57 protein-coding genes and 1 tRNA gene (2 of these 58 cut by a window edge) are annotated in these 55,496 nt (G+C 65.3%); 22 read left to right on the forward strand and 36 right to left on the reverse strand.

What is annotated here, in order from left to right:
• Together ABUE31_RS07845 and ABUE31_RS07850 are read left to right on the forward strand one after the other, a co-directional pair.
• On the forward strand, positions 1–363 hold the final stretch of the coding sequence (locus ABUE31_RS07845) for an MOSC domain-containing protein (RefSeq protein ID WP_367722968.1). The gene continues 396 nt to the left of window position 1, outside the view; the window shows 363 of its 759 coding nt (coding positions 397–759); its start codon lies off the left edge, out of view; the stop codon is at positions 361–363.
• 89 nt (positions 364–452) lie between these two features.
• Positions 453–620: a hypothetical protein gene (locus ABUE31_RS07850; protein WP_367722969.1), complete on the forward strand. Its 168-nt coding sequence runs from the start codon at positions 453–455 to the stop codon at positions 618–620.
• Positions 621–641: 21 nt separating this feature from the next.
• On the opposite strand, the gene ABUE31_RS07855 is transcribed toward ABUE31_RS07850, so the two are convergent.
• From ABUE31_RS07855 to ABUE31_RS07875, 5 genes are all read right to left on the reverse strand, one after another.
• Positions 642–1,910 (reverse strand): class I SAM-dependent methyltransferase, encoded by a 1,269-nt coding sequence (locus ABUE31_RS07855; RefSeq protein ID WP_367722970.1) that lies wholly within the window; start codon positions 1,908–1,910, stop codon positions 642–644.
• Positions 1,911–2,270: 360 nt separating this feature from the next.
• Positions 2,271–3,662 (reverse strand): hypothetical protein, encoded by a 1,392-nt coding sequence (locus ABUE31_RS07860; RefSeq protein WP_367722971.1) that lies wholly within the window; start codon positions 3,660–3,662, stop codon positions 2,271–2,273.
• Positions 3,663–3,917: 255 nt separating this feature from the next.
• Positions 3,918–4,367 carry a thermonuclease family protein gene (locus tag ABUE31_RS07865; protein WP_367722972.1) on the reverse strand — a complete coding sequence of 150 codons (450 nt, stop codon included), beginning with the start codon at positions 4,365–4,367 and terminating at the stop codon, positions 3,918–3,920.
• A gap of 52 nt (positions 4,368–4,419) precedes the next feature.
• Positions 4,420–5,289 (reverse strand): transglutaminase-like domain-containing protein, encoded by an 870-nt coding sequence (locus tag ABUE31_RS07870; RefSeq protein ID WP_367722973.1) that lies wholly within the window; start codon positions 5,287–5,289, stop codon positions 4,420–4,422.
• A gap of 87 nt (positions 5,290–5,376) precedes the next feature.
• Complete coding sequence (locus tag ABUE31_RS07875) at positions 5,377–5,580, reverse strand: DUF1674 domain-containing protein (protein ID WP_367722974.1); 204 nt, start codon at positions 5,578–5,580, stop codon at positions 5,377–5,379.
• Positions 5,581–5,684: 104 nt separating this feature from the next.
• On the opposite strand from ABUE31_RS07875, the gene htpX reads away from it, so the two are divergent.
• The 4 genes from htpX to purH all read left to right on the forward strand — a co-directional run bounded on the left by htpX (position 5,685) and on the right by purH (position 11,618).
• Positions 5,685–6,677 carry a zinc metalloprotease HtpX gene (gene htpX / locus ABUE31_RS07880; RefSeq protein ID WP_367722975.1) on the forward strand — a complete coding sequence of 331 codons (993 nt, stop codon included), beginning with the start codon at positions 5,685–5,687 and terminating at the stop codon, positions 6,675–6,677.
• Positions 6,674–8,047 carry an RsmB/NOP family class I SAM-dependent RNA methyltransferase gene (locus ABUE31_RS07885; RefSeq protein ID WP_367722976.1) on the forward strand — a complete coding sequence of 458 codons (1,374 nt, stop codon included), beginning with the start codon at positions 6,674–6,676 and terminating at the stop codon, positions 8,045–8,047. The genes htpX and ABUE31_RS07885 overlap by 4 nt, the downstream gene beginning before the upstream one ends.
• Positions 8,048–8,194: 147 nt before the next feature.
• Positions 8,195–9,913, forward strand: a complete 1,719-nt coding sequence (locus ABUE31_RS07890) for a heparinase II/III family protein (RefSeq protein ID WP_367722977.1) — start codon at positions 8,195–8,197, stop codon at positions 9,911–9,913.
• Between the two features lie 88 nt (positions 9,914–10,001).
• Positions 10,002–11,618 (forward strand): bifunctional phosphoribosylaminoimidazolecarboxamide formyltransferase/IMP cyclohydrolase, encoded by a 1,617-nt coding sequence (gene purH, locus ABUE31_RS07895; protein ID WP_367722978.1) that lies wholly within the window; start codon positions 10,002–10,004, stop codon positions 11,616–11,618.
• Between the two features lie 22 nt (positions 11,619–11,640).
• Here the strand turns inward: purH and ABUE31_RS07900 are convergent, their stop codons facing one another.
• From ABUE31_RS07900 to typA, 4 genes are all read right to left on the reverse strand, one after another.
• On the reverse strand, positions 11,641–13,044 hold the full coding sequence (locus ABUE31_RS07900) for an MFS transporter (RefSeq protein ID WP_367722979.1): 1,404 nt from the start codon (positions 13,042–13,044) through the stop codon (positions 11,641–11,643).
• Positions 13,041–17,804, reverse strand: coding sequence for an NAD-glutamate dehydrogenase (locus tag ABUE31_RS07905; protein WP_367722980.1), 4,764 nt, complete (start codon positions 17,802–17,804; stop codon positions 13,041–13,043). The genes ABUE31_RS07900 and ABUE31_RS07905 overlap by 4 nt, the downstream gene beginning before the upstream one ends.
• Before the next feature lie 110 nt (positions 17,805–17,914).
• Positions 17,915–18,529, reverse strand: coding sequence for a LysE family translocator (locus ABUE31_RS07910; protein ID WP_367722981.1), 615 nt, complete (start codon positions 18,527–18,529; stop codon positions 17,915–17,917).
• Positions 18,530–18,664: 135 nt separating this feature from the next.
• Positions 18,665–20,491 carry a translational GTPase TypA gene (typA, locus tag ABUE31_RS07915; protein ID WP_367722982.1) on the reverse strand — a complete coding sequence of 609 codons (1,827 nt, stop codon included), beginning with the start codon at positions 20,489–20,491 and terminating at the stop codon, positions 18,665–18,667.
• A gap of 185 nt (positions 20,492–20,676) precedes the next feature.
• On the opposite strand from typA, the gene ABUE31_RS07920 reads away from it, so the two are divergent.
• On the forward strand, positions 20,677–20,949 hold the full coding sequence (locus ABUE31_RS07920; protein ID WP_367722983.1) for a hypothetical protein: 273 nt from the start codon (positions 20,677–20,679) through the stop codon (positions 20,947–20,949).
• Positions 20,950–21,070: 121 nt separating this feature from the next.
• Here the strand turns inward: ABUE31_RS07920 and ABUE31_RS07925 are convergent, their stop codons facing one another.
• The 6 genes from ABUE31_RS07925 to ABUE31_RS07950 all read right to left on the reverse strand — a co-directional run bounded on the left by ABUE31_RS07925 (position 21,071) and on the right by ABUE31_RS07950 (position 26,317).
• Positions 21,071–21,472, reverse strand: coding sequence for a hypothetical protein (locus ABUE31_RS07925; RefSeq protein ID WP_367722984.1), 402 nt, complete (start codon positions 21,470–21,472; stop codon positions 21,071–21,073).
• A 66-nt stretch (positions 21,473–21,538) separates the two neighbouring features.
• A complete protein-coding gene (locus ABUE31_RS07930; RefSeq protein ID WP_367722985.1) occupies positions 21,539–23,593 on the reverse strand; it encodes a M3 family metallopeptidase in 2,055 nt (684 codons plus the stop codon).
• A gap of 90 nt (positions 23,594–23,683) precedes the next feature.
• Positions 23,684–24,331, reverse strand: a complete 648-nt coding sequence (locus ABUE31_RS07935) for a carbonic anhydrase (protein WP_367722986.1) — start codon at positions 24,329–24,331, stop codon at positions 23,684–23,686.
• Between the two features lie 49 nt (positions 24,332–24,380).
• Positions 24,381–25,139: a DUF429 domain-containing protein gene (locus tag ABUE31_RS07940; RefSeq protein WP_367723592.1), complete on the reverse strand. Its 759-nt coding sequence runs from the start codon at positions 25,137–25,139 to the stop codon at positions 24,381–24,383.
• Positions 25,140–25,144: 5 nt separating this feature from the next.
• Positions 25,145–26,029: a pyridoxal kinase PdxY gene (pdxY, locus tag ABUE31_RS07945; RefSeq protein ID WP_367722987.1), complete on the reverse strand. Its 885-nt coding sequence runs from the start codon at positions 26,027–26,029 to the stop codon at positions 25,145–25,147.
• 30 nt (positions 26,030–26,059) lie between these two features.
• Complete coding sequence (locus tag ABUE31_RS07950; protein WP_367722988.1) at positions 26,060–26,317, reverse strand: hypothetical protein; 258 nt, start codon at positions 26,315–26,317, stop codon at positions 26,060–26,062.
• Positions 26,318–26,474: 157 nt separating this feature from the next.
• Between ABUE31_RS07950 and ABUE31_RS07955 the strand changes: the two genes are divergently transcribed.
• From ABUE31_RS07955 to ppa, 5 genes are all read left to right on the forward strand, one after another.
• Positions 26,475–27,080 (forward strand): LemA family protein, encoded by a 606-nt coding sequence (locus ABUE31_RS07955; protein WP_367722989.1) that lies wholly within the window; start codon positions 26,475–26,477, stop codon positions 27,078–27,080.
• A gap of 66 nt (positions 27,081–27,146) precedes the next feature.
• Complete coding sequence (locus tag ABUE31_RS07960; protein ID WP_367722990.1) at positions 27,147–27,971, forward strand: TPM domain-containing protein; 825 nt, start codon at positions 27,147–27,149, stop codon at positions 27,969–27,971.
• On the forward strand, positions 27,972–28,610 hold the full coding sequence (locus ABUE31_RS07965) for a TPM domain-containing protein (RefSeq protein WP_367722991.1): 639 nt from the start codon (positions 27,972–27,974) through the stop codon (positions 28,608–28,610).
• Between the two features lie 92 nt (positions 28,611–28,702).
• Entirely contained in the window at positions 28,703–29,209 is a 507-nt protein-coding gene (locus tag ABUE31_RS07970) for a GNAT family N-acetyltransferase (protein WP_367722992.1), read from the forward strand.
• Between the two features lie 96 nt (positions 29,210–29,305).
• Entirely contained in the window at positions 29,306–29,830 is a 525-nt protein-coding gene (ppa, locus tag ABUE31_RS07975) for an inorganic diphosphatase (RefSeq protein ID WP_367722993.1), read from the forward strand.
• An 8-nt stretch (positions 29,831–29,838) separates the two neighbouring features.
• Here ppa and ABUE31_RS07980 read toward each other — a convergent pair whose 3' ends face one another.
• From ABUE31_RS07980 to ABUE31_RS07990, 3 genes are read right to left on the reverse strand one after another with little or no spacing between them, the layout of a single operon-like run.
• Positions 29,839–30,441, reverse strand: coding sequence for a hypothetical protein (locus tag ABUE31_RS07980; protein WP_367722994.1), 603 nt, complete (start codon positions 30,439–30,441; stop codon positions 29,839–29,841).
• 30 nt (positions 30,442–30,471) lie between these two features.
• Entirely contained in the window at positions 30,472–30,810 is a 339-nt protein-coding gene (locus tag ABUE31_RS07985) for a DUF167 family protein (protein ID WP_367722995.1), read from the reverse strand.
• A 1-nt stretch (position 30,811) separates the two neighbouring features.
• The gene (locus ABUE31_RS07990; RefSeq protein ID WP_367722996.1) at positions 30,812–31,102 is read right to left on the reverse strand and encodes a YggT family protein; all 291 of its coding nucleotides are present in this window, start codon (positions 31,100–31,102) and stop codon (positions 30,812–30,814) included.
• Between the two features lie 268 nt (positions 31,103–31,370).
• Here ABUE31_RS07990 and ABUE31_RS07995 point away from each other — a divergent pair.
• A tRNA-Ala gene (locus tag ABUE31_RS07995) sits at positions 31,371–31,446 on the forward strand.
• Between the two features lie 277 nt (positions 31,447–31,723).
• On the opposite strand, the gene ABUE31_RS08000 is transcribed toward ABUE31_RS07995, so the two are convergent.
• The 11 genes from ABUE31_RS08000 to ABUE31_RS08055 form a co-directional block, all read right to left on the reverse strand.
• A complete protein-coding gene (locus ABUE31_RS08000; protein ID WP_367722997.1) occupies positions 31,724–31,942 on the reverse strand; it encodes a hypothetical protein in 219 nt (72 codons plus the stop codon).
• A gap of 105 nt (positions 31,943–32,047) precedes the next feature.
• A complete protein-coding gene (locus tag ABUE31_RS08005) occupies positions 32,048–32,257 on the reverse strand; it encodes a cold-shock protein (RefSeq protein ID WP_367722998.1) in 210 nt (69 codons plus the stop codon).
• 947 nt (positions 32,258–33,204) lie between these two features.
• On the reverse strand, positions 33,205–33,453 hold the full coding sequence (locus tag ABUE31_RS08015; RefSeq protein ID WP_367723001.1) for a PA2433 domain-containing protein: 249 nt from the start codon (positions 33,451–33,453) through the stop codon (positions 33,205–33,207).
• A 144-nt stretch (positions 33,454–33,597) separates the two neighbouring features.
• Positions 33,598–33,924 carry a hypothetical protein gene (locus ABUE31_RS08020; protein WP_367723002.1) on the reverse strand — a complete coding sequence of 109 codons (327 nt, stop codon included), beginning with the start codon at positions 33,922–33,924 and terminating at the stop codon, positions 33,598–33,600.
• Positions 33,912–34,376, reverse strand: coding sequence for a GFA family protein (locus ABUE31_RS08025; RefSeq protein WP_367723003.1), 465 nt, complete (start codon positions 34,374–34,376; stop codon positions 33,912–33,914). Before ABUE31_RS08025 ends, ABUE31_RS08020 begins: the two co-directional genes overlap by 13 nt.
• A 114-nt stretch (positions 34,377–34,490) precedes the next feature.
• The gene (locus ABUE31_RS08030) at positions 34,491–35,210 is read right to left on the reverse strand and encodes a DUF899 domain-containing protein (RefSeq protein ID WP_367723004.1); all 720 of its coding nucleotides are present in this window, start codon (positions 35,208–35,210) and stop codon (positions 34,491–34,493) included.
• A 69-nt stretch (positions 35,211–35,279) separates the two neighbouring features.
• The gene (locus ABUE31_RS08035) at positions 35,280–35,762 is read right to left on the reverse strand and encodes an SRPBCC family protein (RefSeq protein WP_367723005.1); all 483 of its coding nucleotides are present in this window, start codon (positions 35,760–35,762) and stop codon (positions 35,280–35,282) included.
• Positions 35,759–36,118, reverse strand: coding sequence for an ArsR/SmtB family transcription factor (locus ABUE31_RS08040; RefSeq protein ID WP_367723006.1), 360 nt, complete (start codon positions 36,116–36,118; stop codon positions 35,759–35,761). Before ABUE31_RS08040 ends, ABUE31_RS08035 begins: the two co-directional genes overlap by 4 nt.
• 72 nt (positions 36,119–36,190) lie before the next feature.
• On the reverse strand, positions 36,191–37,261 hold the full coding sequence (locus tag ABUE31_RS08045) for an ABC transporter ATP-binding protein (RefSeq protein WP_367723007.1): 1,071 nt from the start codon (positions 37,259–37,261) through the stop codon (positions 36,191–36,193).
• A 34-nt stretch (positions 37,262–37,295) separates the two neighbouring features.
• Positions 37,296–38,108 carry an ABC transporter permease gene (locus ABUE31_RS08050; RefSeq protein ID WP_367723008.1) on the reverse strand — a complete coding sequence of 271 codons (813 nt, stop codon included), beginning with the start codon at positions 38,106–38,108 and terminating at the stop codon, positions 37,296–37,298.
• The gene (locus ABUE31_RS08055; protein WP_367723009.1) at positions 38,105–39,022 is read right to left on the reverse strand and encodes an ABC transporter permease; all 918 of its coding nucleotides are present in this window, start codon (positions 39,020–39,022) and stop codon (positions 38,105–38,107) included. Before ABUE31_RS08055 ends, ABUE31_RS08050 begins: the two co-directional genes overlap by 4 nt.
• Before the next feature lie 258 nt (positions 39,023–39,280).
• Here ABUE31_RS08055 and ABUE31_RS08060 point away from each other — a divergent pair, with 258 nt between their 5' ends.
• The 3 genes from ABUE31_RS08060 to ABUE31_RS08070 all read left to right on the forward strand — a co-directional run bounded on the left by ABUE31_RS08060 (position 39,281) and on the right by ABUE31_RS08070 (position 42,378).
• Complete coding sequence (locus ABUE31_RS08060; RefSeq protein WP_367723010.1) at positions 39,281–40,687, forward strand: aminotransferase; 1,407 nt, start codon at positions 39,281–39,283, stop codon at positions 40,685–40,687.
• Between the two features lie 23 nt (positions 40,688–40,710).
• Entirely contained in the window at positions 40,711–41,328 is a 618-nt protein-coding gene (locus tag ABUE31_RS08065) for a class I SAM-dependent methyltransferase (RefSeq protein WP_367723011.1), read from the forward strand.
• Between the two features lie 108 nt (positions 41,329–41,436).
• The gene (locus ABUE31_RS08070; RefSeq protein WP_367723012.1) at positions 41,437–42,378 is read left to right on the forward strand and encodes a lipase family protein; all 942 of its coding nucleotides are present in this window, start codon (positions 41,437–41,439) and stop codon (positions 42,376–42,378) included.
• Positions 42,379–42,405: 27 nt separating this feature from the next.
• Here ABUE31_RS08070 and ABUE31_RS08075 read toward each other — a convergent pair whose 3' ends face one another.
• The 4 genes from ABUE31_RS08075 to ABUE31_RS08090 all read right to left on the reverse strand — a co-directional run bounded on the left by ABUE31_RS08075 (position 42,406) and on the right by ABUE31_RS08090 (position 47,430).
• On the reverse strand, positions 42,406–43,605 hold the full coding sequence (locus tag ABUE31_RS08075; RefSeq protein ID WP_367723013.1) for an aromatic ring-hydroxylating oxygenase subunit alpha: 1,200 nt from the start codon (positions 43,603–43,605) through the stop codon (positions 42,406–42,408).
• Between the two features lie 209 nt (positions 43,606–43,814).
• Positions 43,815–45,947, reverse strand: coding sequence for a phospholipase D-like domain-containing protein (locus ABUE31_RS08080; RefSeq protein ID WP_367723014.1), 2,133 nt, complete (start codon positions 45,945–45,947; stop codon positions 43,815–43,817).
• Positions 45,944–46,423 carry a phospholipase A2 family protein gene (locus ABUE31_RS08085; protein ID WP_367723015.1) on the reverse strand — a complete coding sequence of 160 codons (480 nt, stop codon included), beginning with the start codon at positions 46,421–46,423 and terminating at the stop codon, positions 45,944–45,946. The genes ABUE31_RS08080 and ABUE31_RS08085 overlap by 4 nt, the downstream gene beginning before the upstream one ends.
• A gap of 125 nt (positions 46,424–46,548) precedes the next feature.
• Entirely contained in the window at positions 46,549–47,430 is an 882-nt protein-coding gene (locus tag ABUE31_RS08090) for a LysR family transcriptional regulator (protein ID WP_367723016.1), read from the reverse strand.
• Between the two features lie 173 nt (positions 47,431–47,603).
• Between ABUE31_RS08090 and ABUE31_RS08095 the strand changes: the two genes are divergently transcribed.
• On the forward strand, positions 47,604–49,100 hold the full coding sequence (locus tag ABUE31_RS08095) for a CoA-acylating methylmalonate-semialdehyde dehydrogenase (RefSeq protein ID WP_367723017.1): 1,497 nt from the start codon (positions 47,604–47,606) through the stop codon (positions 49,098–49,100).
• Positions 49,101–49,153: 53 nt separating this feature from the next.
• Here ABUE31_RS08095 and ABUE31_RS08100 read toward each other — a convergent pair whose 3' ends face one another.
• Together ABUE31_RS08100 and ABUE31_RS08105 are read right to left on the reverse strand one after the other, a co-directional pair.
• Positions 49,154–49,372: a helix-turn-helix domain-containing protein gene (locus ABUE31_RS08100; protein ID WP_367723018.1), complete on the reverse strand. Its 219-nt coding sequence runs from the start codon at positions 49,370–49,372 to the stop codon at positions 49,154–49,156.
• Between the two features lie 2 nt (positions 49,373–49,374).
• Positions 49,375–50,004, reverse strand: coding sequence for a DUF2975 domain-containing protein (locus ABUE31_RS08105; protein ID WP_367723019.1), 630 nt, complete (start codon positions 50,002–50,004; stop codon positions 49,375–49,377).
• Between the two features lie 97 nt (positions 50,005–50,101).
• Between ABUE31_RS08105 and ABUE31_RS08110 the strand changes: the two genes are divergently transcribed.
• On the forward strand, positions 50,102–50,593 hold the full coding sequence (locus ABUE31_RS08110; RefSeq protein WP_367723020.1) for a hypothetical protein: 492 nt from the start codon (positions 50,102–50,104) through the stop codon (positions 50,591–50,593).
• Positions 50,594–50,671: 78 nt separating this feature from the next.
• Here the strand turns inward: ABUE31_RS08110 and ABUE31_RS08115 are convergent, their stop codons facing one another.
• On the reverse strand, positions 50,672–51,325 hold the full coding sequence (locus tag ABUE31_RS08115; RefSeq protein ID WP_367723021.1) for a GntR family transcriptional regulator: 654 nt from the start codon (positions 51,323–51,325) through the stop codon (positions 50,672–50,674).
• Between the two features lie 102 nt (positions 51,326–51,427).
• On the opposite strand from ABUE31_RS08115, the gene ABUE31_RS08120 reads away from it, so the two are divergent.
• From ABUE31_RS08120 to ABUE31_RS08135, 4 genes are all read left to right on the forward strand, one after another.
• A complete protein-coding gene (locus ABUE31_RS08120) occupies positions 51,428–52,339 on the forward strand; it encodes a dihydrodipicolinate synthase family protein (RefSeq protein WP_367723022.1) in 912 nt (303 codons plus the stop codon).
• A gap of 21 nt (positions 52,340–52,360) precedes the next feature.
• Positions 52,361–53,617, forward strand: coding sequence for an NAD(P)/FAD-dependent oxidoreductase (locus tag ABUE31_RS08125; protein WP_367723023.1), 1,257 nt, complete (start codon positions 52,361–52,363; stop codon positions 53,615–53,617).
• Positions 53,618–53,619: 2 nt separating this feature from the next.
• Positions 53,620–54,621: a 4-hydroxyproline epimerase gene (locus tag ABUE31_RS08130; protein WP_367723024.1), complete on the forward strand. Its 1,002-nt coding sequence runs from the start codon at positions 53,620–53,622 to the stop codon at positions 54,619–54,621.
• A 343-nt stretch (positions 54,622–54,964) separates the two neighbouring features.
• Positions 54,965–55,496 carry the 5' portion of a branched-chain amino acid ABC transporter permease gene (locus ABUE31_RS08135; protein ID WP_367723025.1) on the forward strand. It continues 371 nt past the right edge of the window, so 532 of the gene's 903 nt are visible here — the first part of the coding sequence; it begins with the start codon at positions 54,965–54,967; the stop codon falls past the right edge of the window.

Genomic DNA, 55,496 nt, shown 5'->3' on the forward strand with positions numbered 1-55,496 from the left:
GATCCCATTCACCTCCTGACGACCGCCTCGCTGGCGGAGGTGCGGCGTCTGCATCCGACCGGCGACCCTGACACCAGGCGCTTCCGCCCGAACATTCTGGTCGACCTGCAACCGGCGGCCGGGCGCTTCCCGGAAACGGAATGGGTCGGCCGAAGGATCGCGATCGGAGCGCTAGAACTGACGGTGACCGAAGCCTGCCGCCGCTGCGGCTTCACCATCATCGCTCAGGACGGCCTTGCCAACGATCCCGACATCCTGCGCACGCTCGTGAAGCACAACGCCCACAACCTTGGCGTCTATTGCGCGGTGACCAGGCCGGGCCGGATCAGGCTGGGTGACGCCATGCGGCTGATCCCGCAATAGTTGCATGCATTTCTATTGCAATTCTTGATTGTATATCGCAACCTCTGCGCGCCGATTCCCGTCGGTCACTGTCAACATTGGAGCGCGCGATGAAATATCGGAAACGCAATGGCAAGGACACGTGGCACTTCTGCACCAACTGCCAGAACTGGCCTACCAGCGACTATGACGAGCGGGAAGGCAAGCCGACGTACGGCGAGTTCTGCAATGAGTGCTTGTCGAAGGACGCCAACGGCACCTGCACCAAGAAGTACTGACGCCTCGCGACCCGATCCTCTCTAGCGATAGAGGTCGGCGCGTGTCGGCGGCAGCCCGCTGCGTCCGCGCGCGCGTTTCGTGGCGACCGTCTGGTATATCAGCACCGAGCCGCCGTCGAAGCCGAGCGAGCAGCCCGTGAGGTAGAGGAGCCAGAGTCTCGCCTTCGGTTCGCCTACCTCGGCGACGGCTTCGTCGAAGCGGGCATGCAGCCGTTCCGCCCAGAGCCGGCAAGTGCGGGCATAGTGCTCGCGCAGATCCTCGACATCGTGCACCTCGAACCCGTAGGCCTCGAGATTTTCGACGGTCATGCCGATGTGATCGACCTCGCCGCCGGGAAAAATGTACTTGATCAGCGCCTTGTAGGCCGGCGCCTTGCGCCGCCAGGCGCGCCGGTCGCGCTTCATGCGCCGGGTGATGGCGTGATGGAGATAGATGCCGCCCGGCCGGAGCAGTCGACCGACCGCGAGGAAATAGGCCTCGTGATTGGCAAGCCCGAGATGTTCGAACATGCCGATCGATGAAATCTTGTCGAACCGACCAGTGAGTTCGGAATACGGCTTCACCTCGATCGTGATCCTGTCCTCGAGGCCCTCGGCGCGGATGCGATCGCGCGCCAGTTCGGTCTGCGCTTCCGACAGCGACACACCGTGGCCGACGACGCCGTAGTGCTTGGCGGCGTGGATCAGCATCGCGCCCCAGCCGCAGCCGATGTCGAGCAGCGTTTCGCCGGGCCTCAGCCGCAGCTTCCGGCAGATGTGATCGAGCTTGTCGAACTGCGCCTGGTCGATGTCGTTGTCGAAATCCTTGAAGTAGCCGCAGCTGTAGACCATGCGCTCGTCGAGGAAGAGTCGGTAGAAGTCGTTCGAGATGTCGTAGTGGTGCGTGATCGCCTCCTTGTTGGAGCCGCTCACGTAGGGATTGCGCCCGGCGAGCCCCTCGGCAGCGGACTTTGAGCCCCGGGAAAGGGCAAGCAGGGGCAGGTCCCGCAACAGCTTTCGCTTGGGGATGCGTCGCAGCCCCGCCTTCAGGTTGCCGTTCGGCCGACGCTCGACGATGTCGAACAGCGTGCCGTTTTCGACGTCGATCGCCTTCGATACCCAAAGCTCGAGCAGCGTGGTGAAGACGGGGCGCCTCAGGACCCTGCCGACGATTCCGCTGTCGTTGATCGCCAGGACAGGGCCGTCGGCCAGCCCGATGCGTTCGCCCGTCCAAAGCCGCACCGCGAAGCCTGGCCGCAATTCCTCGACCAAGGTGCGGACGATCCGGGCTGCCCTCTCCCCGTTCTTCATGCCTGCTCCCGACGACATTGGGCTGGGGTCGCATGATGGCGGGTGAACCGTTCCTGCACAAGCGCCGCGGATTCGGCGCCGGTCGCGAACTGTCCGTCAGAATTCCTGTCGTTTCACCCTTGTCATCCTTGATCCGCGACCCCATCATTGATGGGTGTTCAACGAAACGAAAGGAGGTGATCCGATGTCGAGTGGTTTCGGTTTCCAGAGCGTGGCTCGAGCGGATTGCCCTTTCGGGAAGCAGCCTTCCTGACAGCGGCATGATGCGCGGCCGATAGCCTCGCTACGGCCACGAGCCGCGCCACGGACGAAAGCACGGGGCCGCCTCCATGAGGCGGCCCCGTGCTTTTCATGCGATGCTCACTGCGTCAGCACCAGCGCCTCGATGTTGCGGGCAATGGTCAGGAACGCCTCGTTGAGCTCTTCGCCACTCGACGTTTCGTAGTAGCGCTTGAGCGAACCGGTGTCGGGCGAAGCACAGTTCTTCAGAACTGCCCTGGCGGCGCTGGAGTTCAGCTTGAAGCCGATGGTGAAGACTTCGATGCCGTCCTTCTTCATGTTGTCGCACAGGGTCTCGGCGTAGGAGCGCGATTTCGCGTTCTGCTTGCGCACGACGGTCTTGTCGCCGACGACGTCGGCATGCGCGGTGTTGAACTCGCCGTCGGTCATCAGGATGGCGATCTTGGCCACGTTCCTGGGATCTGCATCAGCCGGTCCGTCGCCAAGGCCCGCGTTCCTGATCGCTGTGCGCCAGTTGCGGGAAAGCATGTAATAGGTCCACTGAACGCCGGTGGCGCCGGCCGTGTAGCCGGCGACGGAGAAGTCCTGGATCTGCGTCTTCAATGCCTCGGCGTCGTCGCTCAGCGGCTTCAGCACTGCCTTGGCGCAACTGTTGAGCCGGTCGTCGCGATTGACCCTAGCAAGGTACTCGCGTTCCTTTCCGTCGATCAGGCGCACGCGCTTGGCATCCGGGGCGTCGTCGCTGAAATCGGCCTTGAGGTCCGCAGATTTGCGTTCGGTTGCGCAGGTGTCGGTCCAGGCGCCGGTGTTGGCGTCGATCTCCGCCTTCTTGGCGTCGACCGGCGGCGGCAGGTCGTATCCGCCCGCCTTCTCCACGAAGACGACGTCCTTGGCCAGCGCCCCGACATTGACGCCGTCGGAATACGGAACAAGCGCGATCCTCACCCGCGGGTTCGTCTTGCTCTGGTTCTTGGTCAGCGCATCGACGGCGTTGCTGGCCGCTGTCTTGAGATCCCTGATCTTCGAGCCCGACATCGAATCGGTCACGTCCAGCATCATCGCCACCTCGATCTTCCTGTCGGAATAGAGCGAAGCCGATTCAGACCTGACGCGTTTTTCGCTGTCCGCTCCGAACAGCGGGAAATAGAGCGCGACGTCGACATAGGCCGACGCCTCCAGGGTGCCCTGAACCCTGTCGACGGCGATACGGTCGAGCACGATCCGCTCGCCGTCCATGATCGTCAGCGCGCCATTCGTCTTGAGGAAGAGCTCCACCCAGGAGCGTGCGTCGTCAACGACGATGACGCCGGTCGTGATGTCCCGGGCGGTCGAGGTGACCGCCGAGTCGAGCGCCTGCCGGAGCGCCGAGCGGACATTGTAGAGTTGCGCGAGATTGACCGCATAACCGGCCGACAGGGTCAGCGCCGCGAGCACCATCGCCATCATGATCGCAAAACTGCCCGAGCGATTGCCGCCGAATTGCTTAACGGCCTGTGCCGTGAACTGCCGCATTCCATGCCTCCATCCGCGCATCCGAACGCGGTGGAGCAGGAATCCGGCCATCTCGCCGATCCCTGCGGCGTCTACTGAGATCAAAATCTAACGCATTGAAAATAAACGACTTGGCACGGATTCATGGTGAACAAAGGGTTAAATATTGGTCGTTCGAACGAATTCGCTAACCAGTTGTTTACCCTGCCGGGCAACCCGGTCGTGGCCATTAACGAAGACGTGCCGGAACGGGACGTCGCCCTGTCCCTCGCCGGATCAGCGGCGCCCACACCAGGGGTCGCGTCGGCCACCGTGATACGGGCGGACCAGCTTTTCGCCGAGAAGGCGTGGCGCCACGCCGAGCCCGTCGGCGGTGGCGACGTCCGCCAGCACGCGGCCGTAATATTTCGCACCGGCAATGTTCGAGATCGAGACCGGACCGGAGCCGATGATCAGCGCCAGTGCATCGCGCGCCCTTTCGGCCGCCACCCGCTCGTCGTCGCATCGGGCCTTCATCTCCGGTGCGTCAATGCCGCGGATGCGGATGTTCACTTTCACCCTGTGCCCGGGCCAGACAACGGCCTCGGCGAGAAACGTATCGCCGTCGAGCACGTCCAGCACGATCGCGTCCACTGGGCCACGAAACACCTTGGCGGCCGATACGGTCTGCGGCGCAAGCGCGCCGAGCAGTCCAAGGACGATGGCGAATCGCGGATGACACAACATGAGAGGAATTTATTCCTCTCATGTTGACATGGCAATAGCGGGTCGGTCGCGCCTAGGCCAGAACCTGCGCGTCAGCCGTGCGGTCAACACGGTCATGCGGCGGCCGGGCGGGATGGCTCTCCTGCTCGTAGGTCCAGACCTTGAACAGCGACAGACGATGCGGTCCGAAACTGTGCAGCAGCGGAACGTCGGTTGCGTCGCGGCCGCGCGCAATGACCACCCGGCCGATGCGCGGGCGGTTGTGGCGCGGATCGAACGTGTACCACCTTCCGTCCAGGAAGACTTCCATCCAGGCCGAAAAATCCATCGGGGCGGGATCTTCCGGTACGCCGATGTCACCGAGATATCCGTTCACGTAGCGGGCCGGTATATTCATGCAGCGGCAAAGCGTGATGGCGAGATGCGCGAAGTCGCGGCACACGCCGACCCGCTCCTCATGCGCCTGCGCCGCGGTGCGGGTCGAGCGGGCATAGCCGTAGCCGAAGGACAGCCGGCTATGGACGTAGTCGACGATCGCCTGGACCCGCGCCCAGCCAGGCGGCATGCCTCCGAACAGGTTCCAGGCCAGCGAACTCAGATGGTCGGTCTCGCAATAGCGGCTGCCGAGCAGGTAGCCGAGCACATCGTTCGGCAGGTCCTCCACCGGCGTCTCGCGCGCCAGTCGGTTCTCCTCGTCGGGTGCGCCAGAGTCCTCGACCACGGCGTCATAGAGGATGCGAAACGCACCCTGCGGCGCGGTGAAGCGCCGGCAGGCATTGCCGTAGCGATCTTCATAGACCGTCGAAACGACCGACGGCGACGTCAGCACGCGCGTCTGCCGCTTGATGTCCGACTGCCTGTCGCGATGGATATCGAGGAGCGATACGACAGGTGTCCGCTGCTCGCATTCGATGGCAATTTCATAGCCGAGCCGGATAAGCATGGCTGAACCTCGCAGCGTTGGCATTTCGGAAAATTCGATGCTCAACGCTCGGGCGCGACGCTTGTTCCCGTCGGGCGTGCCGGTCGTTCAAAAGTCGGTTGCGAGGCCCTTCACTTCCCAGTCGCCATAGCGGATCGGTTCCTTGCCGCCGCGGCCGCCCCGTTCCACCGGACGCGCGGCCTCCTCTTCGAGGTAGGCGCGACGGCGGATTTCCGCCTCGGCCAGCGCCCGCTCCGCCGCTGGCGTCCTCGCTTTGCGGCCAGGGCCCGCGGGTTGCTCGTGCTGGTCCATATTTCCCCTATGCGATCGTTGAAAGAGGGAGGTGACTCTCCCATCATATAGTGCAAGTCAGGGCTCGATCGAGTGCACCTCGGCAGCTTCCAACGGAGATCGCGATGAACATCCTGCGTACGGCCATGCTTCTGGCGTTCATGACCGCCCTGTTCATGGCGATCGGCTACATGATCGGCGGCGGCGGCGGCATGATGATCGCCCTGCTGGTGGCCGCAGGCATGAACTTCTTCAGCTACTGGAACGCCGACAAGATGGTGCTGAAAATGCACCACGCCGTCGAGGTCGACGAGAGCAACGCGCCAGAATATTACGGCATCGTGCGCGACCTCAGCGCGCGTGCCGGCCTGCCCATGCCGAAGACCTATCTCATCCAGAGCGACCAGCCCAACGCCTTCGCGACGGGACGCAACCCTGAGAACGCCGCCGTCGCCGCGACCACCGGCCTGCTCGAGCGCCTGACCTACGAGGAGGTAGCCGGCGTGATGGCGCATGAACTGGCGCATGTGCAGAACCGCGACACCCTGACCATGACGATCACCGCCACGCTTGCCGGCGCGATCTCGATGCTCGGCAACTTCGCCCTCTTCTTCGGCGGCAATCGCGACAACAACAATCCGCTCGGCGCAATCGGCACGCTGGTCGCGATGATCGTGGCGCCGCTCGCCGCCGCGCTCGTGCAGATGGCCATCAGCCGCACGCGCGAATACTCCGCCGACCGGCGCGGCGCCGAAATCTGCGGCCAGCCTTTGTGGCTTGCCTCGGCGCTCGCCAAGATCGCCAGGAGCGCCGAACGCATCCACAACCCCGACGCGGAGCGCAATCCCGCGACGGCGCATATGTTCATCATCAACCCGCTGTCCGGCGAGCGGATGGACAACCTGTTCTCCACGCACCCGAACACGGAGAACCGCATCCGCGCCCTCCAGGCCATGGCCGAGGAGGGACCGGAACCGGTGCATGCGCCGCAGCCCGACGCGGAACCCCAGGCAGGCGAGGGACCGTGGTCGGCAGGCCGGACGACGGCCCGGCCGGAGAAACCGAAGCGCAACCCCTGGGGCCGCAACCCGACCGGCCCCAGGGGCCGGTGGTCGTGACCCGCCGCCCGAACGGAACCGTCCGGAAGCCCAAGCCCGCAGTCGCCTCCGACGTGCCCGGGCTGCCGGTACGCATGGCCGCGGCAAAGCTGCTTTCGATCGTCGTCGACGCCAGGACGCCACTCGATGGCCTGACCGACAATGACAACGGCCATCCTCACTATCTTGCGCTCGATGGCCGCGATCGCGCCCTGCTGCGCGCAATCCTCACCACCGCTCTGCGCTTCCGCGTCACCATCGGCAAGCTGATCTCCAAACGGCTCGAACGGCCGCTGCCGCCCAACGCCAGCACGCTCACGCATATCCTGCATGTCGGGGCCGCGCAGATCCTGTTCCTCGACGTTCCAGACAGCGCAGCGGTCGACCTCGCCGTCACCCATGCCAAGGGTGACCCGCGCACGGCCCGCTTCGCCGCGCTCGTCAACGGCCTGCTGCGTTCGCTTGCGCGCGGCAAGGAAAGCGAACTCGGCCCGATGCTCGATGCCACCCTGGACGCGCCGCCGTGGTTCGCCGACATGCTGGTCAATGCCTATGGCGAGCCGAAGGCGCACGCGATCCTGGCCGCGCACAGGGTGGAAGCGCCAGTCGATTTTACCGTCAAGACCGATCCGGAAGGCTGGGCCGGACGGCTGGGCGGCTTCGTGCTGCCGACCGGGACGGTACGCGTCGAGAAGCTGCAGGCAAACGTATCGGACCTGCCGGGCTTCGCCGAAGGAGATTGGTGGGTGCAGGACGCGGCAGCCGCCCTCCCGGCACGGCTCCTCGGCGACGTCGCGGGCAGGCGCGTCGCCGACTTGTGCGCGGCTCCCGGCGGCAAGACCGCGCAGCTCGCCCTCGCCGGAGCGGACGTGACCGCTCTCGACGTCTCCAGGAACCGCCTGGCGCGGCTCGTCCGCAACCTGGAGCGGTTGCGCCTGACGGCGACCGTCGTGCAGTCCGATCTGCTGTCATATGCGCCCGACGAGCTTTTTGATGCTGTCCTGCTCGACGCGCCCTGCTCGTCGACCGGAACTGTTCGCCGACATCCCGACGTTCCCTGGACCAAATCGGCCGAAGACGTCGCGAAGCTGGCCGCGCTCCAGGCAGGGATGATCGAGGCCGCGGCAAAACTGGTGAAGCCCGGTGGGCGATTGATCTTTTCCAACTGTTCGCTCGACCCCGCGGAAGGAGAGCAACTCCTTCGCGACCTTCCGGCCGAATCCGGCGACGTTTCGCCCGATCCCATCCGTCCCGGCGAAATTGCTGGCGTGGATCCGTTTCTCTCTGAAGACGGGACCCTCAGGACGACGCCGGCGGACCTGCAACTTGCGACGCCGGGCATTTCAGGGCTCGACGGCTTCTTCGCGGCCCGCTTTCGCCGAAATGCCTGAATCCCGGCAGGATTTGTCCAAAAAGCACCGGGTTGCCTTCACGTAAAATTCACTCTCGTATAAACTGCTGAATCGACTAGTCATTCCGGGGGTGTCTGGGCCCAGGGCCGGGACGGGCCAGGCTTTCAAGCGGGAGAGGAACTTTCATTGGCGACTGCGGCGGGCAACACGACGCGTCTCTGGGCGCTCGTCGCAAAGGAAATGTGGCGCAAGACGCGCCGTCGCCTGCGCGCCGGCCCGATGTACCGCTGGCGGTACTCCGGCCGGACGCCGGAGCGCGTTCTCATCGCGCCGCCGGATCTCCGCCTCGCCGACCCGCAGATCGCCCTGGAGATCTACTACGGCCGCTTCCCGCTGTCGGGGCACCTGGTCGAAACCGGCGGGCGCTCGCCGTTCCAGATAGACGTCCAGCACCGCGGCTGGTTGAAGACGCTGCATGGCTTCCGGTGGCTGCGGCATATGCGGGCGGCCGGCACGGAGCTTGCGGCAGCCAATGCGCGGGCGCTGGTGTCCGACTGGATTGCCGCACACGGCGGCAGCATCTCGGGCGTCGCCTGGGAGCCCGCGACGACCGCCAAGCGGATCATCGCCTGGCTCCAGCACTCCTCGGTGGTGCTGCAGGGCGCCGAGTTTCCTTTCTATCGCGCCTATCTGAAGTCGCTGGCCGTCCAGATACGCTATCTGCGTTCTGTCGCGCGCGAGATGCCGGACGGCAAGGACCGCCTGCGCGCCCGGATCGCGCTTGCGTTCGCGGCGCTCTCGCTGCCGGCCCCCGCCTCGGCGCTGCGCAGCGCGACCCGGAACCTGGCCGAGGAGCTCGAGCGCCAGATCCTGCCCGATGGCGGGCACATCTCGCGCAACCCACTGGCCGTGATGGAGCTTCTCGCCGACCTCCTGCCGCTGCGCTACACCTACACCAACCAGGCCGAGACGCCGCCGCCGGCGCTGATCCACGCGGTCGATCGCATGCTGCCGGCGCTTCGTTTCTTCCGCCACGAGGACGGCGCACTCGCCCGCTTCAACGGCATGGGCGCAACCATCCACGACCGCATCGCCGCGATCCTGCGCCATGACGACACCGAGGGCGCCCCGCTTCTGCACGCGCCGCACTCCGGATATGAACGGCTGTCGATGGGTGGCGTGACGGTGATCGCCGACACCGGCCCACCGCCGCCGATCGACGTGTCGAACGCAGCGCATGCCGGCTGCCTGTCCTTCGAGATGTCCTCGGGCCGGCAGCATTTCGTCATCAATTGCGGCGTCGACACCTATGGCGCCGCCGAGTTCCGCCCGCTGGCGCGCGCTACCGCCGCGCACTCGACCGCGACGATCAACGACACGTCCTCGGCGCGCTTCAACCATTCGATCCGCATCAACGACATGGAGAGCCCGCCACTGATCGGCGGTCCCCAGCACGTTCCATGCCGGCGGATCGACGAAGCCGGAGCGCAGGGCTTCGTCGCCAGCCACGACGGCTATGTCGCCCGCTTCTCGATCTATCATGAGCGCGGCGTGTCGCTGACGTCTGGCGGAAACGTGCTGGCCGGCATCGACCGCTTCCTGCGCGCCGGCGGAGCGCCCGCGCGCGACAATGGGCGCGATCTCGTCGCGATCCGGTTTCACCTGCATCCCGACGTCGAACTCTACCAGGACGACGAGGATCGCCTCGTGCTCACCGCCCCGAACGCCGACCGATGGGTCATGTCTTGCGGCCAGGTTGCGCCCCAGATCGAGGAATCGATCTATTTCGCGGGCCTCGGCGGTCCGCGGCGAAGCCGCCAGGTCGTCCTCGCGTTCAAGGCGTCCGAACTGCCGGAAGTCCGCTGGCAGTTCACGCGCACCCATGTGGCGGACGTTCCCCAGTAAATCCACGACAATCGCGCCGCGCGCTTGATTTCCGGGGTCCAAGCGGCTACGCGCAGCCATCCCGTTCACAGACCGAAAGGCCTCCCGCATGGCGGTCGCCTCGAAGAGAATTCCGGCCCCCGATCTCGTTCCGGTGCGCCGCGCGTTGCTGTCCGTATCCGACAAGACCGGGTTGGTCGAATTCGCCGCTGCCCTGTCGAAGGCCGGCATCGAGTTGGTCTCGACCGGCGGCACGGCCAAGACGATCGCCGCCGCTGGCCTGGCGGTGCGCGACGTATCGGAACTCACGGGCTTCCCCGAAATCATGGACGGGCGCGTGAAGACGCTGCACCCATCCGTGCACGGCGCCCTGCTCGGCGTTCGCGACGACCCCGAACATGCCGCAGCGATGGAAGTGCACCGCATCGCGCCTATCGACCTCGTGGTGGTCAATCTTTATCCCTTCGAGGATGTCCGGCAATCCGGCGCGGACTACGCGTCGATCGTCGAGAACATCGACATCGGCGGCCCGGCCATGGTGCGGGCCTCGGCGAAGAACCACGCCTATGTCGCGGTTGTCACCGATCCGGAGGACTATGCCTCGGTGGTCGGCGCGCTGGAGATGAACTTCGGTAGCCTGTCCTTCGAGTTTCGCCAGAAGCTCGCGGCCAAGGCCTTCGCCCGCACCGCGGCCTATGACGCGGCGATCTCCGGCTGGTTCGCCGAAACGCTCGAGGTCGAGCATCCGACCTGGCGCGCCTTCGGCGGCAAGCTCGACAGCGTCATGCGCTACGGCGAGAACCCGCACCAGCAGGCCGGCTTCTACGTGACCGGCGAGAAGCGGCCGGGCGTCGCGACGGCACGGCAGTTGCAGGGCAAGCAGCTCTCCTACAACAACATCAACGACACGGACGCCGCCTTCGAACTGGTCGGCGAGTTCGATCCGGCGCGCACGGCCGCGGTGGCGATCATCAAGCACGCCAACCCCTGCGGCGTGGCCGAAGGGGCGACGCTGACGGAGGCCTATCTGAGGGCACTCGCCTGCGATCCGGTCTCGGCCTTCGGCGGCATCGTCGCGCTGAACCGGCCGCTCGACGCGGAAGCGGCGGAGGAAATCGTCAAGACCTTCACGGAGGTGATCATCGCGCCGGAGGCCAGCGGCGACGCACGGGCCATCGTCGCGGCGAAGAAGAACCTGCGCCTGCTGGTGACCGGCGGACTGCCCGATCCCCGCGCTGCGGGCATGGCGGTCAAGTCTGTCGCCGGCGGGATGCTCGTACAGGGCCGCGACAACGCGGTGGTTGACGATTTCGCGTTGAAGGTGGTGACCCGACGCACGCCGACCGATAGGGAGATGGCGGACCTGAAGTTCGCGTTCCGGGTGGCCAAGCACGTGAAATCCAACGCCATCATCTACGCCAGGGACCTGGCGACGGTCGGCATCGGCGCCGGCCAGATGAGCCGTGTGGATTCGTCGCGCATCGCCGCGCGCAAGGCGCTCGATGCGGCAGAGGCCGCCGGACTGGCCGAACCGTTGACCAGGGGATCGGTGGTGGCGTCAGACGCCTTCTTCCCGTTCGCCGATGGCCTTCTGTCAGCCATCGAGGCCGGCGCAACGGCGGTGATCCAGCCGGGCGGCTCGATGCGCGACGACGAGGTGATCGCCGCGGCCGACGCGCACGGCGTCGCCATGGTGTTCACCGGCGTCAGGCATTTCCGCCACTAGCCTACCCAACTGGGCGCGGCGCTCAGTCGGCTGCCCTGTCCGCCGGGTAGGGTGTGGGCCAAAGCACAAGCATGCCGCCCACGAGGAACAGCAGGATCATCGCCATTCCGTAGCGCTGCGAGCTGGTCAGCGCCGTGACCGTGGCGACCATGAAGGGCGCCAGAAAGCTGGTGGCGCGGCCGGCGAGCGCGTAGAGGCCGAAATAGCGCCCGGCTTCGTCGGCGGTGACGCTGCGCGCCAGATAGGAGCGAGACGAGGCCTGGACGGGCCCGAAGGCCAGGCCGATCAGCAGGCCGAAGGCGATGTAGGCCTTCTCCGCCGGCGTGCCGAACAGCCCGCCAGTATCCGGGCCCGGCAGTTGCAGGACGCCGAACAGCGTGTAGCCGGGACCGGTGGAGACGACGCCGAGCGTCGCGACCGTGAGCATCACCAGCGACACCATGACCACCGCCTTTGACCCCAGCGCCGTGTCGATCCTGCTGGCGACAAGGCAGCCGAAGATGGCGACGACGTTCAGGATGATGCCGAAGACGCCGATTTCCGTGATCGACCATCCGAACATGCCGGCGGCGAAGACCCCGCCCAGTGCCAGCAGCGCGGCAACGCCGTCCTGGTAGATCATGCGGGCGATCAGGAAGCGCAGGATGCCGCTGCGCTGACGCACCTCGCCGATCGTGGCCTTCAGTTCGGCAAGCCCCTGGCGCACCGCCAGCGCGAGCGGCATGCCCCTGCCGCCATCCGGGGTGAAGAAGAACATCGGCAGGATGAAGAGGAAATACCAGGCCGCCGACAGCGGGCCGGTGGCGCGGGCGTCCTCGCCAAGCCGCGGATCGAGCCCGAGTATGGGTTCGACGCCGATGATCGTCTTGCCGGTTTCCGGCGATCCCGCCATGAAGGCGACGACGAAGATCAGCACGATCATGCCGCCGAGATAGCCGAGCCCCCAGGCGACGTTGGAGATGCGCCCGATATCGGCTTTCGACACGAGGCGCGGCATCATGGAATCGTTGAAGACCGTGGAGAATTCCGCGGCAATCGACGCCAGCGAGAAGAAGAACACCACCCAGAACAGGCTGGAGCCGGGCGCCGCGAACCAGAGCGCGCAGAGACTGACAATCTTGACGACCGCGAACGCCGCGATCCACGGCTTGCGCGGGCCGGTCTGGTCGGCGATCGATCCGAGTACCGGCGAGAGGATAGCGATGGCGAAGCCGGCGGCGGCGATACCGTAGCCCCACGCGGCCTGACCGGCGGCCGGGTCCGTCGCCATGCGCGAGACGAAATAGGGTCCGAAGATAAAGGTCGTGACCACGGTGAAGAACGGCTGGGCTGCCCAGTCGAAGAGCATCCAGCCCCAGATGCCGCGCCTGGGCGTATTCGGTTGGCCGGCCGAAACGCCGGCCGCGGCTGCGCTGGCCTCGCTCATGAAGCAGCCAGGTCGCTCATCAGGCCGGCCGCGACCGACAGCCGCGATACGGTGATGTCGCCGCCTTCGGTCAGCGCCTGCAGCCGCTCGCGGGTCCGTGCGACATGCTCGCCGCCGGCCTGCAGCCACGCCGCGACCGGATCGCCCTTGCCGCCGAAGCCGGCGAGCGCGGAGACCGTGATGCCGCGCCTGGCTGCACCGATCGTCTCGACAGCGCGCGAAAGCGCCATGTGCTCGTAGTAGTCGGACGTCGCGATCGCGCCCGCGGCATCCTCGATGCGGCCGATGCGGAAGGCGTCGGTCACGGAGAAGAACGCCTTGGCCGTCGCGAGCAGATCGGAGCCGGCATTGCCGGCGGCAAGCATGATGTCGGGTATCAGGAGGGATGCGTCCAGAAGCGCCAACCGGTCGGCAAGCTGTTCCGGCGTACCTGCCTCCACGAGGCCGAGCCTGCGCGCGGCCATGCGCTCGCGCGGGAACCCGGGCAGCAGTGCGGCGAGCTTCGGCTCGAGCAGCTTGCGGGCATCACGGAGCGCCCCGATCTGCTTGGCGAGCGGCAAGGTTCCGCTGCCGTTCCTGAGGTCCCAGTCGCTGGCCGCGAGCACCATCTTGCGGACCGCTGCATAGAGGTCGAGCTGCACCTGCCCGTCTATCCTGTTGTCCAGGGCGTCGATTTCGGCGTAGAGCGCTGGCAGGTCGAAGCCGTCGCGCACCACGGCGAATGCGCGAACGACCTCCGCGGCGCTGCGGCCGGTTGCGTCCTGCAGCCTCGTGACGAAGGACGGCCCGCCCCGGTTGATCAGATCGTTGGCAACGACCCTGGCGATGATCTCGCGGCGCAGCCGGTGCGAGGCGATGTCGGCCGAGAACTTCTTCTCCATGCGATCGGGGAAATACGCCGACAGGTCGCGCTCGAAATGCGCATCGTCGGGCAGGTTGCTGGCGACCAGGTCCGAGAACAGCACGATCTTGCCATAGGCGAGGAGGACGCCGAGTTCGGCCCGCGTCAGCGGCTCGCGGCGCGCTTCCCGCTCGGCGAGCGCGGCCGGCGACGGCAGCGTCTCGATCGCCCGATCGAGCAGGCCCCGCGCCTCGAGCGCCGTCATGAAGCGGGCCTGGTGCGGGAGGTCGGCCATGCCGGTGCGATGCGCGACGGAAAGCGCGAGGGTTTGCTGGTAGTTGTTCTCGAGGACGAGCCGGGACACCTCTCCGGTCATGTCGGCGAGCAGGCGGTCGCGCGAAGGCCGCGACAGCGATCCCCTGCGCATTGCCGAGGCGAGCGCGATCTTGATGTTGACCTCGACATCCGAGCAGTTCACGCCGCCGGAGTTGTCGATGGCGTCGGAATTGCACGCACCGCCGGCGAGCCCGAATTCGATGCGGGCGCGCTGGGTGACGCCGAGGTTTGCACCCTCTCCGATGACCTTGACGCGCAGTTCACCGGCGGCGACCCGGATGGCGTCGTTCGCACGGTCGCCGACGTCCTGGTTTGCCTCGCCGGCCGCCCGCACATAGGTGCCGATGCCGCCGAACCAGAGCAGGTCCGCCGGCGCCTTGAGTATCGCCCGCATGATTTCTGCAGGCGCGGCCGTCGTCTTTTCCAGGCCGATCGCAGCGGCTGCGGCCGGCGTCAGGACGATCGACTTCTGGCTGCGCGAGACGATGATTGCGCCCGGGGAAAGCTTGGACTTGTCATAGTCCTGCCAGCTCGAGCGCGGCAGGTCGAACAGGCGCTTGCGCTCGGCGAACGACAGGGCGGGGTCTGGGTCGGGATCGATGAAGATGTCTCGGTGATCGAACGCCGCGATCAGGCGGGTCTGCTCGGAAAGCAGCATGCCGTTCCCGAACACGTCGCCCGACATGTCGCCTACGCCGACAACCGTGAACGAGGTCGTCTGGATGTCGCGGTTCATTTCGCGGAAATGCCGCTTGACCGCCTCCCAGGCGCCTCGTGCGGTGATGCCCATGCCCTTGTGGTCGTAGCCGGCGGAGCCCCCTGATGCGAACGCGTCGTCGAGCCAGAAGTCGTGCTTCAGGCTTATGCCGTTGGCCGTGTCCGAAAAGGTGGCCGTGCCCTTGTCGGCGGCGACCACGAAATACGGGTCGTCCGCGTCGTGGCGCACGACGCCCTCGGGCGGCACGACCATGTCGCCGACGATGTTGTCGGTGATCGACAAGAGGCTGGAGACGAAATTGACGTAGGCCGCCCTGCCCGCCTCGAAGACCGCGTCTCGGCCGCCCCCCGCCGGCAGGCGCTTTGGAAAGAAGCCGCCCTTCGCACCGACCGGCACGATGACCGCGTTCTTGACCTGCTGCGCCTTGACGAGGCCGAGCACCTCGGTGCGGTAGTCCTGCGCGCGATCCGACCAGCGCAGTCCGCCGCGCGCGACCGGTCCGAAGCGGAGGTGGACGCCCTCTACTTCCGGGCCATACACGAAGATTTCGCGCCATGGCCTCGGATCGGGCAACCCGTCGACGCTGCGGGACTCGAGCTTGAACGCCAGCGACTGGCCGGCTTCCTTCTTGCCGGCGACGAAGTGGTTGGTCCTTAGGGTCGTTTCGATCAGGTTCAGATAGCGGCGGATGATCGTGTCGTCGTCGATGTTCGGGACATCGTCGAGCGCGTCCTTGATCTTCGCCTTGAGATGCTTTGCCGTGGTCTCGCCTTCCTTGCCCGCTCTAGGATCGAGCCGCGCCTCGAAGAGACCGAACAGCCCGCGGGCGATGTCCGGATAGCGGTTGAGCACCGCGGCGATGAAACCCTGGCTCTGCGGAATGCCGGCCTGCTGCAGGTAGCGGCCGTAGGCGCGGAGAACGCCGATCGCATCGACGTCGAGACCGCCCGTCTGCGCCAGAGCGTTGAAGCTGTCGTTGTCGGCATCGCCGCGCCAGACCGACAGGAAGACCTGTTCGAACAGCGCGCCGCCATCTGCCAGATCGATCGGCCCGCCGTATGCGTTTTCGAGTTCCATGTCGTGGATGAAGACCGGCCCGTCCGGCGCCGCGTCGATCTCGAAGGTCCGCTCGCTGATGACCCGGAAGCCGATGTTCTCGAGCAGCGGGACGCGCCGCGACAGGGCCACCGGCGCGCTGTGGTGGTAGATCTTGAGGGACGCCTGCTCAGGCCTGCGCCCCCGCTCGCGATACCAGTCGATGGCGATCGGATTGGCGCCGTCGATCGCCGCTATGCGTTCGGCGTCCAGCAGGGCCGTCGCCGGCGAAAAGCTGTTCTGGTAGTCGTGCGGGAAATGGGTGGCGACACTGACGAGCGACGCCGGCAGACCGGCGCCTGCCGAGGCGACGCGCAGCCCGTCTTCCCAGGTCGTCACGATGTCGCGGATCGCAGCCTCGATCATCGCCGGCTCGATCTTGGGTGTCTTGCCGCCAGAGCGGCCGATGATGAAGTGGACGCGCGCCAGACCGCCTTCGGGGAACGCTGGATAGTATGCCGAAAGGCGTCCGTCGAAGACGTCCTTCAGATACCGGCCGATCTTTTCGCGGACGACGGAATCGTATCGGTCGCGCGGCACGAAGACGATGACCGAGACGAAGCGGTCGAACTGGTCGACGCGGTAGAGCGCGCGCACGCGCGGCCGCTCGACGAGCCCGAGGATCGCTTCCGCATGCTTGCGCAGTACCGGTACCGTGACCTGGAAAAGCTCGTCGCGGGGATAGCTTTCCAGGACGTTCATCAGCGCCTTTCCGGAGTGGTCGCCGGGATCGAAACCGGACTTCCGGATCACGCTTTCGGCCTTCGAACGCAGATGCGGTATCTTCATCACCGAGCGCGTGTAGGCCGTCGACGTGAACAGGCCGACGACACGCAGTTCGCCGGACAGCGCGCCCTTCTTGTCGAAGATCTTGATGCCGACATAGTCGAGATAGGCGCGCCGGTGCACGACCGACTTGGCGTTGGCCTTGGTGACGATGAGGGCGTCCGGCCCGTAGAGGAAGGCGCGGATTTCCGGCGTCGTCGCCTCGCCCCCGGCGCGCCTGAGCACGCGGACCTCAGGGTCCGACAGAATGCCAAGGCCCGGACTGGCCGATCGCGTCAGCGTGCCGCTCTTCTCGCTGCCCGAGTAGCGGAATTCGCGCATGCCGAGGAAGGTGAAGTTGTCGTCGCGCAGCCATTCCAGAAAGGCGATGGCTTCGTCGACCGCCCGGGCATCTAGAGGTACCGGATGGTAGCGGAACTCCGAGATCGCCCGGTCGAGCCGCGCGAGCATGGGCTTCCAGTCATTGACCGCCGCGCGAACCTGGGTGAGCACCTTGGCAAGGCCGGCCTCCAGAGCAGCGCCTTCGTCGCTGGAGAGCGCATTGACATGAATGTGGATCACGGAAAGTCGATCGACATTCTCATCCTTGGCGCCGTCGGGAAGAATTTCGAGGACGCCCTTCTTGCCGTGTCTCACGGCGATGACCGGATGCGCGACAAGCGTCGATTCGCCGGCTCGGTCCGCGATTTCGCCCAGCACGGAATCGAACAGGAAGGGCATGTTGTCGTTGACGACGGTGACCGCCGTCATCGGGCGGCCATCGCGCACAAGCTCGGGGTCGGTGACGACCGAAACGACGCTTTCGCCCTTGCGATGCGACATGACCACCTTTTCCGCCAGGGCCGCGGCCCTGGCCAGGACGGCAGGCTCGTAGGCGGCGACGTCCTCGGCAGGCGCACGGTCGAGGAGGCGGAGTGCGAGGGGGCCGGGTCGAGGCGCGGCCTTGCGTTGCGTGGCCTTGGATTTTGCCCGAGCGTCGGCCATGGCGTCTGTTCCCTCCATGCATGCTTTTGCGGCATCGTAGCAGAAGCCAGCGGTTTGGCGACTGGCCTACCAGAAGGAATAGTGCGTTCGTTTGGCCTGGATGTGACGCTTCAGGAGCGCGCCGCGATGGCGGCGGCCGCGCCCGCCATGGTGGCGGCGCTGACGCGGTTCGCGAAGCGCATGGCCCGCTCGCTTCGAAGCAGCCGGCGCGCCTGCGCGGCGGCCAGCACCCAGGCGCAGTCGATACCAATGAGGACGAGCGCCATCGTCGCGGTCAGTTCGGCCCAGCCAAGCAGCGTCACCGAGCCAAGATCTATGATGGTGGGCAGGAGCGCTAGGTAGAACATCATGATCTTGGGGTTGCCGAGGGTAACGGCCATGCCGGCGAAGAAGAGCTTCGCCGGCGAGTCATCGCTCGGCATGCCGGCGTCGCGCACCACGGCCGGCGCCGTCCACATCTTCCAGGCGAGCCAGACCAGATAGGCGACGCCGACCCATTTCACGACGACAAAGGCGAAATGGAAAGTCTGGGCGACGAAGGCCAGCCCGAAGACGGCCATGGACAGCCAGATCGCCTCGCCGATCCACATCGCGGCAAGGAACGGGAAGACATCGCGGAAGCCCTTGGCGATGACGCGCGCCACAAGCGCTGCGATCGATGGGCCGGGCGAGCCCGCCGCGACGAGAAGCGCGCCCGCGAAGATGAGAAGCGAGGTCAGTTCCAAGGCCGTGTCCTCCGCCTGCGACATTGCAGTCTAGCAGGCGGAAACGGGCCGACATAGATGCAGGAAACCTTCAGACCAAAGATCCTGACATCCGCTGCCGCCAGGTGTCCGGACGGCAGCGATTGGTCGGGCGCGTCAGGCGGCGCCTGCGACCCGCTGCTTCTCGAAGCGCTTGCGCTCGTTGGGGTCGAGATAGAGCTTGCGCAGGCGTATCGTCTTCGGCGTCACCTCGACGAGTTCGTCGTCCTGGATCCAGGCGAGCGCGCGCTCCAGCGTCATCTTGACCGGCGGCGTCAGGCGAACGGCTTCGTCCTTGCCGGCAGCGCGGATGTTGGTGAGCTTCTTGCCCTTCAGGACGTTGACTTCGAGGTCGTTGTCGCGGCTGTGGATGCCGACGATCATGCCCTGGTAGACCCTGACGCCGGCGTCGATCACCATCGGGCCGCGATCCTCGAGGTTCCACATCGCGTAGGCGACCGATTCGCCCATTTCGTTCGAGATCAGCACGCCGTTGGTGCGGCCGGGCAGTTCGCCCTTGTAGGGTTGGTAGGCGTGGAACAGCCGGTTCATGACCGCCGTGTCACGCGTGTCGGTCAAGAGTTCCGACTGGTAGCCGATGAGGCCGCGCGTCGGTGCGAAGAAGACCAGACGCTGGCGGTTGCCGCCCGACGGGCGCAGCTCGACCATCTCGGCTTTGCGTTCGCTCATCTTCTGGACGACGATGCCGGCATGCTCTTCGTCGACGTCGATGACGACTTCCTCGACCGGCTCTAGCAGGCGACCATGCTCGTCCTTCTGCATGACCACGCGCGGACGCGAGACGGCAAGCTCAAAGCCCTCGCGGCGCATCGTCTCGATGAGAACCGCAAGCTGCAGTTCGCCGCGGCCTGAGACGTAGAACGAATCCTTGTCGGCCGATTCCTCGATCTTCAGGGCGACGTTGCCCTCGGCCTCGCGCAGCAGGCGATCGCGGATGACGCGGCTCGTCACCTTGTCGCCTTCGGTGCCCGCAAGCGGGCTGTCATTGACGAGGAACGACATCGTGACGGTCGGCGGATCGATCGGCTGCGCGGCCATCGGCCCGGACACCGACGGGTCGCAGAAGGTGTCGGCCACGGTGCCCTTGGAGAGGCCGGCGATGGCGACGATGTCGCCCGCCTGCGCTTCCTCGATCGGCTGGCGCTCGAGTCCGCGGAAGGCAAGGATCTTGGAGACGCGGCCGTTTTCGAGCAGCGTGCCGTCGTGATGCAGCACCTTGACCGCCTGGTTCGGCTTCAGCGTGCCGGAGGCGATGCGGCCGGTGATGATGCGGCCGAGGAAGGGATTGGCCTCGAGAATGGTGCCGATCATGCGGAAGGGGCCGGGCTCGACGGTCGGCGCCGGCACATGGCGCAGCACCAGGTCGAACAGCGGGGTAAGCCCCTGCTCCTTCGGGCCCTCGGGGTTCTCGGAAACCCAGCCGTCGCGGCCGGAACCGTAGAGGATCGGGAAGTCGAGCTGCTCGTCGGTGGCGTCGAGCGCCGCGAACAGATCGAACACCTCGTTCACGACCTCGACGTGACGGGCGTCGGGACGGTCGATCTTGTTGATGACGACGATCGGCTTCAGGCCGATCTTGAGCGCCTTGCCGACGACAAACTTCGTCTGCGGCATCGGGCCCTCGGCCGCGTCAACCAGGACGATCGCCGAATCCACCATCGACAGGATGCGCTCGACCTCGCCGCCGAAGTCGGCGTGGCCGGGCGTGTCGACGACGTTGATGCGCGTGTCCTTCCACTCGACCGAAGTCGCCTTGGCGAGGATGGTGATGCCGCGTTCCTTTTCGATGTCGCCGGAATCCATGGCGCGTTCGGTGACACGCTGGTTGTCGCGGAACGTGCCGGACTGCTTGAGGAGTTGGTCGACCAGTGTCGTCTTTCCATGGTCGACATGCGCGATGATCGCGATGTTGCGAATATTCATGATCTGATCTCGGGAGTGGGCAGCGCGAGTATCGGCGCCGCGACTTCGGTTGCGCGGCTCATACATGTTTTTTCGCAGTTGCGAAAGGGGGCGGGGTGGTTACCGAAAATTAGGCATCGCGTGCGACAAGGAATCGCTAACCACGGCGGATCGATTCGGCGTCTGAAAAGTTAACGGGCATGACCATGGCGTTTTCCAGGATCTACCGGACGACAATCGCCACTTCGGCCGTGGCGGTGCTGCTCGCCGCTGGCGTGGCCCATTCGACGGGAACCCGTCAGGTGGATCGCCCGGTCGCACTCTTGACTGACGCGCAGGAGGCCTATCCGGATGCGCCCTATGGCGTCGACCCGATGGTGACCGGGCCGACCTCGACGGCGTTCGGGAAGCGGCAGGACGCTGCCGGATGCGCGCAGGCAAAGTGGCCCGACGTGCCGCTCGCCTGCTACCCCGACTGACAGCGCTCGTTCTCAGGCAGACTCGACAAGGATTTCGGAGAGCCGGTCGGGCTCCGTGCGAAGCCGCCTGCGAGCCTATGAGATTGCCGTCGAGGGGCGTGCAGCCAATGTCTGAAACGGCTCAGTCGGTATCGACGCTGATGCCGTGATGTTCGACGATCCCCGGTTGGATCAGACGCGCATGGAAGGCCAGCAGCACGATGCCTGCGTCAAGGCTCTGCGGCCGCTCCATCGCCTCGTCGAGACGTCGGATCGCATCGTCCAGCGCCTCGTCTCCATTGGCCTGCGCGAAGGCGCCGGCCCCGAGGGCGCAGTAGGCAAAGAGGGCGGCGGCCGGCGCATAGGCGCTTTCCGGCGGATCGTCGCCGAAATGGTCCTTCAGCAGGTTGACCAGCGCCAGCTTGACGCCTTCCGGCACCAGCGACGGGTGGAGATCGGCCCCACGCAACGCCAGGTCCAGGCGTCGAAGATCCTCGGAGCGGCCGAAACGGCCGAGAAAGCCGAAAGAGCTTCGGCGCGCCATGTCAAAGGACCCCCTGGCCGACGGCGAACCCGGCGGCCCGAGGGAACAGGAGCGTCCTGACGGAAATCACGCCAGGCCGCGCTTGGCCATCATCGCGTCCGGACTAGGCATCTTGCCTCGAAACGCGGTGTAAAGCTCTTCGGGCTCGGCCGACCCGCCGGGCGAGTAGATGTTCTTCTTGAGCCTCGCGGCGAGATCCGGATCGAACGGGTTTCCGGTTTCCTCGAAGGCCGAAAAGGCATCGGCGTCGAGCACTTCCGACCACATGTAGGAATAGTAGCCGGCCGAGTATCCGTCGCCAGAGAAGACATGCCCGAAGTGGGGCGTGCGGTGGCGCATGACGATGGCGTCCGGCATGCCGATCCGCGCCAGGGTGTCGGCCTCGAACTTCGCCGGATCGGCCGGCGCGTCCTTCTCGGCGTGATAGGCCATGTCGACCAGCGCCGACGAGGTGAACTCGACCGTCCGGAAGCCGGCGTCGAAAGTGGCGGCGGCCAGCATCTTGTCGAGCAGGGCCTTCGGCATCGCCTCGCCGGTCTTGTAGTGCCGCGCGAAGGTCTCCAGCACGGACGGCACGGTCAGCCAGTGCTCATAGAGCTGCGAGGGAAGTTCGACGAAATCGCGCGACACGGACGTGCCGGATTGCGATGGCCAGTACGCCTCGGTCAGCAGGCCGTGGAGCGCATGCCCGAACTCGTGGAACAGCGTCCTGGCCTCGTCGAGCGACAGCAGCGCCGGCTCGCCGGCCGACGGCTTGGCGAAGTTCATGATGTTGTAGATGATCGGCGCGGAGCCGTAGCCGAGCCGGTAGCCCGACTGCAGCGAACTCATCCAGGCGCCCGAGCGTTTCGACGGGCGGGCAAAATAGTCGGCCAGGAAGAGCCCGCGCTGCGACCCGTCGGCATTGCGCACCTCGAAGACTCGAACGTCCGGATGCCAGGCAGGCACGCCCTGCTTCTCCGCAAAGGAAACGCCGAACAGACGCGTCGCGACGTCGAAACACGCCTCGATGATCCTGTCGAGCTGGAGATATGGCTTCAGTTCGGCCTCGTCGAACGCATATTTTTCGGCGCGAAGGCGTTCCTGGTAGAAGCGCCAGTCCCAGGCGGCGAGCTTGTCGTTGCTGCCGGCCGCGGCAGCCAGTCGCTGCAGGTCCGCTTCGTCGGCGGTCGCCTTGCGGCGCGCCTTTTCCCAGACGGGCTCCAGGAGATCGAATACCGCCTTCGGCGTCTTGGCCATGGTGTCGTCGAGCTTGAGCGCCGCATAGCTGTCGTAACCGAGCAGGTTCGCCTTCTCGGCGCGCAGTGCGAGGATCCTGGCTACCACAGCGCCGTTGTCGGTAGCGCCTCCCGTCTCGCCGCGGCCCGCGAAAGCCCTGAATGCCTTTTCGCGCAGGTCGCGGCGCTCGGAGTAGGCCGCGAACGGCTCGTAGATCGAGCGCGACAGGGTGACGGCATACCCGCCTTCGTGGCCGCGCTCGGCAGCGGCGCTCGCCATGGCGTCCTTCAGGAAACCGGGCAGCCCGGCGAGATCGCCCTCCTCCAGGAACATCACCCATTCGCTTTCGTCGGCGAGCACGTTCTGGCTGAAGGTCGTGCCGAGCGAAGAAAGCTCCTCGTTGATGGCCGCCAGGCGCGCCTTGCCGTCCGCATCGAGCCGGGCGCCGGACTTGACGAAGCCCTTCCAGCTCTTCTCCACCAGACGCAGCGTTGCCGGGTCGAGGTCGAGCGTGTGGCGACGACGATGCAGGTCGTCAATGCGCGCGAACAGCTTCTCGTTCATGGAGATCGCCGAATAGTGGCGCGACATCTTGGGAGCCACTTCCCGCTCCATCACCTTGATCTGGTCGTTGGTGTTGGCCCCTGCCTTGCACCAGAAGATCGCGGAAACCCGGTCGAGCGCATCGCCCGACAGTTCCATCGCGACGAAGGTATTCTCTATTGTCGGATCGTTCGGATCATCCGAGATCGCGTCGATCTCGGCCCGATGAGCAGCCAGAGCCGCATCAAAGACCGGACCGAAATCGGCATCGCTGAGGCGCGTGAAGTCAGGCAGTCCCGATGGTCCGTCCCAGTGAGTGAGCGGATGGCTGTCGAGATCGACGGCGGCGGTTGTGGTCATGAGACTATCCAGGAGGCATGCGGAAAGGATGAACGGATGTAGGGCCGACCGCCCTGCGCCGCAACCCGCCCGACCGCCGGAGCGACGGTGCTAGGCCTTCTCCTCGGGCCGTTCGAAGTCCCCTGTGGCACGGTTCATCACCCAGAGCTCACCCGACGAGATGTCGAACCATGCCCCAGACAGCGTCAGACGCCCCTTTCCTTCGAGTATGCTGACGCAGGGAAACGTACGCAGATTGGCGATCGAGTAGCGGATGGAGATGCGTTCAAGCGCCGTCTGGCGCTCGGACTGCGTCATCAGCGTCGATCCCGACACCGTCTCGGCGGCCGGCGCAATCAGGCTCATCCACTTGCCGATGAAGTCGCCAGGCGACAACGGCGCGGCGTTGACGTTCAGGGCCGCCCCGATGCCGCCGCAGCGGCCGTGGCCCATGACGACGATGTTCTTCACCTTGAGGCTCTGCACCGCGAATTCCAGGGCGGCCGAGGTGGAATGGAATTCGCCGTCCGGCTCATAGGGCGGTACGAGGTTGGCGACGTTGCGGACCACGAACAATTCGCCCGGGCCGGCATCGAAGATCGCCTCGGGCGCGGCGCGCGAATCGCAGCAGGCGATGACCATCGTTTCAGGCGTCTGCCCCTCGCGCGCGAGGGCACGGTAGCGGCCGCTTTCGGACGCGTATCGGCCGTTCATGAAATTGCGGTAGCCGGCGAGGAGACTGTCAGGGATGTGAGCCATGCGCGGACATTAACGGCAATTTTTTTCGCACTGCAATGCCGGCGATCGCTCAGGCGTGAATCGCCACCGGAATTCCAAACCCGTCCAATCCGGGCGGATCGGGGAAGGAGACCGCTTCGCCGCGCCGGATACGATCTGCGACCAGCATCATGCAGGCAGCATCGACAAGGTCGTCGCCGGTGGCGCCGGACGGAGGCGCACGGTCGAGAAATTCCGAGGCGTGGCCGCAACGGACAAGCAGGGCCTTGCGCTCGTTCAACCCCGCGGGATTGACCGAGCCCTTGATCTTCTTCGGGGTTTGCATGGCTTGCCCGCCATTCAGCAGCATGAACGCAACTTCGGGGTGCGATTCGTGCACGCGATCGCGCAGCTCGGGCCGCTCACGGATCAACACATCCACTTCACGGATCTTCGCGAAGATCGCGAAGGCCTGGATCGAGACGCCACGCGGCGGGTCCGAGGTGCGCCTTGCCACCTCGCTCGCGCGGCGATGCGCCGCGTACCAGGTCTCGACCGTGCTGAACGGATCGACCTCGGCGTAGACAGCAGCGCGCGACGGTATGGAAAACACGCTCGACTGGCGTTGCCCGATCAACGGCCGCACCAGCGCCTCGGGACCGCGTCCGCCTTGCCGTGTGAAATCGGGCAGTCCGATCGGCATGTCGACGGCGATCGTCGCATCGTCGGGATAGGCTTCTAGCAGTTCGGCAAACGTGGCGAAGACCCGGGCGGACGGAAAATCGTCGATTCGCCTGCGCCCGACGGCGATCCAGCCGACGGGACAGCCGTCGACGCCGACGACACAGATCACGGCTAGGCCCGAATGGGGCGGCCGGGACTGGCGATGCGCCGGAACTGCACCATCGCCATCGGATGAGACAGGCTCTTGGCGTCCGTCTCGAGCTGCAGCTCGTCGCCGCCGCGCTTGGCCGTGCGGGCGAGGATCTCGTAGACGGCAGCCGTTGTGCTCTGCAGCGCGTCGGTGTCCGTCCGGCCCGCCATCAGCCGCGCCAGGAACACGGCCCCCGTAAGGTCGCCGAGCCCGTTCGGCGGCCCGCCGATCAGAGGGTGTTCGGCCAGGAGCGCCTCGGCCCGGGTGACAAGCAGGTTGCCGGTCCCGCCAGCAAGCATGGCCGGCGCGGAGGTGACCAGCATCCGCGGCCGACCGACCCGCCTTGCCGCTTCGATCACGGCATTGGCGTCGGGCAGCTTTGCGCCGACGATCCACTCCAGTTCGTAGCGGTTGGGCGTAACGATGTCGGCAAGCGGCAGCAGCAGGTCGCGCATCGCTTCCGCCGTGGCGGCGGGCACATAAAGCCCGCCAAGGTCGCCCATCACCGGATCGCAGGCGTAAAGCGCGTCGGGATTGACTGATTTCACGCGGCAAACGAGCGATGCGACGTCGGCCGCCTGGCGTGCGTCGCCAAGATAGCCGGATAGCACGGCTGCCACCTCGCCAAGCCAGGGCGCGCGCTCGAGATCCTTCATGAAGGCGGAGAACTGCTCGGCATCGGGCACGATGCGGGTCGCGGGGCCATGGCCGGGATGCCAGGGGAGGAGCACGGTCGGAACCGCCCACACGGGATGGCCGAGCGTCTCCAGCGCGAATACCGCTGCCCTGTTTCCGACCGAGCCGCGCGCCACGTGGCTCGATATGACGATGACCGCGCGCGCCGCCTTCTGTCCGCTCTTGTCCATTCCGCCTTCGCCCGTAGCTGGAATTGCGCCCTAGCGGCCATCCGCGAGGTACAGAACCAGCCACGCGATCAGGCCGACCAGGAAAACCGCACCGATGGTGCGGCCGATTCTCGTGCCCCAATACTCGGCCCAGTCGCCGCGGTCCACATCCGAGGCAGAGAGATGGTCGCGGGCCCGCGTGGCGGCGCGATCGATTGCGGAGCGACCGCCGCTTTCGGCCTCCTGCGAGACCCGGTCGAGGATTCGTCGCGACTCGGCGCGGTCGTCAGCGTCACGTTTCCCGTTCATTCCCGCTCCCCACTTCAGTCCCGATTTCCCGGCTATCCGGAGCGCGGCCGCCTGACCGCCGAACCTGTATTTTCACGTTGAACGTGCTAATGCTGCGGGTGGCCCGAACGCGACCCGAGGGATCATCATGTCTGCTCCAAGCTGCCAACGCCCTTTCATGGCTCGTCTGCCCGCTTTCCTGTTCCTGACGCTTGCGCTGCCGCTGCTTTCCGCCTGCGGCTACAACACCATCCCCACCCTCGAGGAACAGGCCAAGGCCGCGTGGAGCGAGGTGCTCAACCAGTACCAGCGGCGCGCCGATCTCATTCCCAATCTGGTCGAAACGGTCAAGGGCTACGCTTCGCACGAGCGCGAGGTGCTGGAAAGTGTCGTCGAGGCGCGCGCCAAGGCGACCCAGGTGACGGTGACGCCGGAAACGCTCAGCGATCCCAATGCCTTCAAGGCCTTCCAGGAAAGCCAGGCCGGCCTGACGAGCGCGCTGTCGCGACTGCTGGCCGTGGTCGAGAACTATCCTGATCTCAAGGCCAATCAGAACTTCCTCGCGCTCCAGGCGCAGCTGGAGGGAACTGAAAACCGCATCGCGGTTGCCCGCCGCGACTACATCGAGGCCGTGCGCGTTTACAACACGTCCCTCAAAACCTTCCCACCGATGATCTGGAACGCATTGTGGTTCGGCAACCAGCCCTTCCAGAACTTCACCGCGGCGGACGACGCCATGCAGCCGCCGAAGGTGGACTTCGGCACGCAGCAACAGGGCGGATAGCCGGCGGACCAGGCGGGCGACGTCTTGCAGTCCGGCACGATCGACAGGGTGGCGGGTTCGCCGTCAATGCCCGGACGTCTGACTGCGGCGACCTTCGGCGCGCTTTCGTTCTGCCTCGTCCTGTTTGCGGCCCTGGCAGCGTCCGCGCAGGATTTGCCCGCGCTGACCGGCCGCGTCGTCGATCGAGCCGGGCTGATCGAGCCCGCCGCGGAGGCGGCGCTGGTCCAGAAGCTCGAGGCCTTCGAGCACAAATCCTCCGACCAGATCGTCGTCGCCACCGTTCCCAGCCTGGGCGGCGAAGCCATCGAGCCCTATGCCAACCGCCTCTTTCGCGCCTGGGGCCTGGGCCAGGCCGGCGAAGACAACGGCATCCTGCTTCTCGTGGCCCGCGACGACCGCAAGATGCGCATCGAGGTCGGCTATGGTCTCGAAGGCACACTGACCGACCTCCATTCGCGGCTAATTATCGAGAACACGATGGTGCCGGCCTTTCGCGCCGGCGACTTTTCCGGCGGCATCTCGAATGCGGTCGACGACATCATCATGGTGCTCGAAGGCAACGCGGCAGAGCTCGAGGCCCGCGCGAAGCGCAACGAACGCAGCGGCGGAGGCGAGGACACCGTCTTCGCCGCCCTCTTTCTCATCGTCTGGGCGACGCTCTTCTTCGGCGGCTTCGCCATGGCGATCCTGCCGCGCATTTACGGCCGCAGGATCGGGCCCGGGCGCTACGAATGGCTCGGCATGACCTTTAATTACAATTCGAGCGGCAGGTCGTCGCGCGGGGGATGGTCGGGAGGTTCTTCCGGCGGTGGCTGGTCGGGCGGCTCCTCCGGCGGATTTTCGGGAGGCGGCGGATCATCCGGCGGCGGCGGATCTTCGGGGAGCTGGTAGATGACAACGGACAGCATAAGCGTCGAGGAGCACGAGCGCATAGCGGACGCGATCCGAACCGCGGAAGCCGCGACGTCGGGGGAAATCTACTGCGTCCTGGCGCGCCGCAGTGACGGCTATTTCTTCTCCGCCGCGCTGATCGTCACGATCGCGATCATTGTCATCAGCCTCGGGGTCGCGTTCATGATCGAGGCCTGGTGGCTGACCATGCGGCTGCCGGTTTTCGTCGGTGCGCAGCTGCTGGCGCTCGCAGCGGCGCTGGCGTTGATCTATGCCCTGCCCGGCCTGCGCATCAGGCTCGCCCCGCGCCGCTGGCAGTACATGCGCGCGCACGACAATGCGCTGAAACAGTTCTATTCGCGCAACGTGCACCTGACGACGCAGCGCACCGGCGTCCTCATCTTCGTGTCGCTGGCCGAACGCTATGCGGAGGTCGTCGCCGACGCCGGCATCAATTCCAAGGTGCCTCAGGACATCTGGGATTCCATCGTCGCCGGCCTGATCGACGACGCCGGGAACGACCGGCTGGCCAGCGGTTTCGTCACGGCGATCGCCGCGGTCGGCGCGCTTCTTGCCGAGCATTTCCCGATCCGTGCGGACGACGTGAACGAACTCGACGACCACCTCGTCGAAATCTGAAACATCTTCCCGATCGCATAGAGCTTTGATGGCCGGCAGCCATCGATGGCTGCTTGCCAGGGAGTCCGGCCAGCGTTTATGGTTAACAAATCATGAAGACGCTGACGATCGACATCAGGAAGGCCGAACTGGACGATGCTGCCGCGATCGCAGACGTCCACCATGAGGCCTGGCGCGGCGCCTACAGCGGCATCATTCCGCATCATGCGCTCACCCGGATGATCAATCGCCGCGGCGCTGACTGGTGGGCCAACGCGATCCGGCGCGCGGCGACGGTGCTTGTGATCGAGATCGGCGGAACCCTCGCCGGCTACGCCACCATCGGACGCAACCGCGCCCGCGAGCTCTCCCAGCAGGGCGAAATCTACGAACTCTACCTGCGTCCCGAGTATCAGGGCATCGGGTTGGGCGGCCGGCTGTTTTCCGAGGCGCGCGGGAGGCTTGCGCGGTCGGGACTGCGCGGACTGGTGGTTTGGGCACTGGAAGACAACGCCGGTGCCCTGTCATTCTACGAGAGGGCGGGCGGGCGCGACATCGCCGAAGGCATCGAGGTGTTCGACCAGAAGGCTCTGAAAAAGGTCGCTTTCGTCTGGGACTGAACGTCCTTCCGCGATGTAAGCCTGACCGCGACAACGAGTGCGTTGCACTTGGCCGGCCCTCTCGATATCCATGCGCGCACCACATGAGGGACCTGCATGCGCATCGAAGCGATACCGACCGGCAACAATCCGCCTGAAGACGTCAACGTCATCATCGAAGTACCCATCGGCGGGGAACCGATCAAATACGAAATGGACAAGGCGGCGGGCACGCTCTACGTCGACCGCTTCCTGCACACGTCGATGCGCTATCCCGGCAACTACGGCTTCGTACCGCACACGCTGTCGGGCGACGGCGATCCGGTCGACGTCCTGATCTGCAACACGCGCGCGCTGGTTCCCGGCTGCGTGATCAACGTGCGGCCCATCGGCGTGCTCGTCATGGAGGACAATGCCGGCCAGGACGAGAAGGTGATCGCAGTGCCATCGCCCAAGCTCACGCTGCGCTACCAGCATGTGACCGAATACGACCAGCTGCCCGACATCACCCTGCAGCAGGTTCAGCACTTCTTCGAGCACTACAAGGACCTCGAGCCCGGCAAGTGGGTAAAGATCGGCGGCTGGCATGACAGCACGCGCGCCAAGCAGATGATCGTCGAGGCGATCGAGCGCGCGAAGTAGCCGCCTGGTCAGTTGCGGCTGCGGGTGAATTCCGGGATCCGGTCTCCGATCATGGCCGGATCGTCGGTCCCGCATGCGAAGCCGCGCGCCCGCTCGTCCGCAAGCCGGCGCGCTGCCTCGTTGGCGCCGGGATTTCCGCTTGCGAGGACCAGGCCGACGGTGCAGCCATCGCGCTCGCCAATCTGGCCGACCTTGGCGACCACCAGAACTTCGGTGCGGCGGTCTGGATTCTGCGCGTCCGCGTTGACGAACCAGCGATGGATGGTCGCGAAGGGTACCGAGCGCGGACCCTCGGTCTCGATCCGCCATTCGATCCGCGGGCCGGTCGAGTTGAAGGCCGCAGAACTTTCCCAGGCCGGCGCGAGGTCGCCGGCGGGCGGGAAACCGTAGTACACGGATTCCCTGAGATCCCCCGCATAGATCAGGACCGGATAGCCGCGCCATCCGGCGCAGATCATGTTGGCCCAGTCGCCGTCTCCCTCCTCGGCCGAGGCGAAAACCGCACAGGTTTTCGGCGTGTCAACATCGGTGTAGGCGCTCGATATCTCGCCGGCGACGGCGATCTGGCTCGAAACTCCAAGCACAAGGACCCCGCAAAGGAACAGTCTCATCGGTTCACCCTCTGGCAGCACGGGGGAATGCTAGGGCTGCTTGGCGCCGCGCGCCAGTGCGTCCTCGATCGCCGCCGCGATGTCGTCTGCATCGCCCGAAAGGCGCACCGTCTTCAGTCGCGATGTCGCGCCGGCGGCGATGCTGACGGCACTCTTCGGCAGATCGAGCCGGTCGGCCAGAAGCCGTTCCAGCGCGGCATTGGCGGCGCCCTTCTCCGGCACGGCGCGCACGCGCACCGCCACGCGGACCGAACCGTCTGCGGCGGCCTGCACGCCGTCGATGGCGTCGGTCGACGAGCGCGGAGTGAGCCTGACGGCGAGGTCGAGGCCGCCCGGCAGCTTCCTGTAGGGGCCGGGCGCCCCCGTCATCTCAGACGAGCGCCGGGGCGATCGTCGTCCACAGCAGTTGGCGCACGAAGTAGATACCGAGCAGGAGCACGATCGGCGAGATGTCGATGCCGCCGAGATCCGGCAGGAGCCGGCGGATCGGCTTCAGGGCCGGCTCGGTCAGGCGAAACAGCATGTTGCCGACCGATCCCACGAACGGGTTGCGCGGATTGACCACGTTGAAGGCGTAGAGCCAGGAGAAGACCGCCGAAGCGATGATGATCCACCAGTAGAGCGAGAGTGCCAGGTCGATCGTTTTGATGAGGGCAAGCATGCCTGTCTCCTAGACGGTCCGCAACGAAACGGCGCCACTTCGCACAGCACGAACGCGCCCAAGTCAACTCGGTCGAGCTTGATCGGCTTCCACGGCAAGGAGTGCGCCTTGCGCCGCACCGCCCTCGTTGCCCGATCAGGCTCCAGAACCCCGCGACATTTAGCCATTGCCCGGCGGAGCGGCAAGGGCCGGCCACGCCGGGTCGCCCGCCGCCATGGCGACGCTTGACAGGCGAGGGGGCCGGCCGATAAATGCGCCATCGCCGAACGGGGCTGTAGCTCAGCTGGGAGAGCGCGTCGTTCGCAATGACGAGGTCAGGGGTTCGATCCCCCTCAGCTCCACCATCGGCGAAAATCAATAAGCTGAAATTGCTTGCGAAATTACCGGGATGCGCTTTTGTCCCCACTTGCATCCCCACTTTAGTGGGGCGCGGCTTGATTGTTTCGGACACGCTTGGCTGGGAATAGCCGGGATTTGCCGGGAGCACGCGGTTAACGACCCCCGCACTGACTTTCGAACAAAGGGCCAAACTTTCGAATTGCGCGATAGTTGGGTCGAAGTGTTCTAGCTACCGCTGGTATGCAGTGGCGGCCCAGCTTGTCTTCGATGCACGCCGGGCGGTTAGGCGCGCTTTCTTGCTACCTTCTTGGGCGCCACGGGCGTCGGGGCTTCGGCCTCTTTCAGCAGCCGCAACGCCCTAAGCCTCGCGGTCTTCGCTTCTCGCTGCTTGGTCTCTGCCTCCACAATCGAACGAGAGACGCTGTTGGTGGTGCTTGCTTTCGACTCCTGCTTCGACTGCGTCGGTGAGAACACGCCTTGCGGTGCGCTTGCCTTGACCATGCAAACCTCCTGATCAAAAAAGAAAAAGGCCGGGCATTGCCCGACCTCCTCGTCAACGTTCAGTTCCGCGCCAGTACATCCGTGGTCGCGGGTCCGAACGCGATATTACGCAGTCGCCAGATTCTCGGCAGCGTTCTTACCGCTACGCTTGTCCTGAACGATATCGAAGGAGAGCTTCTGGCCCTCGACGATGGTACGCAGGCCTGCCCGTTCGACAGCGGAAATGTGGACGAAGACGTCCGTGCCGCCGTTGTCGGGCTGGATGAAACCAAAGCCTTTCGTTGCGTTGAAGAACTTTACGGTACCTGAATTCATGACGTTATCCTTTCATCGGTCATGGAGATTCTGCCCGAAGCCATCTTTGGCCCTCGGCAAATTTGATCGATGTTGAGAGGAGAAGATCGTCAGGGGCGCGCAATTTGCGCAGCAACAAAGTTCGACAACCAAGATCGATGAACGTCATATAGGTTAGACAGGCAGCATGCGCAAGCGGGCCCGGCCGTGGAACCGCTACCGGGCACTAAGAGCCTTCGACTCGGCCGACATGGCAAACTGAACCAATCGGCTGTAGGGCTAGCCATTCCGCGTGGCACTTCAGGAAGCCTGAGCGCCGTTTGCTACTCCTGGCGCGTCGGGGTCACTTTTTGCCCGACGCCATCCCCGGAGGGCAAAGTAGCCGCTTGCGCCGCCTGGAGGTCTCGACCTACCAGCTTGACTGCCACAGCCTGTGACACGGCCTTGGCGTCCGAAGCAAACAAATGCCTATCGCAGACAAGTTGTCGCATTTCATTGACGCAACGTCGCGACCACATACGGCCTAAGGCCCAGCCCAAGGGCCTTTCCATAACGTTCGCCGCCTCAGTTCCCGCGCCTTGTTGGCGCAGGAGCGTGACCCGTTTTGTACAATCAAACTATTGGACGACACCATGCCACACGTAAGGGACATCCCCCTCCTTAATCTGGCTCGCTGCCAGTGCCGCTTCCCTGTGAGCGAGGACCCCAGCGTACCGGGCAGCCATCTCTTCTGCGCCGCGCCAACGGCAGCGGATCGCGTCTATTGTGACCACCACAACACTGTCGCAACCGCCGTCGAACCTCGTCGAAGTGCTTCGCGGTTCAATAGCGTTCCACGCCTGGCTGCCTGAATACGACAGTGCAGACTAACGACTTCAACGCGGCTGACTGCGGTTGACCGCAACGCTGCAGGACGACGGCGTCGTCACCATCTGGGATCACGAACGCATCGCGCAGCATCAAAGCCGTTATTCGGCAAGCAGCAGCCGTCGCATCGCATCAGCAAGCAGCGCCTCGGACTCTCGATGGTTGCCAGCCTCGTGCTGCGCCACCCCCTCGTTCTTCAATCTCTCGACCTCGGCCTTGTCTGCCGCGCTGAGGCTGGTTTTTGTCAAAGCATGCTCAATGGCAGCGGCATCCTTCGGGCAGTGAGCCGCGAGAGCAGGAGTGCCCATCAGGGCAACCGCTGCGACTGCAGTAAGGGTCTTGCTGATCATCGTTGAAACCTCCCATCATTGTCCCTGATTGGGACCACAAGAACAACGCCGAGAAGTCCTCGATTATTCCAAGAAAGCTACCATCACCGAAGCCCGGCCACGTTTCCGCAGCCGGGCCATCAAACTCTCAAGTTGACAAGAATGTCAGATGAAAGTGTCGCCCTCGATGACGCCTTCGTCGTCGCATTGCGCGCCCTCGTCCTCAAACTCAACTTCCCTGTCCTGGAAGTTCTCGCCAGGAATGACACCACGCCCGTGATGTTCGGCCCAGCCTAGATACGGCTCGCCCTCCCCATCGGAAAGCGACAGGTCGACACCCTTCCAAGCGCACTCCTGGTTGAACGCCTCTGTAGCGCCTAGGGCAGGCTCCTCGTCGGCCTTGTCCTCCTCCAGGTCATACATGATGCCGGCGTCGGTCCAGGTGCCTTCCTGCCCCAATGACGGCTCGTGATCCTCCGTCAGCACTTCCATGCCCGAGCGGTGATTCCAGCGGTCATTCGCTGCAGTGTCCAGTTCGTCTCCGCTGTCCTCCAAGTCGGAAGCGCCGGGTCGACGCGATCCCAGGGCTGCGCGGCGGCGGTCCAGGTGACGATGTTCGGCCGGTAGCTCGCCGGATCGTCGAGGCTCGCGGGCCTGACGATGAAGATGTCGGGCATGTCGGGGAAGGTCATGTAGACCGGCGAACCGCAGGTCGGGCAAAAGCCGCTGCTCTTCGTCGTGCCCCCGTCGCCCGTCGTCTCCCAGGTCGAGGCATCACCCGTCAGCTTCACCTCTGCCGCCCGGAACGTCATGTTCGACGTATGGCCGACGCCGCTGGCGCGCTGGCATTGGCGGCACTGGCAGTCGACCATGACGATCGGGTCGCCCGAGACGTCGTAGCGGATGGCACCGCAGGCGCAGCCGCCGGTGTAGGTCCTGGACATGGGTGTTCTCCTCGTTGCGTGTTGTTGGACGAATAGGCCCCTCCCTCAGGGACATGCGCCCCGGGGCATGGATCCCCGGATCAAGCCGAGGACGATGACGTTCGCCGCGCTGCGCTACGCGCGCGCTTTGGCGTGTTCAGGATAGCTGTCGTTCCAGTTCCACCACTGGTAGGGCGGCGTCTGCGGATAGCCGTCAGGCGAGTCCTCCCAGGTCTCCTGGCGGCCGAGCGGCGTGATGTCGAGATAGTTCCAGGTGCCGCCCATCTGCTCGTCACCCCTGCTGTTGATGAAGTAGGTGCGGAAGATGCGGTCGCCGTCGCGGATGAACACGTTGGTGCCGTGCCACTCGCCGACGCCGAAGTCCCAGTCGAAGCTGTCGGTGACGGTGACCCAAGGCATCGTCCATCCCATTCGCCTCTTCAGGTCGGCGATGTCGGCTTGCGGCGCCCTGCTGGCGAAGACGAGCGTGGTGTCGCGGGCGTTGAGATGCGCGACGTTGGCGACCTGGTCGGCCACCATGGAGCAGCCGCGGCAACCGTGATCGGGCCAGCCATGGACGCCGGGCTCGTAGAAGGCACGGTAGACGACCAGTTGGCGGCGGCCATCGAACAGATCGGCGAGTGTCATCGGGCCGTCCTGGCCTTCGAACGCGTAGTCCTTCTCGACCGCCATCCATGGCATGCGCCTGCGCTCGGCCGCAAGCGCGTCGCGGGCGCGCGTATGCGCCTTCTCCTTCACCAGCATCTGCTCGCGGGCGGCCTGCCATTCCTCCGGCGAAACGACTGGCGGCCTGCTCATGCCGAGCGGTTTGGCCAGGGACTGTTGCTTTTGCATGGCTTACCTCCTGTGGAGATTCTCTAGGTTGTCTGCCGGCGTGACGGAGCGGCCTCCTTCGACCGCCAGTCAGTGCGGCTTGCCCGAAGGGCCGAGTTCCGCCGCTGTCGCGTCGAGCCTGCGCGTGACCTTCTTCCAGCCATCGCTCATGTTTCGGTAGGCCGTTTCGTTGCGCGGCAGCACGAAGCCGGAATGGATCACGCGAACCCGTGTCCCGCCGGCAACCGGGGACAGCGTCCAGGCGACGACTGTATCCAGCTTCGAGCCGTAGCCGACATTCGCGTCGTCGCCGCCCTTCCAGGAGTATGCCAGGCGCTCGTTGGGGACGACCTCGAGGATTTCGCAGCGGATCGTGCCGTCCCATGCGCCTGCGGGAGTCGTCTTGTAGGTGAAACGGTTGCCGACCACGGCTTCAAATCCCTCGGCCGGCATCAGCCAGCGGGCGATGAGGTCGCCCGTCGTCAGCGCCCGCCAGGTCGTCGCGGCGTCGTGCGGGAACACCTCGTCTATGACGATGGCCTGCGTGGCCGGCTGCACGGCGGTTTCGTTCATCGGTCGGCATCCTTGCGGGGGGCAGGCGCGGCGTCGAGTTCGCCGAGCAGCGCGCGCAGGCTGGCGAAACGCTCGCGCCAGAACACACCGTAGTGGCTCATCCAGTCGGCCAGCGGCTCGAGGCCGCCGGGTGTCGCGCGGTAGTAGACGTTGCGCCCCTCCGGTCGCTCGGCGACGAGGCCGGCCAGCTTCAGGGATTTCAGATGCTGCGAGATCGCGCCCTGCGTGACGCCCGAGCCGCGCGTCAGTTCGACGACCGTGACTTCATCGGCGCCGGCGATGCGTTCGAAGACGGCCCGCCGCGTAGGGTCGGCAAGTGCGCGCATGACAGCGGTGACGGCTGCGGGTTCAAGCATGGCATAGCAATAGCGAAGGCTAATTGATAAGTCAATACTAATCAGTTTTGAGGGTTGGAAATCCGCCCAATATCAATCCGCCATCGCGACCAGGGCGTCCGGATCGTAGGCGAGGCGGATGGTGGCGCCGATGGGCAGATCGTCGGCGCCGAAGTCGTTGGTCTCGGTGACCGAAAGCGGCTTTTCGAAGCCGGGAACCTCCACCACGAGATGGGTGATCTCGCCGAAATAGTGACGTTCGACGAGCTTGCCGGCAATCTCGTGGCTGGCAGTTGCGTCGTCCCAGAGGACGCGCAGGCGTTCCGGCCGGATGCCGAGCGTGGCATGGCCGTTGGCGACGAACCCGTCCGGCTTCTCGGCCCTGACGCGGCCGAAACCGGCGGTGTCGAGCGTGACCGTCGAACCGTTGGCCTCGACCACCTCGCCGCTCATGAAGTTCATGCCGCCGAGGAAGTCGGCGACCTGCCGGTTGACCGGGCGCTGGTAGATCTCCTTCGGCGATGCGACCTGGGCGATGCGCCCGCCGAACATCACCGCTATGCGGTCGGAGAGAGCCAGCGCCTCGTACTGGTCGTGCGTGACCAGGATGAAGGTGATGCCGACCGCCTGCTGCAGGCGACGAAGCTCGACCTGCATCTGCTCGCGCAGCTTCTTGTCGAGCGCCGACAGCGGCTCGTCGAGCAGAAGCACCTTCGGCCGCATCACCAGCGCGCGGGCAAGCGCGACGCGCTGGCGCTGTCCGCCGGACAGTTCGTTGGCGCCGCGCTTGCCGAGTCCGACAAGGGACACCTGGGCCAGCGCTTCCTCGACGCGGCGCTTCTCCTCCGACGCCTCGAGCTTCATCCGCTTCAGCCCGTAGGCCACGTTCTGCTCGACATTGAGGTGCGGGAAGATGGCGTAGCTCTGGAACACCATGTTGGTCGGACGGCGGTTGGCCGGGATGCCGTCCATCGGCTGGCGGTCGATGTTGATGGACCCCGCGGTCGGGTCGTCGAAGCCGGCGATCATGCGAAGCAGCGTGGTCTTGCCGCAGCCGGACGGGCCGAGCAGCGAGAAGAACTCGCCCTCGCGGATGGTGAGCGTCGCGTCGTCGAGCGCCTTGAACGTGCCGTAGCTGCGCGTGACGCCCCTAATCTCGATCATCGGCCGCGCGCCGGGTCCGGGAGTATCTGCGGGATCAGGCAATGGGTGCTCCAGTACCGTGGACGCGACGCTCCGCGCGGCGGCGCAGAACCTCGGCGATGGTGAGAAGGATGAAGGATCCGACGAGCAGCAACGTGCCGAGCGCCAGCACGCCCGGCAGCTTGGCCGCGAAGCGCAACTGGCCCCAGATGTAGACGGGCAGCGTCGCCTCGGTGCCGGCGAGGAAGAAGGCCATGATGAACTCGTCGAGCGAGATGGTGAAGGACACCAGCAGCGAAGAGATGATCGCGGGCGCGACCATCGGCAGGGTCACGCGCCGGAACGTGCCGAACGCGGTCTCGCCGAGATCGGCGGAGGCCTCCTCAAGGCTGCGATCGAACCCCTCGAAGCCGGCGTTGAGCACGGTCACCGAATAGGGAATGCAGATCAGCACATGACCGAGCACGACGGTGAACAGCGAGAGTTCCAGCCCGAGCGATAGCATGACGATCAGCAGCGAGACCGCCAAGATGATCTCCGGCAGCACCAGCGGCGCCATGATGAGGCCGGACGCCACGGTCCGCCCGGGGAAGCGGTAGCGCGTGATGGCGCGCGCCGCGCATATGCCCAGGATCGTCGACAGGATGGCGGCGGTGACGCCGACCATGAGGCTGTTCCAGGCGGCGGCCGTCAGCGCCGGCGTGTTGGTCAGCTGGGCGTACCATTTCCAGGTGAAGCCCGTGAGCGGGAATTTCGGCACCGCGGACTGGTTGACCGAGAAGATCGGCAGGAAGATCACCGGCAGGTAGAGAAAGACGATGTAGACGAAGGCGTAGGCGGGAAGCCAGCGCGACAGGATGCGGCTCATCGGGCGCGCCTCCCGGCCTGGCGGATGACGAAGACGATGGACGCGGCCATGACGGTGACGACGGTCATGGTGACGACCGAAAGAGCCGCGCCCAGCGGCCAGTTGGCGCCGCGTTTGAACTGCGCCTCGATCGCGGTGGCGATCATCACGCCGTCCTTGCCGCCGACGAGTTTCGGCGTGACGTAGTCGCCGACGGTCGGGATCATGACGATGAGCAGAGCCGAGATGACGCCGGGCAGGGACAGCGGCAGCGTGACCCTGAGGAACGAACGCACAGGGCCGTCGCCCAGATCCTTGGCGGCTTCGATCAGCGTCCGGTCGACCTTCTCCAGCGACACGAAGATCGGCAGGATGGCGAAGGCGGCCCAGGCATGGGTGAGCGTGATGATGACCGCCGACGTGTTGTAGAGCAGCGCGGTAGAAGGCTCGTCGAGGATGCCAAGGCCCACCAGGCCCGAGTTGAGCACGCCGTTGTAGCCGAGAATGACCTTCCACGACATGACGCGCAGCAGGTAGCTGGTCCAGAACGGGATGGTGATCAGGAAGAGCCAGAGGCTCTTGTGGGAGCCGCCATGGAAGGAGATGTAGTAGGCGAGCGGGTAGGCGAGCACGACGGTGATCACGCTGACCAGCAGCGACACCCAGAGCGAGCGCATCAGAAGATCGCGATAGATCGGCTCGGTCAGCGCGACGCGGTACTGCTCCAGCGTGAAGGTCTTGTCGATGGTCAGATAGTTCTGCGTCCAGAAACTGTAGACGATCACCACCGCGATGGGAGCGACAAGCAGGATGATGGCGTAGAGCAGCGTCGGGCTTATCAGGGCAAGGCCCTGTGACTGTTCTGACCGCAGAAGGGGTTTTCGGTGGCGCCGCCCCGCGCCTTGCGAATCCGTGCCTTCCGCTATCGCCGTCATCGCAGCGGCCCGCCACCGACCGCCGGGCGGCCCGCGTCGTCATGCGTTTCTGTCGGCAGTCGCAGCATCGGCCGTCCCAAGGCTTGTCCGGGCTTGCGGGGTTCCCGTCCCGCCAGCCGGCTGATGATCATCATGAACGCAGAGCGCAATTGAAAGCAAGCGAAAATTCTGCGATATTGATTGAACGGACATTCAATATATGGCGCAGCAAGGCTTGAGTTACAGTGCTTTGCGGTCGGATGAATTCGGAGAACGGATATGGCGGCGGTCAGGGATTCTCGAGAGATGGCGGCTGAGAATCCGGCGGTCGAACTGGCGAAGAGCCATCTCGTCCAGCCTTGGCCCTATGCCGGTTCTATCGGCGCCGAAGCCCGCACGCTCGTCACCAGCGGGGACGGCGTCTACCTGATCGATGGCGATGGCAAGAAGCTGATCGACGGTCCCGCCGGCATGTGGTGCATCAACGTCGGGCACCGCCGCGAGGAACTCGCCCGCGTCATGTACGAACAGGCGATGGAACTTTCCTACAACACGCCATGGTACACGATGAACGCGCCGTCGGCGGAGCTGTCGCGTCGCATCGCCGAGTATGCGCCCGGCGACCTCAATCACGTCTTCTACACCACCGGCGGGTCGTCGGCGGTCGAGACCGCCCTGCGCTTCATGCAGTTCTACAACAATGTCCGGGGACGGCCCGAGAAGAAGCAGATCCTGTCGAGAGGCGGCGCCTATCACGGCTCCACCTATCTGTCGGCCTCGCTGAACGGACGTCCGCGCGACCGCGACTGGATGGACGCGGCCGACGACCTGGTGGTGAAGCTCTCCTCGCCGGATCCGTTCCGGCGACCGAAAGGAATGAGCGCCGAGGCCTTCTGCGATTTTCTCGTCGACGAGTTCCGTGACACGGTGAAGGCGGTCGGCGCGCAGAACATCGGCTGCTTCGTCGGCGAGCCGATCCAGGCTTCGGGCGGCGTCATCATCGCGCCTGCCGGCTATCTGAAACGCATCCGCGACATCTGCCGCGAGAACGACATTCTCTACGTGTCGGACGAGGTCGTCACGGGCTTCGGGCGGCTCGGCCACGTGTTTGCGTCGGAAGAGCTGTTCGACATCGAGCCCGACATGATCACCTTCGCGAAAGGCGTGACGTCGGGCTACTTCCCGCTTGGCGGTGTCGTCATTTCCGAGCGCCTGTTGAAGGATCTCAACCGTTCCAACCATCCGGACGCGATGTTCGGCCACGGCCTGACCTATACGAGCCATCCGGTCGGATGTGCGGTGGCGCTGAAGAACCTCGACCTGCTCGAGGGGGGTATCCTGGACCATGCCCGCGCGGTCGCCCCCTATTTCCAGCAGCGGCTGAAGACGCTGGAAGATCTGCCGCTGGTCGGCGAGGTGCGCGGGGCCGGCCTGATGGCCTGCGTGGAATGCGTGGCCGATCGCGAAAGCAAGGACCCGCTGCAGCTCGACAAGGACGTCGGCAAGCGCATCGACCAGCACTGCCACGAACTCGGCCTCCTGGTGCGGCCGCTGATCAACATGTGCGTGATGAGCCCGCCGCTGGTCATCACAAAAGATCAGATCGATCATCTCGTCGCCATCCTGCGGGAGGGGATATCGCGGACGATGGACGATCTGAGGAAAGAAGGCGTCTGGCAGGGGTGACGACTGCTGCCTAGACTGACGGCATGACAACCGGACGCGCCGAGCACTGGAACGAAGCTTACTCCACCAAGGGAGAAACCGGCGTCAGCTGGTTCGAGGAGCAGCCTGACTTTTCCATGAAACTCATCGAGGCCTGCGCCGCAGGCAAACCGGTTTCGGTGATCGATATCGGCGGAGGGGCTTCGCGGCTCGTCGATGCCGGCCTCGACCGGGGCTTGACGATGAGCGTCCTCGACATTTCCGACGCGGCGCTGGATGTCGCCCGCGCGAGACTCGGTCCGCGGGCCGGCGACGTCGAATGGATCGTCGCCGACGTCACCCCGTGGCGGCCGACCCGCTCCTACGACATCTGGCATGACCGGGCGGCCTTTCACTTCCTGATCGAGGCGCAGGACCGCGCGGCCTATGCCGAGCGGCTGCGCGAAGCCCTGAAGCCAGGCGGGCACGCGATCATCGCCACCTTCGCCCTCGATGGACCCGAGCGGTGTAGCGGCTTGCCGGTTCGGCGCTACGATGCGGCAGGGCTCGCCGAAGTACTCGGCGACGGCTTCACGCTCCTCTCCGGGCATCGGCGATTGCATGTCACGCCGTGGGGATCGCAGCAGTCGTTTCAGTACGCCGTGCTGTCGCGCCATGGCTAGCGGATGTCTAGCAACGCTGCAGCTGTTCTTAAACCGACTGCAAAACGGTGCTAGCATCGTTCCCCGCGGTATGCCGATAGGGCGACCGTGTGTTTGGGGGGAGCCATCATGCGGCTGGAGCAATTCCCTTCTCCAGGGGCGGCCTGGCTGCGGGCGACCATGCTTGTCTGCCTGCTGACGCTGACCGCGTGCGTGGGCATTTCCGGGCAGGAACTGGGGCTTCTGGGTTCGACGCTCTCTCCGAACAAGGTCGATTTCGTCGAACTCAACGCTTACGCCGGCCGGGCAAAGGCCGCCTATGCGGGGGAAGCGGCGATCCGGAGCCGCTATCCGGCGACTGTCCGGGTCAGCGCCCCGGGAAAAACCGACGCGCAATATTTCCTCGAACAGGACGACCGGGCCAAGGTCCAGTACATCGCCATTCGCGGCACTGCCAACCGGAAGAACCTGCTCGAGGATGTCGAGATGCGGATACGCGAGGACCTGTCGCTCGCAATCCCCGTCCATATCGGCTTCGACGCCACGGCGCGCGTCCTTTACGCCGACATGAAGCCCTACCTGAAGAAGAACTATACGACCTACATCACCGGCCATTCGCTGGGCGGAGCGATCGCCGCGCTGCTCGCCATCCACATGACCGACGACGGCTACAAGGTCGATAAGGTGGTGACGTTCGGCCAGCCGAAGTTCACCACCGCCCGGGGCGTCGAGAAGCTCGGATTCCTGACGCTCGTCCGCGTTGTCGACGAAAACGACATCATTCCGATGCTGCCGCCGACGACCATCGTCAACCGGCTCTACGGGATCTACGAGCATGCGGGCCCCGAGATCATCCTGCTGGAGGGACCGCGCTACGTGTATCTGCCGAAACACGACGCCGACCGGTTGTCGGTCGGCGAACTCGGGCGGTCGCTGGACTTCGCCGACCTGAAGGACCACCACATCGACAACTATTTGAGGCGGCTGTCGGACAAGATCGCCGGCGCCGTCGAAGTGACCTACAACGAGCGCGAGCGATACGTCGCCAAGAAGGAGATTGCCGGCAACTGAGGCGTCGGGCCCAGCTGCCCAGGCACGTCAGAACTGCGACCGCAAGGCGTCGTTCAGATTGGCCATGTCCTTCTCGTCGGGAGCGGATTCGAGGTTCAACACCGGCAGCGCCCTGCGCAGGTGGTCGTGATGGGTGCGCACGCCGTATTCGAGGTCCGAAAGATAGAAGCCGGCAAAAGACCGCGACTGCATCGATTCGTTCGACCAGACGGAAAGCTGGACGTCCTCCGCCATCGTGTCGCGGTCGATGCGGTATGCGAGGTATCGGGCGGCGGCCTGCTCGCGCGTTTCGTCGCGATAGCGGTAGATCGCACCGCGCAGCACGGTCTCGCCCGTCGAGAGTGGGAACTCCTGGTAGAACTGGACGGTCTCCGGCGTCATTGCGATGACGTTGTTGGGGAAGATGCCGTAATAGATCCAGGCCTTGCGCAGCGGTTCCGGCAGCCGATCCGGCTGCGGCGCGATCCTGACGTAGTTCTTCACGCTCCAGCGGCGGCCCGCATGCGGATTGTAGGTCGCGAATGAGCGCGAAACGCCGCCGACGAACGGTTCATCGTAGTAGGTTGCGCCGTAGAGATCCTGCAAGGCCGGGTGGGCCATGGCGACGTGGTAGCCTTCGTTGTCGACGTCGCGCACCGACTTCCAGTTGACCGGCGACGTCTGGGTCCAGATTCCCCATGACGGCACCATCTCGGCGACCTGGTATGGAGTGATCTCCGCCTCCACCGGCTTCATGAGTTCGGCGATCGGCGGCTGTGGCCCGCTGCGGAAGCGGATGAAGATGAAGCCCATCCAGATCTCGAGGTCGAGCCGCATCAGGCCGAATTCGTCCTTGTCGAGATCGGGGAAGGAGCGCGGTCGCGCGGCGCCGCGCAGCGTGCCGTCGAGGTTGTAGACCCAGCCATGGAAGGGGCACACCAGGGCATTCTTGCAGTTGCCCTGGTTCTCGGCGACGACGCGGCTGCCGCGATGGCGGCAGATGTTGTGGAAGCCCCTGACGATGCCGTCCTTGCCGCGCACGATCAGAGCGCGCTCGCCGACCACGTCCATGGTCAGGTAGTCGCCGGTGTCGGGAATGTCCGAGACGTGGCCGGCGATCTGCCAGTGATTGCGGAAGATGTGTTCCTTCTCGAGTTCGAGAAGCGCCGGGCTGTGATAGGCCCAACCGGGCAACCCCCTCCTGTCCCAATCGTTGGGAACCGCCACATCGCGGACATGTGGGTTCATGGGTCGCCCTCGAAATTGTTGAACATTCATTCAATACGATCATATTTTTGTATAAGTTGCAATGCCTTAGTCAAAATTTGATGGACCACTCAGATGGTCGCCTGTCGACGCAGGCCGGAAAAATGCCGCGATTTCCAGCCGTTAATCCGAGAACTGGCCGACCTGTCCGGGCGGCGGGGCGGGCCGCGTGCAACAGCCCTGGCAGTCGCCTAAAACGCCTCGCGAACGATCTGGCTGGCGAACACAAGGCGATAGAAAAGCGGCACGCGGACATCGGGCGCGACCGGTTTCGAGCGCGCGATGTAGTATTCGAAGACCGGCTTCATGCGGTCGTAGAACGCGGGGTCGAGCGCGGCGATGCCGTTCTCGCTGTCCTGGATGAAGCTGCGGTGGTTCAGGTTGACCGACGAGACCGAGACGTAGCGGCCGTCGATCATGAGAATCTTGGAATGCAGCACGACGCTGTCGCCCAGATATTCGTACATCTCGATGTCGCGCGCATATTTTTCGACGAAGAGTTCGTTCAGTTCGGTGATGAACTGGCCGCCGAAATCGCCCTTCAGGTCTATGCGGGTCACCAGCGTGATCTTGACGCCGCGGTCGATCGCCCGCGTCAGGGCGTCGGCGACCTTTGGCGGCAGGTTGAGGTAGGGATTGACGATCTCGATCGTGTGCTCGGCCGAGTCCATCAGATCGATGTAGTAGTCCTCAAGCGCGCGTCCGTCGGCGTAAGGCACCGATATGAAGTGGCGCGCCACGGCGCTCCGCTTCACGTGCCCGGTCGGCTTGCCGGCGATCGAGAACGGCCGCGTCTGGTTGGTTTCGGCGTCGCGGTGCCAGAGTGTCCCGAGATGGGCCACGAGGATGCGAACCGCCTCCGGCTTGTCGACCTCGATCTCGAAGTCGCTCCAGTTCGAATAGTAATTGAGCGAGAGACCGTTGGTGGCGCCGTACTGGTGCAGGTCCGGATAGCGCGAGAGGTCCAGCGGTTCGTGGTACAGGAAGCCGTCATGGATGTTGCGGCCGCCGACGATGGCGCGCGAGCGGCGCGGGTCGCGGGCGAGCGTGGCGAGCATCTTGGCGTGGTGCGTCTTGTAGAATTGCGAAGCCTGCTCGCCGAGCGGCGCGCCGGCAGCAGGCTCCCAGGTGTATTCCTGAAGCTGCACATTGGGATGGTCGGCGGCCAGCCGGCGCAGCAGGGCGCGATCCTTGTCGCGCTCGAGCACGTCGGTCACCATCATGCGCACCTTGGCTCCGCGCGCGGCGTGATAGCGGATCAGCCGTTCCATGACGCGGCCCGAAAAGTCGGCCTTGAAGTCCAGGAACGAGAAGTAGATCAGCTTCAGTCGTGGCGCCCGCGACATGTCGATCGGCGCTTCCGGGTTTCCCGCATCGAAGAAGGCGTCGGAAAGCGTGGTGCCCGCCAGGGCTTCGACCTTGGCGTTGAAGGCGTCGCGTTCATCGAGCAGGAGCTTCGGCCGTCCGATCGGCATGGGACAGGTTTCGGAGAGGTCGCGACTGGCAAAGAAGACTCGCTCCAGCGGGGACAGGCCATTTGGATCGGGCGCGGGACAGCGCTGATACAGGCTGTCGAGGCGCGCAAGCCTGGGATCTGACGTCTCCTCCCGCACCAGCGCAATGCTGCGGCTGCGGCCCTGCGATCGGACCGACAGGTCGCAGCGATTGAGGCTGGTTGCGGGAAACAGCGTGGTCGACGCGCCGAGCGTCTCCGATCCGCTCAGGCTGAGATGAACCGGCCTGCCTGCTTCGACGATGCGCCTGCCGGGACCGATGGCGATCGGCCCGTCACAGTGGCCGGAGATGCTGACCGGCCCGCCTGAGATTTGCGTGACGACGATCTCGACCGATCGCGCCTGCAATCCGGAGAACTGGAACTCGCCGCGACCGCCGTCAAGGGTGTCGGCGTCGAGGAAGAGCGTCTGGCGGGACAAGCGCCAGGCGGCGCTGAAAGTTCCGCTCCTGGAGCGCCGCGACGGCAGCAGCCGTGAGGTATCCGCAGCCTGCTCGAGCCCGCGATAGGCAGCCAGAAAGTCGCGGTTGGTGATCGAATGGACGTCGCGGCCGAACGGCCCGGTGCCGTTGGCGCGGTCAGCCTCGCCAAGCTTCTGCTCCGCAAGCAGAGCTAGGAACTGGCGGTTGTAGTCGGCATCGTCAGGTTCGGCGCCCGGCAGCAACGCCGTTTCGAGTGAAGGGACGCTGCATCGGTTTTCGTCGGCGACGCGCTCGCAGGCTGTGTCGATGAACGCCAGCGGCGCCGCGCAGGCGGACACGCCCAGCAGCGCGGCCAGAAGCGGGGCAGCCGAGCGGATCGCGGCGCTCATCCAGGCGCCGTCCCGTTTTGGCCGGAGGGTTCCAGGCCAAGCTCGCGCCGGTCGCGGGGACGTGGCGGCATGAAACCCTCGGGGAAAACCCTGCAGACGCCCAGCGAAAAGCTGCGCACGAGCAGCCCCGCTCTTCGCCGAGTCTTGGCCGGCTGGCTTGCGTCGTCGCGGAGCGCCGAGGCGTCCCGTACCAGCGCCTGGTCGCAGATGCAGTGGTTGGTGCGTTCGACGTAGCAGCTGTCGTGGCGGAAACAGATGTCGTCCAACTGGTCGACCGGCCGCGCCGTCAGGTCTCCGGTTCGCGTGCCGATTCCGCAATAGTTGCCGAAGACCAGGTTGGACGGTTTTCCGACAGCATACCGCAGCGGCTTCGGCAGTTCGCTCGCCGGCCGGTCGCCCCACGGATTGCTGCAGGCTGCCAGCAGAACGGGGACAAGCATGATGAAGGCTGCTGCCGGCGCAATTCGTATTGCCAAGGATGCACTCCGAGAACTGGGTGGCGCGTCCAAATCGGGCGCGACGTCGTGCGCCGTGATTATCCACGCGCGCCGGTTGCGGCGCAACACGCAGGGGAGCGTTTTGCGAGCACCCGTGATCGAAGCTATACGAAAAGCCGCCGCTCCCGCTCCACCGCCCCGGTGATGAAGGCGGCGACGGCCTGGATGCGGCGCAGCGGCCGTACGCTTTCGTGGTAGACCAGCCAGTAGGCGCGGCGGATCGGCTTCGCGGCCTCGACCGGCACGAGGTCTGGCATCGCGCGCGCGATAAAGGCATGCAGGATGCCTATGCCGGCGCCCGAGCGAACCGCCTCGACCTGGCCGAGCGCCGACGAGATCGAGAAGGCGGCGTCCCATTCCGGCGAGAACTCCTGCGCATAGGCCAGTGAAGGGCTGAAGACGAGATCGGGGACATAGCCGACGAGGCGGTGGGCCATGAGATCGGATTGCGCCTCCGGCAGGCCGTTGGAGGCCACATATTCGCGCGATGCGTAGAGACCGAGCGAGTAGTCCACCAGCTTCTGCGCCACCAGGCGGCCTGCCTGGGGGCGCTCGGTCGTGATGGCGATGTCGGCTTCCCGCCTGGACAGCGAGAAGGACCGCGGCACCGGCACCAGCTGGATCCTGAGGTCGCGATGCTCGGCGGTGAGCGCGCCGAGGCGCGACGCCAGAAAGGCGACGCCGAAACCGTCGGGCGCGCCAATGCGCACCGTGCCGGAAACCGCTTCGTCTCCTTGAGCCAAGGCGGAACGCGCGGCAATCATCTCGGCTTCCATGCGTTCGGCTACATCCAGAAGCCGTTCCCCGGCCGGCGTCAGTTCGCTGCCGGTTGTCAGCCGGCGAAACAGTTTTGCGCCAAGGGCGTCTTCCAGTGCCGCGACCCGTCGGGAGACGGTTGCGTGGTTCAGTTCCAGCCGCCGGGCTGCGCCGAGGATCTGGCCTGCGCGGGCGACGGCCAGGAAGATGCGGACATCGTCCCAGTTCATGCATCGATCCCTTCTGCGGACTGGCGCGCCCGCGTCTTTGTTTGCGCTCGTTGATGCTCTAGAAGTACTCGCTATCGAGTTTGCGCACAACGGATGCGTGTTCGCTCGCGTTGCCATGGGCGCTGCGAAGCGGGAGAATGGAACCAAGCAGTCACAACGCCAGGGAGCGAGACATGATCGACTATGGCCATTTCATCGGCGGCAAGCGCGTCGCCGGCGCCAGCGGGCGCAAGCAGGACGTGATGCAGCCGCTCGACGGTACGGTGCGCGGAACGGTTGCGCTCGCTTCGGCCGCCGAACTGCGCGCGGCCGTGGAGAACGCCAAGGCCGCGCAGCCGGCCTGGGCCGCCACCAACCCGCAGCGCCGCGTTCGCGTCCTGATGAAGTTCCTTGAACTGGTCCATCGTGAGTACGACGAACTCGCCGACATCCTGGCGCGCGAGCACGGCAAGACCATCGCCGACGCCAAGGGCGACATCCAGCGTGGGCTCGAGGTGGTCGAGGTGTGCATCGGCGCGCCGCACATGATGAAGGGCGAGTATACCGACGGCGCCGGTCCGGGCATCGACGTCTATTCGATGCGCCAGCCGCTGGGCGTCGTGGCCGGGATCACCCCGTTCAACTTCCCGGCAATGATACCGCTGTGGAAGATCGCGCCGGCGATCGCCTGCGGCAACGCCTTCATCCTGAAGCCTTCGGAGCGCGACCCGGGCGTGCCGCTACGCATCGCAGAACTGTTCATCGAGGCCGGCCTGCCAGCCGGCATTCTCAACGTCGTCAACGGCGACAAGGAGGTGGTCGACGCCATCCTCGACGATCACGACATCAAGGCGATCGGATTCGTCGGCTCGACCCCGATCGCGCAGTACATCTACGCGCGCGGCACGGCATCCGGAAAGCGTGTGCAGTGCTTCGGTGGCGCCAAGAACCACATGATCATCATGCCCGACGCCGACATGGACCAGACGGTCGACGCGCTCATCGGCGCCGGCTACGGCTCGGCCGGCGAGCGCTGCATGGCGATCTCGGTTGCGGTGCCTGTCGGCAATGACACCGCGAACCGGCTGATGGACAAGCTGATCCCGCGCGTCGAAAGCCTGAAGGTCGGCCCCTCGACCGACAGCTCCGCCGATTTCGGGCCGCTGGTGACCAAGCAGGCGCTGGAGCGCGTGAAGGGCTATGTCGACACCGGCGTCAGGGAAGGCGCAAAGCTCGTCGTCGACGGCCGCGGCTTCAAGATGCAGGGCTACGAGGACGGCTACTACATGGGCGGCTGCCTGTTCGACGATGTGACGCCGGAGATGAAGATCTACAAGGAAGAGATCTTCGGGCCGGTACTCTCGGTTGTCCGTGCGCCGCGCTACGAGGATGCGCTCAAGCTCGCCAACGACCACGAGATGGGCAATGGCGTCGCGATCTTCACCCGCGACGGCGACGCCGCGCGCGATTTCGCATCCCGGGTGCAGGTCGGCATGGTCGGCGTCAACGTGCCGATCCCGGTGCCGATCGCCTACTACACCTTCGGCGGCTGGAAGGCGTCGTCCTTCGGCGACCTCAACCAGCATGGTCCCGACGCCTTCCGCTTCTACACCAAGACCAAGACGGTCACCTCGCGCTGGCCGTCCGGCATCAAGGACGGCGCCGAATTCGTCATTCCGACGATGAACTGACGGCAACGCAAATTGCCAAGAGAACGGCCGGGCTTGCCCGGCCGTTGTCGTTTTCAGTTGCCCGTCGTTTCGGGCACGAAGGCGAGGAGGTCGCCCGGCTGGCAGTCGAGTGCGGCGCAGATCTTCGCCAGCGTCTCGAAGCGCACGCCGCGCACCTTTCCCGATTTCAGAAGCGACAGGTTCGCCTCGGTGATGCCGATGGTCTCGGCGAGTTCCTTCGAGCGCATCTTGCGGCGGGCGAGCATGACGTCGAGATTGACGACGATCGGCACGGTCAGACGATCTGTCGGTTGTCCTCGCCGACTTCCGCGGCGAGGCTGAGGACGTGGCCGAGCGCCACCAGCACGCCCGCGATGAACAGCGTCATCACCTCGCCGGAGCTGAGGCCCAGGCTCACGAAACGTTGGCCGGCCGGCGCATGAAGGCTGGCGGCAAGGCTGACGACCGGGACCGCCAGGATCGTAAGGATGGCTGACGCCGCGAAGCACAATCCCGCCCGGCGCAGCCATCGCCCCGCTTCCGCGGGGAGTAGCAGGTCTCCCGCCAGGGCGTCGAAGGTGCGCCATACGGCATGAAGCGCGACGGTGAACACCGATACCTGTGCCGCAAACAGGACAAACAGGAGCGCCAGGGCCGACGGTGACGACGAATCGACCCCGGCGTGGTTGGCGGCGATGAGCCCGTCGAGCCATTGCCTGTCGAATGCAGCCCTGATCGCCGCGTAGGCAAGGCCGAGGGCGAGGATGACGCCCAACGCGAGGGTGGCGCGACGCATCGCACGTGCGGCGGAGCGGGCATTACGCTCAGCGGAAATCGGAACCGGCATGGCTTTCATCTCGATTGACAACATTGAATTTCCGTAAAACAATAATTTCATGTTGTAAATCGGAAATCTTCGGACCATGCAAATCTCCTCCGTTGCCCGCGCCCTTGCAGTCGGCCCCGCCGCCGTCGCGCTGATCTGCGGCTGCACCTCCGTTTCGCCGACAGGCCTTGCGCGATTGTCTGCCGTCGATCCGCTGGCGCTTGATCCCGAAACGCTTTCGGTCGCCATCGAACTCCCGCAAAGCCTCTGGCTGCGAACGGGCGACGGCATGCTGCGGCTGACGGTCCACGATCAACTGGACGAGCGTTTTGTCCTGCAGGTCGAAGGACTGGACGGCGTGGCCAAGACCGCTCCCCGCAGGCATGTGCTGGCCGCCCGGATCGCCGGGAAGGACCGGGACCGCTTCATGCGCACGCAGGCGGCGGCTCGCGCCGCCCGCGCCCGTCCAGGTACCGGGAACGGCTCGATGACGGTGGCGATCACCGGGGCCTGCCGGACTCAGGATCTGGGTGGCGGCCCGGTCCAGGCCACCATCTATCTGCGCACGTCCAGTCGCCACTTCCGGCTCGCGCAGGTCGATCTCGGTGCGGCCATCGGCGCCGGCAATCTGCGCCGCGTGCCGCCGTGCGGGTCGACGGTGCCGCTGCCGCGTGCGAGCAACTTCTGACGGATCTGCAGGTCAGCGGCGGTTCCGACGCCAAAAGGACGGACCCTGAAGCGAAGCGGCCCTCCAAACGAGAGGCAGCTAGCGGCGCGCGGCCGCCTCGGCGTGGGCGCGCAGGAGAAGCATGAGCCGGTCGGCCTCCGCTGCCGCGCCCTCCTCGTCGCCATCGAGGATGGCACGAATGAGCGCGACGTGATGCTCGGCCGACTCCGCCAGCCCCGTTTCGGCGTTGTAGCGATACCAGAACCGGCGGCTGTGGGTCTGAAGCGGCGCCGCGACCCGCGCCGCGAAGGGATTGTCGGCGGCCACCGCCAAGGCTTCGTCGAGCGACTTGTCGGCCTGCAGGAATGCGAGGACGTCGCTTGCGATGACCGCCTGCCGCATGGCGAGCGCCGAGGCATGGAACAGGTCTGCGGCGTTTCGGGTGACGAAGCGCGCCGCTGATCGCGCCAGCAGCAGTTCGAGGCTGCGACGCGCCTCGATGACCCGCGACCAGTCGGCCGGGTGCAGCGGCGCGATCGCCAGGCCGGCGCGCGGCCGCACCTCGATCAGGCCTTCCCACGCAAGCCGCTGGATGGCCTCGCGCACCGGTGTCCGGCCGAGGCCGAGGCGCTCGATCAGGGCGCCTTCGGTGACCACGCTGCCTGGCAGCAGGTCGAGCGTGACGATCATCCGCTCCAGCGCATGATAGGCGCGAGACGCTGCGGCTTCTTGCGCTATGCCATTGTAATTCAACGATGACTCCTATGATATGCGAATGATATATCACATCGGATAGCCCGTTGACAGCCTTGGTCACGTTGAGATATATCACAGATATATCAGATGGAGGGTGCCATGTGGGCCGGCGTATTTCCTGCAGTCACGACGAAGTTCACCGCTGACGACCAGCTCGACCATGCGGAAATGGAGCGCTGTTTCGCGCTGCAGATGGAGGCTGGGTGCGACGGCCTGATCGTGGCGGGATCGCTCGGCGAAGGGCCGATGCTCAGCCAGGACGAGAAGATCGAGGTCCTGAATACCGCGCGCAAGGTGGCCGGCCGCAAGCCCGTGCTGCTGACCGTCAACGAAGCGGGAACGCGCGAGGCCGCAGCCATGGCCAGGCGCGCCGCCGCCGCCGGCGCGGACGGGCTGATGGTGGTGCCCTCGCCGATCTATCATACCAATCCCGACGAGACGGTAGCAGCGCTCAATGCAGTGGCGGCGGCCGGCGACCTCCCGGTGATGATCTACTCCAACAAGATCGCCTACCGAGTCGACGTTTCGGTCGATGACATGGAGAGGCTGGCTAGGGATGAGCGTTTCGTCGCCATCAAAGAGTCATCCGACGACATCCGACGCTCGACCGACATCATCAACCGCTTCGGCGACCGCTTCGACCTGTTCACCGGGGTGGACAACCTCGCCTTCGAGGCGCTGTCCGTCGGCGCCATCGGCTGGGTGGCGGGCCTGGTCGTCGCCTTCCCGAAGGAGACGGTGGCCATCTATCAGCTGATGAAGGCAGGACGGCGCGACGAAGCGCTGAAAATCTACCGCTGGTTCCGCCCGCTGCTCGACCTCGATGTCTCGACCTACCTCGTCCAGAACATCAAGCTGGTCGAGGCGATGGCGATCGGCACCACCGAGCGCGTGCGCATGCCGCGTCAGCCGCTCGCCGGCGAGCGTCGCGCCATGGCCGAGACCGTTGTCAGGAACGCGCTCGCCAACCGGCCCGAACTTCCGGTACTCGCGCGGGCAAAGGCGGCCTAACGCCGTCTGGGACACGCCCATATGCCTTCGCGCCAGCATGCCGGCGAAGACGACGTCGTCATCATTGGCGCCGGCATCGTCGGCATTTGCGCCGCCGCCTACCTCGCCGAGGCCGGCTACCGCGTCACGGTGATCGATCGTACTGGAATCTGCGAGGAAACCAGCTCCGGCAATGCGTCGGCATTCGCCTTTTCCGACGTGTTGCCGCTTGCCCACAAGGGCATGATGAGGAACCTGCCGCGCTGGCTTGCCGACCCGCTCGGCCCTCTTGCGATCCCGCCAGCCTACCTGCCCAGGCTGGCGCCGTGGCTCTGGCGGTTCTGGCGCGCCGGCGCGCCGGAAAACTACGAAGCAGCCCTCTCCGCGCAGGCGGGGATGATGAAGCTAGCCGAGCGGGAGTGGATGGGCCTGCTCGACCGATCCGGCACAAGAAGCATGCTGCGCGAGGACGGCTCGCTCGAACTCTATGAGAGCGCCGACGAATTCGAGGCCTCGCTGGGAGGCTGGGCCGCGCGCGACCGCTTTGGCATCCCCTATCGTCATCTCGAGGGCGACGAACTCGCAGAGCTGCAGCCTGGCCTGTCGAGACAGTTCGTCAAGGCGACCCTCGTTCCGGGCTGGAAGACCGCCGACGATCCGAAGATCCTCGGTAAGGCGATCTGGGCCTATGCGGAAAAGCTGGGCGCGGGGTTCCTCCCGGGCGAAGTCGGGCTCGTCATGAAGACCAAGAGCGGCGTCACTATCCAGCTCAGGCAAGGCCGGACGTTGACGGCAAGCCGCCTGGTCATCGCGGCAGGCGCATGGTCGCATCTCCTGGCGCGCCAACTCGGCGACAGAATTCCCCTCGAAACCGAGCGCGGCTACAACACGACCCTGCCCGTCGATGCCTTCGACGTCAGGCGCCAGCTCATCTTCTCGGGCCACGGCTTCGTCATCACGCCGCTGTCGACGGGCCTGCGCGTCGGTGGCGCGGTCGAGCTTGGAGGGCTGAACCGGCCGCCCAACTACGCGCGGTCGAAGGCGATGCTCGAAAAGGCGGCGCGCTTCCTTCCCGGACTGAAGACCGAAGGCGGCCGCGAATGGATGGGCTACAGGCCGTCGCTGCCGGATTCGCTGCCGGTCATCGGCCGTTCGAAGGCGCCGGACGTCTTCTATGCGTTCGGACATGGCCATCTCGGCAAGACGCAGGCGGCGGGTACCGCGCGCTTGATCCGCGACCTCGTTTCGGGCGAGGCTCCGGCGATCGATCTCAATCCCTTCAGCGCGCAACGGTTCTAGTCATGGCCCGACATACCTTCACCTGCATCGACGGCCACACCTGCGGCAACCCGGTTCGGCTGGTCGCCGGCGGCGGCCCGCTGCTCGCCGGGTCGACCATGATGGAGCGAAGGGCGCACTTCCTTGCCGAATACGACTGGATCCGGACCGGCCTCATGTTCGAGCCGCGCGGCCACGACGTGATGTCGGGCTCGATCCTGTATCCGCCGACGCGGGAGGATTGCGACATCGCCATCCTGTTCATCGAGACCTCGGGCTGCCTGCCGATGTGCGGCCACGGAACGATCGGAACGGTGACGATGGCCATCGAGAACGGGTTGGTGAAACCCAGGACGCCGGGCGTATTGCGCCTCGACACACCGGCAGGCCTGGTCGTCGCCGAATACCGGCAGGAGGGCGAATACGTCGAAGAGGTGCGGATCACCAACGTCCCGTCCTTTCTCTACGCGCAGGGCCTGACGGTCGACTGCCCCGACCTCGGCACCATCACGGTGGACGTCGCTTATGGCGGCAACTTCTATGCGATCGTCGAGCCGCAGGAGAATTATTCCGACATGGCCGACTATTCCGCCGGCCAGTTCGTCGCCTGGAGCCCGGTGGTCCGCCGGCGGCTGAATGAGAAGTACAGCTTCGTTCATCCGGAGAATCCCGGCATCAACAGGCTGAGCCACATGTTGTGGACCGGCAGGCCCGTCCATCCGGAGGCCGACGCCCGCAACGCCGTCTTCTACGGCGACAAGGCGATCGACCGCAGCCCGTGCGGCACCGGCACGTCGGCGCGCATGGCGCAGCTGCACGCCAAGGGCAGGCTTGGCCCCGGCGACAGCTTCGTGCACGAATCGATCATAGGCTCGCTCTTCAAGGGGCGCGTCGAGAACGAGACGACCGTCGATGGCAAGCCCGCGATCGTGCCGTCGATCGGCGGCTGGGCACGCCAGACCGGCCTGAACACGATCTTCATCGACGACCGCGATCCCTTCGCGCACGGCTTCGTCGTGGCATGATCGAAGCGCATCAAAAAACCTACCCGGGGGCGGCTGCCCTGACATTGCGGCAGGGCCATGCCGTGCAACAATCCCGCGCCAGCGGCCGAACGTGCGCCAGAAACTTCGAAATTGCGGCTTGCGCAGCGCCGATAAGTCAAAGACATTGCTTTGTGCCAATGGTAGCGTCCGCGATGGTCCAGGCGCTGGCCGATGCCGTGGAGGGCAGCAGCGTGACATGCCGCAGGGGCATGTCGCATCGCGGAAAATTGACGTTGCAATCCAGGCGCGACACTTTAGGACTAGGGGAAATCAAGAAAGGAATGCGTCCTTCCGGACGACATTCTCGGGGAGCAGTCTACAGATGGAATATTTCGTCCAGCAGCTTGTCAACGGGCTGACGCTGGGATCGATCTATGGGCTGATCGCGATCGGCTATACGATGGTCTACGGCATCATCGGCATGATCAACTTTGCTCATGGCGACATCTTCATGATCGGTGCTTTCATCGCGCTGATCGTCTTCCTGTTCCTCGTCAGCGTCTTTGCGTCGGTCAGCGTCGTGCTGTTCCTGCTGATCATGATGATCGTCGCGATGCTGCTGACCAGCTTCTACAGTTGGACCATCGAAAAGGTCGCATACCGGCCGCTGCGTGGCTCCTTCCGGCTGGCCCCGCTTATCACCGCGATCGGCATGTCGATCGTGCTGTCGAACTTCGTGCAGGTCACCCAGGGCCCCCGCAACAAGCCGATCCCGCCGATGATCTCGACGGTCTACAACGTCCTCGGCATCTCGATCTCGGCGAAGCAGATCGTCATCGTCGTTGTCACGGCCGCGCTGCTGACCATCTTCTGGTACCTGGTCAACAAGACCGCGCTCGGCCGCGCGCAGAGGG

It is taken from the genome of Mesorhizobium marinum (genome assembly GCF_040813675.1).
Taxonomy (GTDB): domain Bacteria; phylum Pseudomonadota; class Alphaproteobacteria; order Rhizobiales; family Rhizobiaceae; genus Mesorhizobium_K; species Mesorhizobium_K marinum.

Coding starts and splice junctions, on each gene's coding strand:
- ABUE31_RS07850 (WP_367722969.1), top strand. CDS start 453: ATGAAATATCGGAAACGCAATGGCAAGGACACGTGGCACTTCTGCACC.
- ABUE31_RS07855 (WP_367722970.1), bottom strand. CDS start 1,910: ATGAAGAACGGGGAGAGGGCAGCCCGGATCGTCCGCACCTTGGTCGAG.
- ABUE31_RS07860 (WP_367722971.1), bottom strand. CDS start 3,662: ATGCGGCAGTTCACGGCACAGGCCGTTAAGCAATTCGGCGGCAATCGC.
- ABUE31_RS07865 (WP_367722972.1), bottom strand. CDS start 4,367: ATGTTGTGTCATCCGCGATTCGCCATCGTCCTTGGACTGCTCGGCGCG.
- ABUE31_RS07870 (WP_367722973.1), bottom strand. CDS start 5,289: ATGCTTATCCGGCTCGGCTATGAAATTGCCATCGAATGCGAGCAGCGG.
- ABUE31_RS07875 (WP_367722974.1), bottom strand. CDS start 5,580: ATGGACCAGCACGAGCAACCCGCGGGCCCTGGCCGCAAAGCGAGGACG.
- htpX (WP_367722975.1), top strand. CDS start 5,685: ATGAACATCCTGCGTACGGCCATGCTTCTGGCGTTCATGACCGCCCTG.
- purH (WP_367722978.1), top strand. CDS start 10,002: ATGGCGGTCGCCTCGAAGAGAATTCCGGCCCCCGATCTCGTTCCGGTG.
- ABUE31_RS07900 (WP_367722979.1), bottom strand. CDS start 13,044: ATGAGCGAGGCCAGCGCAGCCGCGGCCGGCGTTTCGGCCGGCCAACCG.
- ABUE31_RS07905 (WP_367722980.1), bottom strand. CDS start 17,804: ATGGCCGACGCTCGGGCAAAATCCAAGGCCACGCAACGCAAGGCCGCG.
- typA (WP_367722982.1), bottom strand. CDS start 20,491: ATGAATATTCGCAACATCGCGATCATCGCGCATGTCGACCATGGAAAG.
- ABUE31_RS07920 (WP_367722983.1), top strand. CDS start 20,677: ATGGCGTTTTCCAGGATCTACCGGACGACAATCGCCACTTCGGCCGTG.
- ABUE31_RS07925 (WP_367722984.1), bottom strand. CDS start 21,472: ATGGCGCGCCGAAGCTCTTTCGGCTTTCTCGGCCGTTTCGGCCGCTCC.
- ABUE31_RS07930 (WP_367722985.1), bottom strand. CDS start 23,593: ATGACCACAACCGCCGCCGTCGATCTCGACAGCCATCCGCTCACTCAC.
- ABUE31_RS07935 (WP_367722986.1), bottom strand. CDS start 24,331: ATGGCTCACATCCCTGACAGTCTCCTCGCCGGCTACCGCAATTTCATG.
- pdxY (WP_367722987.1), bottom strand. CDS start 26,029: ATGGACAAGAGCGGACAGAAGGCGGCGCGCGCGGTCATCGTCATATCG.
- ABUE31_RS07950 (WP_367722988.1), bottom strand. CDS start 26,317: ATGAACGGGAAACGTGACGCTGACGACCGCGCCGAGTCGCGACGAATC.
- ABUE31_RS07955 (WP_367722989.1), top strand. CDS start 26,475: ATGGCTCGTCTGCCCGCTTTCCTGTTCCTGACGCTTGCGCTGCCGCTG.
- ABUE31_RS07960 (WP_367722990.1), top strand. CDS start 27,147: ATGCCCGGACGTCTGACTGCGGCGACCTTCGGCGCGCTTTCGTTCTGC.
- ABUE31_RS07965 (WP_367722991.1), top strand. CDS start 27,972: ATGACAACGGACAGCATAAGCGTCGAGGAGCACGAGCGCATAGCGGAC.
- ABUE31_RS07970 (WP_367722992.1), top strand. CDS start 28,703: ATGAAGACGCTGACGATCGACATCAGGAAGGCCGAACTGGACGATGCT.
- ppa (WP_367722993.1), top strand. CDS start 29,306: ATGCGCATCGAAGCGATACCGACCGGCAACAATCCGCCTGAAGACGTC.
- ABUE31_RS07980 (WP_367722994.1), bottom strand. CDS start 30,441: ATGAGACTGTTCCTTTGCGGGGTCCTTGTGCTTGGAGTTTCGAGCCAG.
- ABUE31_RS07985 (WP_367722995.1), bottom strand. CDS start 30,810: ATGACGGGGGCGCCCGGCCCCTACAGGAAGCTGCCGGGCGGCCTCGAC.
- ABUE31_RS07990 (WP_367722996.1), bottom strand. CDS start 31,102: ATGCTTGCCCTCATCAAAACGATCGACCTGGCACTCTCGCTCTACTGG.
- ABUE31_RS08000 (WP_367722997.1), bottom strand. CDS start 31,942: ATGGTCAAGGCAAGCGCACCGCAAGGCGTGTTCTCACCGACGCAGTCG.
- ABUE31_RS08005 (WP_367722998.1), bottom strand. CDS start 32,257: ATGAATTCAGGTACCGTAAAGTTCTTCAACGCAACGAAAGGCTTTGGT.
- ABUE31_RS08015 (WP_367723001.1), bottom strand. CDS start 33,453: ATGATCAGCAAGACCCTTACTGCAGTCGCAGCGGTTGCCCTGATGGGC.
- ABUE31_RS08020 (WP_367723002.1), bottom strand. CDS start 33,924: ATGGAAGTGCTGACGGAGGATCACGAGCCGTCATTGGGGCAGGAAGGC.
- ABUE31_RS08025 (WP_367723003.1), bottom strand. CDS start 34,376: ATGTCCAGGACCTACACCGGCGGCTGCGCCTGCGGTGCCATCCGCTAC.
- ABUE31_RS08030 (WP_367723004.1), bottom strand. CDS start 35,210: ATGCAAAAGCAACAGTCCCTGGCCAAACCGCTCGGCATGAGCAGGCCG.
- ABUE31_RS08035 (WP_367723005.1), bottom strand. CDS start 35,762: ATGAACGAAACCGCCGTGCAGCCGGCCACGCAGGCCATCGTCATAGAC.
- ABUE31_RS08040 (WP_367723006.1), bottom strand. CDS start 36,118: ATGCTTGAACCCGCAGCCGTCACCGCTGTCATGCGCGCACTTGCCGAC.
- ABUE31_RS08045 (WP_367723007.1), bottom strand. CDS start 37,261: ATGATCGAGATTAGGGGCGTCACGCGCAGCTACGGCACGTTCAAGGCG.
- ABUE31_RS08050 (WP_367723008.1), bottom strand. CDS start 38,108: ATGAGCCGCATCCTGTCGCGCTGGCTTCCCGCCTACGCCTTCGTCTAC.
- ABUE31_RS08055 (WP_367723009.1), bottom strand. CDS start 39,022: ATGACGGCGATAGCGGAAGGCACGGATTCGCAAGGCGCGGGGCGGCGC.
- ABUE31_RS08060 (WP_367723010.1), top strand. CDS start 39,281: ATGGCGGCGGTCAGGGATTCTCGAGAGATGGCGGCTGAGAATCCGGCG.
- ABUE31_RS08065 (WP_367723011.1), top strand. CDS start 40,711: ATGACAACCGGACGCGCCGAGCACTGGAACGAAGCTTACTCCACCAAG.
- ABUE31_RS08070 (WP_367723012.1), top strand. CDS start 41,437: ATGCGGCTGGAGCAATTCCCTTCTCCAGGGGCGGCCTGGCTGCGGGCG.
- ABUE31_RS08075 (WP_367723013.1), bottom strand. CDS start 43,605: ATGAACCCACATGTCCGCGATGTGGCGGTTCCCAACGATTGGGACAGG.
- ABUE31_RS08080 (WP_367723014.1), bottom strand. CDS start 45,947: ATGAGCGCCGCGATCCGCTCGGCTGCCCCGCTTCTGGCCGCGCTGCTG.
- ABUE31_RS08090 (WP_367723016.1), bottom strand. CDS start 47,430: ATGAACTGGGACGATGTCCGCATCTTCCTGGCCGTCGCCCGCGCAGGC.
- ABUE31_RS08095 (WP_367723017.1), top strand. CDS start 47,604: ATGATCGACTATGGCCATTTCATCGGCGGCAAGCGCGTCGCCGGCGCC.
- ABUE31_RS08105 (WP_367723019.1), bottom strand. CDS start 50,004: ATGGTCCGAAGATTTCCGATTTACAACATGAAATTATTGTTTTACGGA.
- ABUE31_RS08120 (WP_367723022.1), top strand. CDS start 51,428: ATGTGGGCCGGCGTATTTCCTGCAGTCACGACGAAGTTCACCGCTGAC.
- ABUE31_RS08125 (WP_367723023.1), top strand. CDS start 52,361: ATGCCTTCGCGCCAGCATGCCGGCGAAGACGACGTCGTCATCATTGGC.
- ABUE31_RS08130 (WP_367723024.1), top strand. CDS start 53,620: ATGGCCCGACATACCTTCACCTGCATCGACGGCCACACCTGCGGCAAC.